The sequence below is a fragment of the Mesorhizobium sp. M1A.F.Ca.IN.022.06.1.1 genome, from assembly GCF_003952605.1.
Classification (GTDB): domain Bacteria; phylum Pseudomonadota; class Alphaproteobacteria; order Rhizobiales; family Rhizobiaceae; genus Mesorhizobium.
The window spans coordinates 3,230,266-3,285,223 of record NZ_CP034455.1; the positions used below are offsets into that span (position 1 = coordinate 3,230,266).

The following is a 54,958-nucleotide window of genomic DNA, read 5'->3' on the forward strand; positions in this document are numbered from 1 at the left end:
GGAATTGTTCCAGCAAAGGCGCCAAACCGTCAGGAGTGGGCGGCAGGGCGCTTCCTTTCCGTCGCGACGTTCCTCTATTTTGCCCGGCCAGCATGGGCCGAGCCACAGATCGCGGAGAGCAGCGTCATGCTGAAGACAATCGCGGCCGGCCTCGGCCTGGGCCTTGTCGGGTTCCTCATCGCGCTTTTCACGATGGGCGCAGGGCACGGAACGAACGTTCCCGGTTTCGTCGTGGTCCCCTGGATGATGCTGCTGATGATGGCGGGCGCTGGCGCTTTGCCTGGGCTGCTCGCGGCATGCGCCGAATTCACGATCTATATCCTTCTGATCCGCTGCAAGCCGTTGCTGGCGCTGCCGATCGGGATCGTTCACTGCGCCGCCGCGGTATGGGGAATGGCGGGGAACGGAATCTTGTTCTGAAGGCTACAAACGCGAAAAAGCCGCGGAAAACCGCGGCTTTTCGTTTGCTTGATCCCCTGAAGGAAACTGGAGCGGGTGAGGCGATTCGAACGCCCGACCCCAACCTTGGCAAGGTTGTGCTCTACCCCTGAGCTACACCCGCTCGCGCGGCCTTGGGCCGCAAGCCGCGCCTATATGGCCGAAGAGCGCGGCGATTGCAACAGGGAAATGACGGTCTTTTGGAGCTAGCTCTTCATAAAGCGAGGGGTGCGTTTCGACCAGGCGAATTCGGTTGGCTCAACCGGGCGATCTTGCCCCAAGGGCATCGTTCGCCGTAAACGGCACAAGCTTCCCAGATGATGCGAGGACCGATGCCGAAGACCGAAGCCGAGCTTAACGCCTTTCTTGCCGATCTCGGCATTTCCGTCTCGACGGTGCGCCACCCGCCCTTGTTCACGGTCGCCGATTCGCAGGCGCTGCGCGGAGAGATCCCGGGCGGCCACACCAAGAACCTCTTCCTCAAGGACAAGAAGGACAATTACTTTCTCGTCACCGTCGGCGAGGAGGCCGTGGTGGACCTCAAGCAGATCCACCATCTGATCGGCGCCGCCAGCCGCGTCTCCTTCGGCAAGCCGGAAATGCTGATGGAGCTGCTCGGCGTCATTCCCGGCGCGGTTACCATCTTCGGCCTGATCAACGACACGGCCGGGCGGATCAAGGTGGTTCTGGACCAGGAATTGATGAGCCACGACGTCATCAACGGCCATCCGCTGACCAATGAGGCGACGACGGCCATCGCCGCTGCCGATCTCGTCAAATTCGTCGAGGCAACGGGCCACGATCCTGTTATCTTGAAAGTCTCGGGCTGATCGCCACATGGATGGCGAAACCGAAATCCGATAATAACGCGCCGCACCCCGAAGCCGGCGACGACGCGACCGAAAGGGCGACGACATGAGTGACAACAATCCGTTCAGCGGCTCATTTGGCGGCAATGCCGGCCAGTACGCCCAATCCTTGCAATATGGCGGGGCGGACCGCGGCAAGGTCTCGCTCGGCGAGGCGCCTGCGGCCGCGGATCTCGTCAAGGACACGACGACCGCGACGTTCGCGGCCGACGTCATCCAGGAATCGCGCCGCCAGCCGGTGCTGGTCGACTTCTGGGCGCCCTGGTGCGGCCCGTGCAAGCAGCTGACGCCGCAGCTCGAAAAGGCGGTCAAGGCTGCCGGCGGCAAGGTCAAGCTGGTCAAGATGAACATCGACGACCATCCCTCGGTCGCCGGCCAGCTCGGCATCCAGTCGATTCCCGCGGTCATCGCCTTCAAGGACGGCCAGCCGGTCGACGGCTTCATGGGCGCCATTCCGGAAAGCCAGATCACGCAGTTCATCCAGAAGGTCGGCGGCAAGGGCGGCGGCGCGCCGCAGATCACCGAAGCGCTGGCCGCGGCCGCCGAGGCGCGCGAGGCAGGCGACACCCAGACCGCGGCCGACATCTATGATGCGATCCTCGAGCAGTCGCCCGAAACCATCGAGGCCATCGCCGGGCTCGGCGAGATCCTGTTCGAGGCCGGCGACAGCCAAGGCGCCGAGGCGGTGCTTGCCAGGGCGCCGGAGGACAAGAAGGACGCGCCGGCGTTTGCCGCGCTGCGCGCCAAGATGACGCTCGCGGCGGAAGCCGCCGCGCTCGGCAATCCGGCCGAGTTCGAACGCCGGCTCGCCGCCAATCCGAACGATCACCAGGCGCGGTTCGACCTGGCGATGGTGCAGAATGCGCGCGGCGAGCGGATGCAGGCCGCCGACAACCTGCTGGCGATCGTCAGGGCCGACCGGACGTGGAACGACGATGGCGCGCGTGCGCAGCTCTTGAAGTTCTTCGAGGCATGGGGGATGACCGACGAGGCGACGCTGTCGGCGCGGCGCAAGCTGTCGTCGCTGTTGTTCTCCTGAGCGTTTTGCCGGCTTGGCTGCCGGCCCCTTTTGCCAGGAGGGTCTTGCGCAAGGCGCCAACTGCGCCAGATAGGCGGCAGCGGCTTGCCCCTGCCGGTTGAGGGTTTAGACAGGCTGGGTTGCGTAAGAGGAGATCGCAGTTGATGCGCTGCCCGGCGACGCTTTCGAGAGTTGAAGTGCAGGCGGAGGGTTGAGGTGCAGGTCGGAAACGCCCGCTACCGGCTCGCCAGGGATCTGCCGTCGAGGATCCCGGTGTTTCCGCTCGCCGGGGCGCTGCTGCTGCCCGGCGGCCGCATGCCGCTCAACATTTTCGAGCCGCGCTACCTGGAGATGATCGATGAGGCGATGGCCGGGCCGCGGTTGATCGGCATGATCCAGCCCAGCCTCGACGGCGCGCTGCGCGACGACGGCGAGCCCGAGCTTTGCAGCGTCGGCTGTGCCGGGCGCATCATCTCGCTTGCCGAGACCGGCGACGGGCGCTACCTGATCTCGCTGCAAGGCGTCTGCCGCTTCCGCGTCACGGATGAGCTGGCGGTCAAGACGCCGTTCCGGCAATGCCGGATGGCCCCTTTCCTCGCCGATCTCGAGGAGGATCCGGCCGGTGCCGAGGTCGACCGCCCTGCCCTGCTCAAGGCGTTCCGCGCCTATCTGCAGGCCAACGACCTCGAGGCCGACTGGGAAAGCGTGAGCCGCGCGGAGAACGCCATGCTGGTCAACGCGCTGTCGATGATGGCGCCCTATGGGCCGGCCGAGAAGCAGGCCCTGCTCGAGGCGGCGGACCTGAAGACGCGCGCCGAGACGCTGATCGCCATCACCGAAATTACGCTGGCGCGCGAGGATGAGGATTTTGGCTCGAGCCTGCAGTAAGCGCAATGATTCAGGTGAAATCGGCCTGACCTGAATCTCAACACTTAGGCCGGCGGCAGTTGGACAATGGAAAAGCGAGATGGCGGACGGACGTGACGGGCGCAAAGCCACGGTCGACCCGAAATTGCTGGAACTGCTCGCCTGCCCGCTGACCAAAGGACCGTTGACCTGGGACGCCGAGCGCAGCGAACTGATCTCGCGCGTGGCGAAGCTTGCCTATCCGGTGCGTGACGGCATCCCGATCATGCTGCCTTCGGAAGCGCGCACGATCTCGGCCGAAGACGCGCTCAAGCCGCCGCCGCGGCTCGGCGGTCCGTCGTGAATCGCGCCGGCGGGCCGGTTGCCGCTACTGGAAATTGCGCCCCTTGGGCATGACCCGTTGCGCCGCGCCCGACAGGGCGTCGACATCCTGCCGCTCCACCGGCAGGCTGCGGTTCGCGGAGCGCTCCGGTCCATTCGATGACCCGGCGGGCTGATGCTCGATGGTGGGCGGCTCCTGCAGGAGGACGCTCAGCCAGGGCGTCAAATCCTCGATCCTGTCGGCGACGATGTGGATGACATCCGATTCCTGCTGCAGCTTGCCGGTGACGCGGATGAAGCGTGCGCCCATCACGATAGCGCGGAAGCGGTCGAAGACGCGCGGCCAGATGATGACATTGGCGATCGCCTTTTCGTCCTCCAGCGTTAGGAAGATCGCATTGCCTTTGCCGGGGCGCTGGCGCACCAGCACCAGCCCGGCGACGTTGACGCGGCGGCCGTCGCGCACCGACGGCAGGCGGGAATTGGGGGTGATGCCGGCGCGGTCAAGCCGCTCGCGCAGGAAGGCGACGGGATGTTCCTTCAGCGACAGGCCGAGCGAGCGATAGTCGTGGACGACATGCTCGCCGAGCGGCATTTTCGGCAGCTTCGTCTCGGGCTCCAGCTCGCGCAGGCGGAGTGTGGGCTGGTCGAACAGCGGCAGTTTCTCGGCAGCGCTCCTGCCGTCCAGCGCGCGCACCTCCCAGAGCGCCGCGCGTCGGTCGAGGCCGAGCGAGCGGAAGGCGTCTGCCTGGGCCAGCCTTTCGATCTCGCCAACATCGAGGCCCGAACGCAGCCAGACATCCCTGACCGATCGATAGCCGTCGCCGCGCCGGGCGACGGCGGCCGCCATCCGTTCCTCCGAAAGCCCCTTGATCTGACGGAAGCCAAGCCGCACCGCATGAGCCGTCTCGATGACGCCGCGCATCGAGGCATGGCGTTCGAGGATGCGCGAAGGATCGAAACGGGCCCCCTCCAGCCTGCAATCCCAGACGGAATGGTTGATATCGACCTCACGCACCTCCACGCCATGGTCGCGCGCGTCGCGAACGAGCTGGGCCGGCTGATAGAACCCCATCGGCTGCGAGTTCAAAATCGCGGCGCAGAACACGTCGGGATAGAAGGTCTTGAACCAGCAGGAGGCATAGACCAGCAGCGCGAAGGAGGCGGCATGGCTTTCCGGAAAGCCATATTCGCCAAAGCCTTCGATCTGCTTGAAGCAACGCTCGGCGAATTCCTTTTGGTAGCCCTTGTCGACCATGCCGTCGATCATGCGCTGGCGGTAGTTGCCGATTGTGCCGGTGCGCTTGAAGGTGGCCATTGCGCGCCGCAGCTCATCGGCCTCGCCCGGCTGGAAGCCGCCGGCAACGATGGCGATCTTCATCGCCTGCTCCTGGAACAGCGGCACGCCCAGCGTCTTGCCGAGAATCTCCTTCAATTCCGGCTTCGGGTATTCGGCTTTCTCCTTGCCCTGCCGTCTACGCAGATAGGGGTGCACCATGTCGCCCTGGATCGGGCCGGGCCGCACGATAGCCACCTCGATGACCAGATCGTAGAATTCACGCGGTTGAAGCCGCGGCAGCATCGACATCTGGGCGCGTGACTCGATCTGGAAGACGCCCAGCGTGTCGGCCCGGCAGATCATGTCGTAGACGCGAGGGTGCTCCGGTGGCAGCGAGCTCAACTGATGCGGCCGGCCGTATTTGTCACGCGCCTTCGGATAATGATGCGTGAGCAAGGTCAGGGCTCGCTTCAGGCAGGTCAGCATGCCGAGCGCCAGCACATCCACCTTGAGGATCTTGACCGCGTCGAGATCGTCCTTGTCCCACTCGACCATCTTGCGCTCTTCCATCGCCGTCTTGACGATGGGCACGACCTCGTCGAGCCGGTCGCGGGTGATGACGAAGCCGCCGACATGCTGGGAGAGATGGCGGGGGAAGCCGATGATCTCGTTGGCGCGTTCCAGCACCTGCCGCGACAGCGGATCGGCGCGGTCGAGGCCGCCGGCATTGGCTTCCCTTTCGCCGAGCTCCGAGGTCGACCAGCCCCAGATGGTGCTCGACAGAGCGCTCCGGACGTCTTCGGACAAGCCCATGGCCTTCGCCACCTCGCGCAGGGCGGAGCGGCCGCGATAGCTGATGACGGCGGCGGCCAGCGCCGTGCGCTTGGCGCTGTATTTCTCGTAAATATAAGCGATGACCTCGTCGCGCCGTTCATGCTCGAAGTCGACGTCGATGTCGGGAGGCTCGTTACGTTTCTCGGAGATGAAGCGCTCGAAGAGGGCATCGATCCGGTCAGGGCCGACCTCGGTGATGCCGATGCAGAAGCAAATGACCGAATTGGCGGCCGAGCCGCGCCCCTGGCATAGGATGCCCTTGCTGCGGGCGAATTTCACGATGTCGTAGACGGTCAGGAAATAGCGCGCATAGTTCAGCCGCTCGATCAAAGCGAGCTCGCTGCCGATGCGCCGCAGCACTTCTTCCGGGACCCCGGCCGGATAGCGCACGGCCGCTCCTTCCCGCGCCAGGCGTTCGAGCTCGGCCTGCGGTCCGAGGCCGGATTCCGTCGGCTCGTCCGGATAATTGTATTCGAGGTCGCTGAGCGAGAAGGTGAGCTCGTCGGCGAAGCGCAGCGTCTCCGCCAGCGCTTCAGGGTGTCGGCGGAAAAGCCGCGCCATCTCCAGCGGCGTCTTCAGATGACGCTCGGCATTTGCCGTCAGCTCCAGCCCGACCTCGGAAACCGGCGTGTTGAGGCGGATCGCGGTCAGCACGTCCTGCAGCGGGCGGCGGTCGGCGGCATGATAGAGCACGTCGTTGGTCGCCATCAGCGGGATGTGCAGATGTTGGGCCATCGCCGCCGCCTGCTCGATACGGAAGTGGTCGTTGCCGCCGTAATCAGGCGCCACGGCAAGCCGAAGCGCGGCGCCGAAACGATCCTTAAGCCGGCTAATGAGCGTCAGATTGTCTTCCGCGCCTCCCGACAGGTTGGGCAGGATCGCCAGCGACATCAGATCGCCCCATTCGAGAAGGTCGTTGAGTTCGAGCAGCGTCGCGCCCTTCTCGTTCTCGTCGCGCAGATTGGCCTGCGTCAGCATGCGGCAGAGATGTCCCCAGCCCTTGCGGTCGCGGGGGTAAGCCAGAATGTCCGGCGTGCCGTCGCAAAAAACCAGGCGGCAACCGGGATGATAGGGCAGCTTCTCGACCCTGGCCTGCTGCCAGGCCCGCACGACGCCGGCGACCGTGTTGCGGTCGGCAAGGCCGATCGAGGAAAAGCCGTGGAATTTCGCCGTGACCACCAGCTCCTCGGGCTTGGAGGCGCCGCGCAGGAAGGAAAAGTTCGACTGGATGCCGAACTCGGCATAGGGGATGGCGGTCAGCGCGTTCATGCGAAGACGCCGTGCATGAACCAGCGCGGCGCGGCCTGCGAGGCGCTGCTGTAGAGGCCCTGGCGGTAGAGCCAGTAGCGGCGCCCCTCGCTGTCCTCGATGCGGTAATAGTCGCGCGTCGGCGCCTCTTCCTCGCCGGGCAGCTGCCGCCACCATTCGGCGGCGATGCGCTCCGGCCCTTCGGCGCGGGCGACGCGATAAAGCGCGCGCCGCCAGCGGAAATTCATCGGCGGGCCCTCGGGGATCTCGGTCGCCGGCACCTCGATCGGCTCGGGCGAGCGGAACAGCCGTACCGGCCGCTCCGGCGGGAAGATGGTCATCGGAGGTGCTGTCCGGTCGGGCTTCGGCGGCATGCGCCTTTGCGGCGCCTCTGCGAAAGGAACCGTGGTAACGGCGCGCTCCGGCAGGTGGCTATCGACGATGACCGGCTTCAGCACGGCGGCTTCGCCGAGACGGGCACGCACGCGGTCGGCGAATAAAGCGATGTCGGCGTCATCGTCGCTTGTCTCGCCGGCAAGGTCGCCCTGGAGCATGTCGAAGGCGGCGACCGAAAGCACCGACAGCCGCACGAGGTCGAAGCCGAAGCCGGCATCGATGGTCTGTTCCAGCGCGGTCAGCCGTTCGTGAAACAGCTTTCGGATCAGCTGCGGCTCGCGCATGGGGCGCGAGGTGCCGACCGCGATGCGGCTGACGAGGCCGTCGACGCGAAAGAGGAGAAGGGCGAGCGCCCGCGCGCCTTCGCCGCGGCGCTCGAGGTCGGCCTTCAAGGCCACGGCAAGCCGGCTCACCAGCCGCTCGATGTCGTCGGTGAGCACGATCGGCTCGGCAAGATGGCGCTCGACCGAGAGCGGCGCCACGGGAAGGCGCGGCGACACCGCCTCGTCGAGCCGGCCGAGCGCCTGGTCGAGGCGCAGAAGCAAGGTGGCGCCGAAGCGGCGGGCGAGCGGCGCGCGGGGTGCGGCCATCACCGCGCCCGCCGTGCGCAGGCCGACGCTTTCCAGGCTGGCGCGGGTTTCGGGCGCGATGCGCAGCGCCGAAAGCGGCAGGGGCGAAAGCAGCGCCGCCTCCTCGCCGCCGGCCACAATGCGGTCGCCGTGGAAGCGCGCCGCCGCCCAGGCAGCGCCCGGCGTCGAGGCGAGGCCGGCGCGAACATCGAAACCCTGCTGGAAGAAACGGGTGAGGATCTCGTCCTGCATGGCCCGCTCGCCACCAAACAGGTGCGTGCAGCCGGTGACGTCGAGAAACAGCCCGTCCTCGCCGTCGATCGCCACCAGCGGCGTGTAGCGGTCGCACCAGTCGGCGAGGCCTTCGAGCAGGCGGCGGTCGGCCTCCGGGTCGGCCTCCACCACATCGATCGACGGATGCATGGCGCGCGCGTCGGCAATGCCCATGCCGCGCTTCAGCTTCAGCGCCTCAGCCCGCTCGTCGAGGGCTGCGATGCGCTGGGCGTTGCTGTCGCGATGGCTGATCACAAGCGGTGGGTAAGATGGGGGCAGGGGATGCGAGGGCCGGGAACGCCAGGACCGCCCCAGACGCTGGCGCAGGATCCGCTCCGCGCAAAGGTAGGGGAACCACAGCGACAGAATTCGTTGCCCGCTCTTCCTCGGGCCTTCTTTCGGCAAAAGCGTGCTCATCGGGGTTCCACTCCAGTGTGAATTGTCCGGGCAGGGCCGTGCGGCTCTTGCCGATATCGACGGTGAAGGCGGGGCGGCCGATCGAGCCGGCCAGCGCGCCGGCGAGCGTTTCGCGGCTCGCCGCGGGCGCTGCCGAAACAATGAGGCGCACGGGCGCCGCGGTGGGCTCGGCCTGGCCGGCCTGACGCAGCAAAAATACTGGCCGGCCGGCGCTCTGGGCGCGGGCGTGCAGCCGCCGCGTCGCGGTAAGGTCGAGAAGCCGGGGGCTGCCGCGGATCTCGAGGATGACGGCGGCGAAGGCCGTCATGCGGGCGGCCTCCTCGGCGATCCACAGCGCGTCGACCAGTTTCGGCGCTTCGGAAAACAGCAATTGTTCGGGCTCGATGCCGAAGAAGGCGTGGAGGCCCCTGGCATAGGGAAAGCCGGCCTCGCGGAAAATCTCCGCCGTTCCGATCCAGAGGACCGGCAGGCCCTGCTTCTGTTTGAGGATCAGGCTGGCGAGCGACAGCGCAAAGCCGGCCACGGCGCCGGCATCGCGGGTCTCCAACCCATGGATTTCACTGAGCGCCGCCTTGGGCACGCCGCCGCCGAGGGCAGTGTCGAGGCGTTCTATGCCGGTATGCAGGAAGGCATCCGGCGAGGCCACAGCGAGGCCGCGCCGGACGATGGTGATTTCGGGGGTGACATCCGATCCCGCGGCATCGCCAGCTATTTGTTTTTTTGCAAGTCCGGACGGAAAACCGCTTCGCACTGTTCCTGGAATCGCTTTTGGCGCGCCGGAAGCCGGCGCTTCCAGGCGCTCGGGCAGCGTTCCCTCGATCTTCGCGATCTGGCGGCGCAGGGCAAAAACAGTTTCCCGCGCCACGACGCTTATCGCCATGACGTTCACTTCCGGCAGTAGTTGTTCCTGTTATGTTCTTATAGATTCCAGAGGGGCCTGGAAGAGTCAAGCGGAGTCGCAAGGAATTTATTCCTTCTGCTTTTCAGCTTCCAAGATCCAGCCAGCCGGCCCATTTGCCTCGACAGGCGCGAAAGCCTATATGCCGAGGTCAAAGGAAACCTCATGGCCCGCATCTACAAGACCCGCATCTGGCATGACCAACTCTCGCCATCGATGGATGAGATGGAACTTCTGGCGCTGGAGGCCTACGCCCATCTGCCGGAGGAGTTCCGCAAGCTCACCGGCGAGATCATCATCCAGATCGCCGATTTTCCGACCGACGAGATCATGGACGACCTGTCGCTGGAGACGCCCTTCGATCTGCTTGGCCTGTTCGAGGGGCGCGGCATCGCCGAGCGCTGGAACCCGCAAACCGGCGAGGGGCCGAACCGCATCACGCTCTACCGCCGCGCCATCCTCGACTATTGGGCCGAGAACGAGGAGACGCTGGGCGACATCGTCACCCACGTGCTGATCCACGAAATCGGCCACCATTTCGGCCTGTCGGACGACGACATGGAGCGGATCGAGGAAGCGGCCGAGCAGGCAGCGGCGGGGTGACGAATGAGAGGGCTGCCGTCCTTTCCTACCAATCGCTGAGCTTGGTGTCCGAGGTGTATTCCTGGCCCTCGATATCCTTCACCACGGCCTGGCCGCAGCGCATCGACTTGGTCGTCTTGTCATAGGCATAGGTCGGCGAGCCGAACAGGTGCCAGCCTTTGTTCAGGGCCGCCGTCACCTTATGGCAGAAAGTGGAATCGTCCGGACCGGACAGAAAGCGGTAGAGTTTCATTTTCGACCCTGTCGTGACCAATGCTTGTCTATCTTTCCTGGAATCGCTCGAGCGCATCATGCGCCGATGATTGCGGCCTTCGCCAGAAGTTTCTCGGCATCCGCCAGATGCAGCCGCTCGACCATGCGGCCGTCCAGCGCAATGACGCTTTTGCCGGCATTTTCGGGCCGTGAGAACGCCTCCCTGATCGCCCGCGCCCTGGCCAGCGCCTCCGGCGCCGGCGCAAAGGCGCGGTTCGCGGGCTCGATCTGGGCGGGGTGGATCAGCGATTTGCCGTCAAAACCCATGGCGGCCGCCTCGGCGCATTCCCGCGCGAGGGCGTCGAGGTCGCGAAAATCGTTGGCGACGCCGTCGATCACGTCGAGGCCGCCGGCGCGGGCGGCGAGCACAAGCTGCAGCAGCCAGGGCGTGAGATAGCGCCGGTCGGGCGTTGCCGAAATGCCAGTTGCCTTCACCAGATCGTTCGTTCCGGCGACGAAACAAGCGAGGCGGGAAGAGGGATCGCGGCCAAGCTCGGCGATGGCGCCGACGTTGAGCAGCGCCTTGGGCGTCTCGATCATCGCCCAGAGTTTCACGGTATCTGGGGCGAAATTGTCGTCGAGCAGGTCGCCGGCCTCGAGGATGTCGCGCGGCGTGCCGATCTTGGGCAAAAGAATGCCGTCGGGCTCTGCCTTGGCGACGGTCAACAGGTCGTCGATGCCCCATTCACTGCCGAGCGGATTGATGCGCACCACCATCTCGCAGCGGCGCGCCGGCCGCGCGGCGAGGATGCCGGTAAGCTTGTCGCGGGCGGAAACCTTGTCGGCCAGCGCCACGCCATCCTCGAGGTCGATGATGACGGTATCGCAGGCGAGCGAGGCGATCTTGGCCAGCGCCTTGTCGTTTGAGGCGGGCACGTAGAGCACGGAGCGGCGCGGGCGGTAGGTGTCAGAGGTCATGGCCGATCTATGCCGGCTTGCAGCGGGCGAGGCAAGGCGCGGCACCATAGAACTCATTTGCGTTCTGGCTAATTGTCGAAGCCGGCGATGGCAGCGCCCCTCTCCCCGTCACTATACGGGGAGAGGATGCCGGCAGGCAGGTGAGAGGCGGCGCCAGCCTGAAACGACTTTGCTCCTGCACGAAATCTGCAAATCCTTGCGGAAAACCTCCTCCAATCCGCCGCGCGCTTTCCGCAGCCGCCGGCGAAACAGGCGGCATGCGAACACATCACAGATCCCGCTGGTCCCTGCCCCGGCGCCTCCGCAACGAAGGCTGGTGGTTGGTCGAGCCGCAGAGGCCGCGCATAACGGCGGTCATGCTTCCTTTCATCCCAAGATCACGGCTGCGACATGCCATGCGAGCGGCGGCGCTCGGGACGGTTCGGTCTTGACGCCAGCTTTCACGACTGGCGGCCTTTGCGCGCTCTCGACAAGCACGGCCCGCTTGCTAATCCTGTCATGACAAACCGTATTCAGCGAGCTGCCGATTCCATGCCGCACAACATCCTCGTCGCCGACGACGATCCGCATATCCGCGAGATCATCTGCTTCGCGCTGGAAAAGGCCGGCATGAAGACGGCCGCCGTCGCCGACGGCGCCGCCGCGCTGCAAGCGGTCGAACGCCGCGCGCCCGACCTCATCGTGCTCGACATCGGCATGCCGGAGATGGACGGGCTGGAGGTCTGCCGCAGGCTGCGGCAGCGCTCCGACGTGCCGGTGCTGTTCCTGTCGGCCCGCGATGAAGAAATCGACCGTATCCTCGGCCTTGAAATGGGCGGCGACGACTATGTGACGAAACCGTTCAGCCCACGCGAGCTGGTTGCCCGCGTCAACGTCATCCTGCGGCGGGCGCGCCCGGCGGTGGTGGAGGAAGACGCCGACGACCGTCAGTTCGCGCATGGCAAGCTCGTGCTGGTTCCGGCAAGTCATGCTGCGAGCTTTGAAGGCAAGCCGCTCACCCTAACAGCGATCGAGTTCGCGATTCTGAAAGGTTTTCTTGGCCGCCCGCAGCATGTGCTTGGCCGCGATGCGGTGATGGCCAATGCCTACCAATCCAACATCCATGTCTCGGAACGCACGGTCGACAGCCATATCCGCAACATCCGCGCCAAGTTGGCGGCGGTCGGCTGTTCGGATGCGATCGCGACCGTGCATGGCGTCGGCTTCCGGCTCGGCCGATGCGGTGGCTGAGCAAGGAGAAATGGCGGCCCAGGCTCGCCACCGTGGTCGTCGCCATCCTGATCGTGGTGATGGCGCTGCCGCTGGTCGGCCTGTTCTTCTTCCGGCTCTATGAAAACCAGCTGATCCGCCAGACCGAGGGCGAGCTCATCGCACAGGGCGCGGTGATTGCCGCCGTCTATGCCGATGCGGTGCGCGCGGCCGGCATTGCACCGGAACGGTTGGGAACGCCGATCTCGGCGGATCCGGCAAGGGACAATAATTACCCCTATCAGCCGATCGAGCCGCAGCTCGACCTTGCCTCCGACAATGTCATGCCGTCGCGACCGGCGGCCGTTCCCGCCACCGCCGATCCGGACTTCGCGGCCATAGGCGCAAAGCTCGACGGCATTCTGGACGAGGCGCAGAAGACAACGCTTGCCGGCTTCCGGCTGCTCGATCCGCATGGCGTGGTGATTGCCGGCGGCGGTGAGGTCGGACAGTCTTTCGTTGCGGTCGAGGAGGTGCGGCAGGCGCTCGCAGGCGCCTATGCAAGCGAGCTTCGCCTGCGGATCCCCGACCAGCCGCCGCCGCCGCTCTATTCGGTGAGTCGCGGCACCAAGGTGCGCGTCTTCGTCGCCTTGCCGGTCGAGCTCGACGGCAGGGTCGCCGGCGTGGTCTATATGTCGCGGACGCCGAACAACATCGTGAAACATCTCTATGGCGAGCGCGGCAAGGTCACGCTCGCGGCGATCGCGATTCTCGGCGGCACGCTGCTGATCGCGCTGGTGTTCATCCGCACCGTCAGCCGGCCGATCTACGCGCTGATCGAGCGCACCAAACGCATCGCCGCCGGCGACCGCGAGGCAATGCGGCCGCTCGCCCATCACGGCACGCGCGAGATGGCGGCGCTGTCGGCCGCCTTCCTCGACATGGCGCAAAAACTCCAGGCGCGCTCCGACAGCATCCAGACCTTCGCCACCCATGTCTCGCATGAGCTGAAATCGCCGCTGACGGCGATCCAGGGCGCGGCCGAGCTGCTCAGGGATTCCGGCGGGACGATGGACGAGGACGAGCGACGGCGTTTTTCCAACAACATCGTCACCGATGCCGGGAGGCTCAATCTCTTGGTGCGCCGGCTGCTCGAACTGGCGCGCGCGGAAAACCTGGCGCCGAGCGGCGAAAGCACGACAATCGGCGCGGCGCTGGCGCTGCTGCCGGTCGACGCCAGGCTGGAGGTACGCGTCGAATCGGGCAGCGATATCGGCCTCGGCATCTCGGGCGAGAATCTCGCGATCGTGCTCGCCAACCTCGTCGACAATTCCGCACGGCACGGCGCGAAGCAGGTGACGGTCGGCGCCGAAAAGGCGGGCGAAAGGGTGGCCCTCCACGTCGACGACGACGGCGGCGGCATTTCGGCGGCCAATCGCGCAAGAATATTCGAGCCGTTCTTCACCACAAGACGCGAGGCCGGCGGCACCGGCATGGGCCTCGGCATCGTGCTGGCCCTCCTGAAAGCGCATGATGGCACGATAACGCTGGTTGACTCCGAACGCGGCGCGCGCTTCGAGATCAATTTGCCGGTCGCGTGAGGACCGGTGAATCGGAGAACAAAGTGCGTTACGACATCGTCATCATCGGCGGCGCCATCGTCGGGTCCTCGGTCGCCTACTATCTGCGCGAAGAAGGTTTTACCCGCTCCATCGCGCTGATCGAGCGCGATCCGCAATTCTCGCAAGCGGCGACGACGCTGTCCCTGGCCTCGATCCGCCAGCAATTTTCCATTCCTGAAAACATCCGCCTGTCGCAATTCACGCTGAAGCTGTTCCGGCGACTGAAAGAGACTTTCGGCGCCGATGCCGATATCGGCTTTCGCGAGGGCGGCTATCTGATCCTCGCCGGCGAGGCGGGGCTGCCGATCCTCAAGGCCAATCACGAGGCGCAGATCGCCGAAGGCGCCGATATCGTGCTGGAGGATGCAGGCCAGCTCGCCCGCCGCTTCTCCTGGCTTTCAACCGAAGGCATTTCCGCGGGCGCCTATGGCCGCGGCGGCGAGGGCTGGTTCGACGCGCATGCGCTGCTGATGCTGTTCCGTAAGGCGCTGCGCGAGAGGAGGATCGACTTTATCACCGCGTCGGTCACCGGTATCGCGCGCGAGGGCAGTCGCGTCACCGGCGTCGCCCTCGACAATGGCGAGACGCTGGAGGCGGGTATCATCGTCAATGCCGCCGGTCCGAACGCCGGCAAGGTGGCCGCCCTTGCGGGGCTCGCGCTGCCGGTCGAGCCGCGCAAGCGCAACGTCTTCGTCTTCGAGGCACGGGAAAAATATGCCGACATGCCGCTGCTGGTCGATCCCTCCGGCATCTATGTGCGGCCGGAAGGCTCGGTCTATCTCACCGGCGGCGCCGAGCCGGAGGAAGGCGACCATGCACCCGATCCAAACGATTTCGAGGTCGAGTGGCCGCTGTTCGAGGACGTGATCTGGCCGACTTTAGCCACCCGCGTCCCAGCCTTCGAGGCGATCAAGCCGACGCGCGCCTGGGTCGGGCATTATGATTACAACACGCTCGACCAGAACGCGGTTATCGGGCCGCATCCGGAGGTGGAAAACTTCCTCTTCGCCAACGGCTTCTCCGGCCATGGCCTGCAGCAGGCGCCGGCGGTGGGCAAGGCGCTCTCGGAACTCATCGTGCATGGCGGCTATCGGACGATCGATTGCACGGCGTTCGGATATGAGCGCGTCGCGGCGGGGCGGGCGTTCAGGGAATTGAACGTCATCTGACGCATAATCGCATCGACCGCCAGCGCGTTGCCGAGCGCATGCCCGCGCGCCGTATTGTCGAAAATGCACCACACCTCGGTGGCTGAGGCGCCCGCGTCGGCGAGCTGGGCGCTGATTTCCAGCAGCCGGCCGGCGTCGTAGTCCGAAAAATAGACATGCGGCGCGCCGTGAAAGCGGAAATAGGCGAGCTCATGCCAGCCGCCGGGCGCGGAAGCGGCGGGAACTGAGGCAGGGTCCGCCGCCACGCGCCCGACGCGGAGGCGGCTCAGCAAAGCGTCTGCTCCCGGCTCGAACCAACTGGCGTGACGCGGTTCGCAGACCAAGCGGCAGTCGGTCTTGTCGTGCAACAAAGCGAAGAACTTTTTGGCTATCTGCCTGTCGAATTGCAGACTGGGCGGCAGCTGGACCAAGAGGGCGGACAGCTTCTCACCGAGACCTCCGACCTCGCCCATGAAAGCATCCAGAAGATCATGGCAATCTATCGAGGCGGCGCTCATGAGTCGCGGCTTTGGGCACTTTAACGGAGAACCGAAAATGATCCGGGACCGAGCACGCCCAGCGCTCATAGGTTTCGCGCTGATGCGGTTTGTAGAAGGAGGAGTTGATCTCCACGACAGGAAGACGCGAAGCGTAACGCTCCAATTGCGAGCCCGTCGCCGGAACAGAGGACCTGTGCGCTGCCGGTATGGTCCATCCGGCTGTTCCGACAAAAGGTTTGTTTTCGGCCATGTCGACAATCTGGACAGGCGCGCCTGCAGGTCAAGGTGGGGCTCAGGCGGCGAGGCGGCAGCCCAGATGTGCCTGTAGCCAGCCGAGCACGCGCGCCCAGCCTTCGGCGTGCTCCGCCGCGGCGTCCGGGAAGCCGGCGAAGCCGCCATGGCAGACGGTGAGCCGCGTGCCGGCAGAGGTCGGTTCCAGCAGATAGGCAACCGTCGTTTCGTGACAGCCGAGCGTCGGGTGATCCCAATCGTAGCGCCTCGTCTGCACGACCCTGCGCCCCGTCTCGATCTCGAGGAAGCTGCCGCTGGCGGGCAGGGTCCTGCCGTCGGCCGTCCTCACGATCACGCGCCACGATCCGCCGACGCGCAGATCGGCGGCCCAGCCGATCATCCGGTAGGTCTCGGCCGACCCCCCACCAGCGCTCGACGTCGCTGGTGAGAAGCGCGGTGACGACTTGTTGCGGCGAAGCGGGAAGTTCCGCCGAAGCCATGACCGTCTCGGTGTTCGCCATGGCGCGCGGCCAGCCATGCGGCAGTATCATTGCCAACCTCCTCCGCGGCCGTTCAATACCTGGTTCAGACCTTCGATGGCGGGCGCTCGAAACCCTTGCCGGTCTCCAGCAGGCTCTTGAGGCTCGCCAGCACCAGCGGCCAGCCCTTGGACACGTTCGGAATCAGCCGGTGCGGGCCGTCGGCCTCGTGGGTGACGGCAAGCTTCATCAGCTCGCCGTCCTTTTCGATGGTGAAGGTACAGCGCGTGTAGCCGTCTTCCTTCACCTCGGGCAGCCATTCGTTGCGCCATTTGATGACCAGACGCCGGGGCGGATCGATCTCGAGGATCTCGCCCGAGTCGGCCACGCGGCCGTCCGGGAAGATCAGCTTCCAGCTCGAACCCACCTTCCAGTCGCTCTCCTGGTAGGAGCAGAGGAAGAACTGCCGGTTGAACTCCGGATCGGTCAGCGCCGTCCAAAGCTTTTCGGGCGTGGTGCGGATGTAGGTGACGTAGACGAAAGTGTTGTCGCTCACGGCTCTTCCCTTTCAAGTCGTTTCTTCAGGTCGCTCAAGGCATCCAGCCGATGGCGCTCGAATTTGCCGATCCAGCGCTCGGCGACCTCGTTGATCGGCACGGGGTTGAGGTAATGCTCCTTCTCGCGGCCGCGGCGAACGGTGGCGACAAGGTTCGCCTCCTCGAGAATTGCCAGGTGTTTGGTCACCGCCTGGCGCGTCATGTCCATCCGTTCGCAGAGCGCGTTCAGCGTCTGTCCGTTCCTGGCATAGAGGCTGTCCAGCAATTGCCGGCGGGTCGGGTCGGCCAAGGCGCGAAAGACGGCATCCATGCTCATGGCTTTAATATGCAACCAATTGGTTGCATGTCAAGCGTTGCGACAGGTCGAGCGATCACTTGCCGGTGAATGGCGTCAGCGCTTGCGGGAGAACCAGAAGGCGTCGGGCATGCGTGTCATGCCGATGCGCTCGTAGAAGCCGACGGCGTCGGGCATCGAGATCAGGCTGATGGCGACGGACGTGCCGAGCTGGCGGCGTGCCTCGTCCATCAGGCCTTTGCCGATGCCGAGCCCCTGCGCCGAAGCCGATACGGCGAGCTCGGAGATGTAGCACACCCAGGAGAAGTCCGTGACGCCGCGCGCGACGCCGAGAAGCGGCCTGCCGTCGATATCGAGCCGTGCCGTCAGCACCAGATTGGCATTGCCGAGCATCGCCTTCAGCCGCGTTTCGTCGTCGACCGGCCGTGTTTCGCCGAGGCCGGATTCCACCAGCACACGGCGGAATTCGCCGACATCGAGCGTGGGTTCGCTTGCGTAAAGGACCTTCGAAGTCGGCGCCATGCGGCCAAGGTGCCCGATCGGCCGGGATTTTGAAAGCAGCCGATCCCGATCTTGTGTTCGATCGCCCAAGCCACACGACAACAGTTGCCTTTCATTTGCCGCCGGCTTTGTGTAAAGCGTGCGCAAAATTCCCCGCAGAGAGAAGACGGGTAAGGACCATGGACAAATTCACCAAGCTCACCGGCGTCGCGGCGCCCATGCCGATCGTCAACGTCGATACCGACATGATCATCCCGAAGGATTATCTGAAGACGATCAAGCGCACCGGGCTTGGCACCGGCCTGTTCGCCGAGATGCGCTACAAGGACGACGGCTCGGAGAACCCGGATTTCGTGCTCAACAAGCCGGCCTATCGCAAGGCGCAGATCCTGGTCGCCGGCGACAATTTCGGCTGCGGCTCGAGCCGCGAGCACGCGCCCTGGGCGCTGCTCGATTTCGGCATTCGCTGCGTCATCTCGACGTCGTTCGCCGATATTTTCTACAACAACTGCTTCAAGAACGGCATCCTGCCGATCACGGTCAGCCCGGAAGATCTGGACAAGCTGATGGACGACGCCTCGCGCGGTTCCAACGCCACGCTGTCGATCGACCTCGAAGCCAAGGAGATCCGCGGCCCGGATGGCGGCGTGGTCAAGTTCGATCTCGACGACTTCAAGCGCCATTGCCTTTTGAACGGCCTCGACGATATCGGGCTGACCATGGAGAAGGCCGGCGCCATCGCGTCCTTCGAGAAGAAGAACGCCGAGCTGCGCCCCTGGGCCTGAACGGCTGAGGCACGGTGATAGATAGCCCGGCCGCAAGCGGCCGGGTTCGTGTGGCTGAACGGAGGGACAGTCATGACACGCTCGCTTCTGGCCGGCGCCTGCGCCTTGGCGGCGATCCTTCTGGCGGTGTCCGGGGCGACCGCGCAGAGCCAGACGGCGCCGCAGGCGCCCGCGCCTTCCGACCAGCCCGCCGCCGATCAAGGGGCGGCCGATCAAGGCGCATCGAGCACTTCCGACGCCGCTCCCGCCGACGAGGACAAACAGGCGCCGATCCCGTTCGAGGGCGGCCAGCTCACCATCACGCAGCCGGAGCAGGACGGCGAGAAGATGCTCGCCTATGACGGCAAGCAGTTGGCCAGCAATTACGACGTCTCCTTCGACAGGATCGTCAAGATCGGCGACGTCAACGTGGCGCTGGTCGATGTCGGCGACGGCGGCAACCAGTGCGGCCCGGCCAAGGTCATCGTCTGGAAACCGAAGGACGGCGAGATCCGGACCACGACGGTCGAGCAGGACGAATGCGGCGCGCCGCCGGCCGCGGTTTCCGACGACGCCATCTATTTTGTGCCTTTCCTGCTGCCCGGAGCAACCAAGCCGGCCTTGCAATGGTCGCCGACCGAAGGGCTGACGACCTCCGGAAACCTGACCTACACGCCGGAACCCGGCACCGACTGGAAGGACGTCGATTCGTCGAAATACGACAACATCATCGACGCGTTCCATAACGAAGCGGTTTACAAGGCGGCGCAGGCGCTGCTGGGCGACAATATGCCCGACATGGCGACCAGCCTGCTGGTCGGCGGCGGCACCGAAAAGACCGCTTCCGGCGCCTTCTATGCCACCGGCTGCGTGCCGCATGACTGCGGCGGCAATGACGGCTTCATGGCGGTCGACCCGGTAAAGCACAAGGTCTATTTCGCCCGCCGCGGCCAAAATGGCGAGCCGGATGCCTGGCCGCCGGTAAAGGACTGGCCGGTGGATATCAAGAAGGCCTATGACGACGCGAAGGGGAATTAGCCCGAGCGTCAATTGCCAGGTTGCGTCCTTCGCGCCTCCCCTCTGTCCCGCCAGCATCCCGTTGTCTGGCTCACGACTGGGCTGTGGATGCGTTTCAGAATGACCGGACAAATCCTGCGAGGCCCCCATGCGCAAGCTGATCTCCACCGGTTCCCCCTTCGAGAAAACCGCCGGCTATTCGCGCGCGGTGGTGCAGGGCGACTGGTGTTTCGTCTCCGGAACGACCGGCTACGACTATGCCACGATGACGATGCCCGACACGGTCGAGGCGCAGACGCGCAATTGTCTTGCCACCATCGCCAAGGCCCTTGCCGACGGCGGCTTCGACATGGCCGATGTGGTGCGGGCGCATTACTATATTACCGACCAGGCCTATGTTGACGTGGTCTTCCCGATCCTCGGCGAGGCGTTCGGGGACATCCGCCCGGCGGCGACGATGATCGTCTGCCAGCTCAACAAGCCGGAGATGAAGATCGAGATCGAGGTGACGGCGCTCAGGCGCACTGTCTGATGCCTGTCGCCCAGGCTGCGAAGCGGCTGGGCACAACGACGGCGTGGAGCGAGGAGCGGCCCATGGTCAAGGTCAGACGCATCGTCGCCAATATCGAAACGCCCGACATTGCGGCGGCAAAGCGCTTCTATCAGGGCGTGCTTGGCCTCGATCAGCTCATGGATATGGGCTGGATCGCCACGTACGGCTCCCAGCAGACCATGGCCGTCCAGATCAGCTTCATGTCGCAAGGCGGGTCGGGCACGCCGGTGCCGGACCTCTCGATCGAGGTCGACGATGTCGATGATGCGCTGGACCGCATGCGCAAGGCTGGCTTTGCCGTCGAATACGGCCCGGCCGACGAGCCTTGGGGCGTGCGGCGCTTCTATGTGCGCGATCCGTTCGGGCGGCTGGTGAATATCCTGTCGCATCGGTGATGGCGCGCCTACCGGCCTCTTGCGAGATGCTGGCAGGGCAGAGGGGGTGTGAAGGATCTCGAGGCTCGTCCCCTTGCGCACAGCCCGCCCGGCGTTTAGCAAGGCCGCGGTTCAATTCTCTCCCCAGGACGGTTCTCCATGGCTTCGAAAAATCTCTTCCTGCTCGCCGGCGACGGCATCGGCCCCGAGGCCATGGCCGAAGTGAAGAAGTTGATCGCGGCCATGAACGCGAAGCTCGGCAGCGGATTTGCCACCGACGAGGGGCTGGTCGGCGGATGCGCTTACGACGCGCATGGCGCGGCGATCTCCGATGCCGACATGGAAAAGGCTGTTGCTGCGGATGCCGTGCTGTTCGGCGCCGTCGGCGGGCCGAAATGGGACAAGGTGCCCTACGAGGTGCGCCCCGAGGCCGGCCTGCTGCGCCTGCGCAAGGACATGGAGCTGTTCGCCAACCTGCGTCCGGCGATCTGCTATCCGGCTTTGGCCGCCTCCTCCTCGCTCAAGCAGGAGGTGGTCGAGGGCCTCGACATCTTGATCGTGCGCGAGCTCACCGGCGGCGTCTATTTCGGCGAGCCGAAGCAGATCATCGACCTCGGCAACGGCCAGAAGCGCGGCATCGACACCCAGGTCTACGACACGTTCGAGATCGAGCGTATCTCCGGCGTCGCTTTCGAGCTGGCACGCACGCGCAAGAACCATGTCACCTCGATGGAAAAGCGCAACGTCATGAAGTCGGGCGTGCTGTGGAACGAGGTGGTCACCCAGACGCATCAGGCGAAATATGCCGACGTCAAGCTCGACCACATGCTGGCCGATGCCGGCGGCATGCAGCTGGTGCGCTGGCCAAAACAGTTCGACGTCATCGTCACCGACAATCTGTTCGGCGACATGCTCTCGGACATCGCCGCCATGCTCACCGGCTCGATCGGCATGCTGCCGTCGGCCTCGCTCGGCGCGCCGGACGTCAAGACCAAGAAGCGCAAGGCGCTCTACGAGCCGGTGCACGGCTCGGCGCCCGACATCGCCGGCAACGGCGTCGCCAATCCGATCGCCATGATCGCCTCCTTCGCCATGTGCCTGCGCTATTCCTTCGGCATGACGGTGGAAGCCGACAAGCTCGAAGCGGCGATCGCCGCCGTGCTCGACGACGGCCTGCGCACCAAGGACATCATGTCCGAGGGCATGACCGAGGTCGGCACCACCGAAATGGGCGATGCCATCATCGCCAAGTTCCTGGGCTGATCCCCATGGCAGAGGCGGCGGTCGACGTCCGCTGGGCGACGACCGAGGACGCCGAGGCGCTCGCCACCGTGCTTTGCGCAATGGCGGCGCACTATCGGCAGTCGCCGCTCGACCACGCCCGGGCGACGGCCACGGCAAGGCGGTGGCTCGGCGAGGAAAGCCCGGGCTATCCGCATTTCGCGCTGGCCTTCGCGGGTGGCGAGGTGGCCGGCCTGGCTTCGGTCGCGATCGTGCATCCCGGCATCGATCTCGAGCGGCTGATGTTCTTGAAAGACTTGTTCGTGCGTCAAGAGGCTCGAAACGCGGGAGTGGGTGAGGCACTGATCGGCTTTCTCGCCGGCTATTGCCTCGACAAGCGCATTGGCCGCATCGACCTCACCGCCGAGGACTGGAACGAGGGTGCGCTGCGCTTCTACGAGCGGCTCGGCGCCGAACGCCACGGCCAGAAGATCTTCCTCAGGCTGTCGGGCGAGGCACTAAGGACGGCGGCCGCTAGAATCTGACTCCGCTCGGCACCGGCCCCCACTTGTTGTCGCCGGCCTGGGTCGGGATCAGGCCGAACACCAGGGTGGCGAGCCAGCCGACATAAGGCACGAAGCAGAGGATGGCGAGCCAGCCGGTCAGGCCGAGATCATGCAAGCGGCGCACGACGAGCGCGACCCACGGCAGGAACGTGAGCAGGACGTAAAGACCGAGCAGGCCGAACATGACGACCGGCTCATCGCCGCCGCCCTCGACGTTGCCGCGCGACAGGTCTGCGGAGAAGCCGACGCCGATGGCGACGACAAGACCGATCGTCCAGAACAGGCAAAAGCCCCAGAGCTCCTTGCGCCGGGCCCGGCCGGAGAAGTTGACGTAGTTCGTCGTCACGCCACGCCAGAAATAGCTCCAGAGGCCGGTCGATTCCACCGTTTCGGCCTCGGCGTTGCGGCCGAAATGCGGCTGCCCCGCAGGCGAGCTGCCCGGCAGCGGACGGGCAGGAACTGGAACGGCGTTGTCAACCGGATCGATCATCCGGCCGCGGACCGAGAAGACATTGCCGGCACGTTCGCCGTTCGGCTGGAACTCGACCTGGGCTCCCCTGGCAAGCGTTGTCTCGCGACGCAGGTCCTCGCGCGCGAAACTGTAGCGCCTGCCGTCGGCGCCGCTGATGAAGCCGAAGCCCTGGTGCTCGTCATAGTGAAGAACTTCGCCACGCATCAGATCCCCCGAGTGTCGAATTCTTTCCCTTTGCTCGATTTGACATGAGCGCCGGCCGGCGGGCAAGAGCGATGGCGTTCAGCCGGCTATCGCAGAGGCGGCAAATCGGGATAGAAGCCGCAAGTCGCCTAATAGACCGCGAAGCAATGGCCCGGAAGGACTCGACACTGCTGCCAGAAGCGGCCGACGCTCCCCGCGGCCAAAGACGGAAAATCTGCATCGACGCCACCGGCCTGCTCGCCTGGCGCGGCGCGCTGGCCGGCATCCAGCGGCTGGAAGACTTCATGGTCAGGGCAGCGCTCGCCGATCCCGACCCGGATGTCGAGGTGGTGACGCTCGATCTCTCCAGCCATCGTTTCCGGGCGCTCGAAAAATTCGAGATGGAGCAGTTGGGTGTCAGCGAGATCGCGCCGTTCCGGCAGCGGCCGCGACCGCAAGCCGCTGCTGCGTTGCGGCAGGGGTTCCAATCGGTGCGGCGCCATCCAATGGCCAAGAGTGAAGCCGATCGCCAGCTTGCGGGAATGGTGACGAACGGCCGTCCCGGCTTCACCTTCACGGTGTCGAAGCTGTTGCTGCGGGCCTATCGCTTCTCTAGGCGAGCCGGTCTCCGGGCGGGTTTGCTTCGGGGCGATGCGGCGCAGCCGACGAAGAATGTCGATCGTCGAACGGTGCTGATCAGCAATCAGCTGCTGGTCGGCGAAAAGTTAGCGGCGGTTTGCGCCGGCCCCGACAACATAGCCTTTCTTTGCCACGACATGATCCCGACCATGCGGCCCGACCTTGTCGCAAAGAACAGATGGCAGGCCGCCTTCGGGCCCAATCTCGAACGGCTGGTGCGGTCCGGCGCGGCGGCCTTCTGCACCTCCGAGACCGCGGCGACGATGCTAGGCGATCACATGCGCAAGGCCGGAATAGATCTGCCGGTCGTCCATCGCTTCCCAATGCCGTCGCTGCTGCATGAGAGGGCCGCGCGGCTGAGGATGACGTCGCGGCTCGAGGCTGGCGAGCCCTACATCCTTTATTGCTCGACCATAGAGATCCGGAAGAACCACATCATGCTCGCCCGCATCTGGCAGCAGGCGCTCGACGAAGGCGTTCGGCTGCCGAAGCTCGTCTGCGTCGGCCGCTGGGGCTGGATGGTCGAGGAGCTCAGCGCCTATCTCAAGGCTCATCCGGGGCTGAAAGAAAAGATCATCTTCGCGGGTCCGGTCAGCGACGAGGAGCTTATCGGCTATTATCGAAGTGCCACCTTCGGCGTTTTCCCCTCGCATATCGAGGGCTGGGGCTATGCAGCTTCGGAGTGTCTGGATTTCGGAGTCCCGGTCATCGTCTCGACCACGCCGTCGCTGATCGAAGCGACCGGCGGCCTGATGCCCGCGGTCGGTTCGACCGATCAGATCGGCTGGTATGGCGCAATCCGACGGATGACAGACGACGCTGCCTGGCGCGATTTGGTGGCCGGCCGTATCGCCGAAGAGCACAGGCCGACATCGCCTGCCGAAAGCTGGGCGGCGATAAAGGCCGGGCTCAAGGCGGCAGCAGCCTGCGCCAATTGACTCTTTACGCAAAGCGCGTAAAAGCCGGCAGCGAACGGGATCGTCTTCAATGCGCGGCCATTTGGCTCTTCTGGCATTCGATGCCCCCAGCCACGATGCACAGCATTGGGCCGGGCGTTTCGACGCGTCCGTCCGTTCTCGCAAAACTACGGCCAAAACCACCACCAAAACGGTGTGATTCCCTTGGCCTAACCACCCTCTCCCGGGTTCGGCCCGGGGGACAGAACCCGCATGAGGCCGGCGGGTTTTCTCCAACAACCAAGCGGAGAGGGACAGGAGATTTCGATGAGTTTCAAGGTTGCGGTAGTCGGCGCCACGGGCAATGTGGGCCGCGAAATGCTCAACATTCTGGACGAGCGCGGCTTCCCGGCGAGCGAAGTGGTGGCATTGGCCTCGCGCCGCAGCCAGGGCACCGAAGTGTCCTTCGGCGACCGCACGCTGAAGGTCAAGGCGCTCGACACCTACGATTTTTCCGACACCGACATCTGCGTCATGTCGGCCGGCGGCAATGTCTCCAAGGAGTGGTCGCCCAAGATCGGCAAGCAGGGCTGCGTCGTCATCGATAATTCCTCGGCCTTCCGTTACGACCCTGACGTGCCGCTGATCGTGCCGGAAGTGAATCCGGACGCGGTCGAACTCTTCTCGCGCAAGAACATCATCGCCAATCCGAACTGCTCGACGGCGCAGCTCGTCGTGGCGCTGAAGCCGCTGCACGATGTCGCCACCATCAAGCGCGTCGTCGTCGCCACCTACCAGTCGGTCTCCGGCGCCGGCAAGGAAGGCATGGACGAGCTGTTCACGCAGACCCGCGCGGTCTTCGTCGCCGACCAGGTCGACGTCAAGAAGTTCACCAAGCGCATCGCCTTCAACGTCATCCCGCATATCGACGTCTTCCTCGACGACGGCTTCACCAAAGAAGAGTGGAAGATGGTCGCCGAGACCAAGAAGATGCTCGATCCTAAGATCAAGCTGACGGCGACCTGCGTGCGCGTGCCGGTGTTCATCGGCCACTCGGAAGCCGTCAACATCGAGTTCGAGAAGCCGATCACCGCCGACGAGGCGCGCGAGATCCTGCGCGAGGCTCCCGGCTGCCAGGTCTTGGACAAACGGGAGAACGGCGGCTACATCACGCCGCTCGAGTCGGCCGGCGAGGACGCCACCTTCATCTCGCGCATCCGCGAGGATTCGACCGTCGATAACGGCCTGTCGATGTGGGTCGTCTCCGACAATCTGCGCAAGGGCGCGGCGCTCAACGCCGTCCAGATCGCCGAGCTGTTGGTCGAGCGGGGCCTGATCCAGCCGAAGAAGAAGGCGGCTTAGTTCCGCTCACGGGCCGCACCGCCGCTTCGCGGCTGGCCCTCCGCGAGGGCGCCGGACGACCGGCGGCCCGCGGTCGCGGGCTCGGCCTTCGGCCGTTTTGTTTTCGCTCACGGGCCGCGCGTCGCGGGCGGCCTTCCGCCGATAGCTCTCTTTCCCGTTCACGGGAAAAGTCGCGGCAGGAGGATGAGGGTGGCGCCGGTATTTCCAGGTGTGACGAGCGATGCGCGCTGCTTGCCTGATATTCTCCATGTGCTGAGGCGCTAACCACTGCTCTCCGCAGCCAGTTGCCGCAGGAGGCCGAGCGCCTCTTCCGCCCGCTCCGCCGGGACGAACAGATGGTCGTGATAAAAGGCCGAGACTGGATTGACGCCCATGCCGGCAGCGGCGAGCCGCGTCGTGATTGCGGCCAGAAAGCCGACGGCGTCGAGCGACGAATGGATGTCGAGCGTGATCATCCGGCAGCGGAACGTGCCGGCGAGGCCGGCTACCTTCGCTTGGTCCTCCGACACGATCAACGTCAGACCTTCCCGCTCGCGAAACTGCATGACCGGATCAAGACCGTCCGGTACGGCTGTACCGGGCGCCAGCGTCGCGAAAACATGGACATCGGGGAGCAGTTGCGGCGTCATCGACGCCAGTAGTCTTTGGAGATCGGTCTCGCCGGTCATTCTCTCTCCTTCGGTCATGCATTCTCACTCAATCATGCGTTCGAAAAAAGCGCACCGGCCCTTGTCGGATCGCCGCCCTGCCCGCCGTCCTTGGCTCGAAGCTGGCAAAACAGCCAGGCTCCAACCAAGGAGGGAACACCAATGAGCATTTCAGAAACCGCTCCCGTCTCGAACGGCGCCTTGTGGACCGGGCGCGCGCTTAGCGCCATTGTCATCCTTTTCATGATCTTCGACGGCGTCATCAAGCTGCCGCCGTTGCAGATCGTCACCGAGACGATGGCGCAGCTCGGCTGGCCGGAGGACCCAAACACCGCGCGGCTGCTCGGCATCGTCGGCCTGATCTCGACTGTGCTTTATGCGCTGCCGCGCACGTCCGTGCTCGGCGCCATCCTGCTCACCGCCTATATGGGCGGCGCCATTTCCACGCATGTGCGCATCGGCAACCCGCTGCTCTCGCACACGCTGTTCGGCGTCTATCTCGCTGTTGTCCTGTGGGGCGGGCTCTATCTGCGCGACCCCAGAGTGCGCGCGCTGATCCCGTTCAGCCGCTGAGCCGGTTCGTTCTGGTGATTCCACCGGCTGCGGCGACCGCAAGGCTTCGAAGCCGGGTTGCCAAGCTGCGTTACCGAACGCTAATTCGTGAGCACTCTCAATGCTGTCGAGGCCGGTTGGCGCAACCCGCGCCTGCCTTCGAAACAGCAATATTCGTTCCCTTCGGGATCAAATTAGCCGTTTGCGAGTTAAAGCTTGGCGGCGAGGACGGCGATCCCGTGAGAGAGGAACTGAAATGAAGAAAGCGATTACCATTCTGGTGCTGACGGTGGCGCTGGGCGCCTGTTCGCAGACGGAAAAAGGAGCGGCGATCGGCGGCTTGGGCGGTGCTGCGGTCGGAGCGGCCGTCGCCAATGACCCGGTCGAGGGCGCAGTGGTCGGTGGTGCTGTCGGCGCCGTGGCAGGCGCGTTGATCGGCCGTGCCAGCGAAAGCGGCAAGTGCCGTTATCGGGACCGCTACGGGCGCGTTTATATTGCTCGTTGCCCGTCGGGATATTGAGGTATCAACAGGCCTGACCAAAAGAACGGCGGGGTTGGCCCGCCGTTCTTTTGACCTGTTTTGACCGGGGGCCGAGACTACTCGGCGGTCGCGGCTTCCGCCTCGGCGGGTGCTGCGGACGCGGCCGCAACGGCAGCGGCGGCGTCTTCCTGGGCCTTCTTCAGCAGGGCTGCGCGCTCCTGCGCCTTCTTGCCCGGCAGGGCCTTGTTCGGGTTCGAGCGGGCCGGACGCTTGGCGATGCCGGCCTCGTCGAGGAAGCGCAGCACGCGGTCGGTCGGCTGGGCGCCGTGCGAGAGCCAGTGCTTGACGCGGTCGGCATCGACCTTCACGCGTTCGCCGTCCTTCGGCAGCAGCGGGTTCCACGAGCCGAGCGCCTCGATGAAACGGCCGTCGCGCGGCGAACGGGCGTCGGCGACGACGACGTGGTAATAGGGACGCTTCTTCGAGCCCGCACGGGCCAGTCTGATCTTCAGTGCCATTCTTTATCTCCTAACAAGCTCTGAGTTCGTTGATTGGGTTGCGGCTTTGGCGTTGTGCAAGTCGTAATCCCAAGACCGCTGCGCAGTTGGGCCACATGCACCAGCTTCAGCCGGTTTTCGTCACGCCGTTGTTAGCGGCGATCTGTTCGTGATGCCGGATAACTTCGCGGATGACGAAGTTCAGAAATTTCTCCGCGAAATCCGGATCGAGATGCGCATCCTTCGCCAGTTGGCGCAGGCGGGCGATCTGCTGCTGCTCGCGCGCCGGGTCGGCCGGCGGCAGGCCATGCTCGGCCTTCAGCACGCCGACCGCCTTGGTGCAGCGGAAGCGCTCAGCCAGCATATGAATGAGGGCGGCGTCGATGTTGTCGATCGAAGCGCGGTAGCCCGCCAGAACGGCGCGTGCCTCGGCCATGTCCTTCTCCTCGTTCATCGCCCCTCACTTCTTCTTGCCAAGGCCAGGCAGCCCGCCGCCGCCGAGACCGGGAAGGCCCGGCAGTTTCATGCCGCCGGGCAGGCCCGGCAACCCGCCGCCGGGAAGTCCGCCGGGCAGTCCACCCGGCAGGCCTTTGCCGAGACCGGCAGCCTGGGCCTGCTTCTGCAAGGCCTCCAGCTGCTTCGGGTCCATCTTGGAAAGGTCGGGCATGCCGCCGCCGGGCATCATGCCGCCAAGGCCCATCTTCGAAGCCAGGCCTCCCATCATGCCGCGCATCATGCCGCCGCCTTTGCCCTTGCCGCCCATCGCCTTCATCATGTCGGCCATGCCGCGATGCATCTTCAAGAGCTTGTTGATCTCGGCCGCGTCGGTGCCGGAGCCGGCGGCGATGCGCTTCTTGCGCGAGTGCTTCAAGATATCGGGGTTGGCGCGCTCGGCCTTGGTCATCGAGGAGATGATGGCGAGCTGCCGGCGGAACATCTTGTCGTCGAAGCCGGCCGCGGCGAGCTGGTCCTTCATCTTGCCCATGCCGGGCATCATGCCCATGATGCCGCCCATGCCGCCCATTTTCGACATCTGCTGAAGCTGCGCGGCAAGGTCGTTCAGGTCGAACTTGCCTGACTGCATCTTCTTGGCCATCGCCGCCGCCTGCTCGGCGTCGATGGTCTCGGCGGCCTTCTCGACTAGGCTGACGATGTCGCCCATGCCGAGGATGCGGTCGGCGATGCGCTTGGGGTGGAATTCCTCCAGCCCGTCCATCTTTTCGCCGGTGCCGATCAGCTTGATCGGCTTGCCGGTGACGGCGCGCATCGAAAGCGCGGCGCCGCCGCGGCCGTCGCCGTCCATGCGGGTCAGCACCAGGCCGGTGATGCCGACGCGCTCGTCGAAGCTTTTCGCCAGGTTGACCGCGTCCTGGCCGGTCAGTGAGTCGGCGACCAGCAGGATTTCGTGCGGCGACGACACCTTCTTGATGTCGGCCATCTCGACCATCAGCGGCTCGTCGATATGCGTGCGGCCGGCCGTGTCGAGGATGACGACGTCGTGGCCGCCGAGCTTTGCCGCCTGCACGGCGCGCTTGGCGATATCGACCGGGCTTTGGCCGGCGATGATCGGCAGCGTGGCGACCTTGGTCTGCTCGCCGAGCTGGCGCAGCTGCTCCTGCGCGGCCGGACGCCGCGTGTCGAGCGAGGCCATCAGGATTTTCTTGTTCTGACGCTCGGTCAGCCGCTTGGCAATTTTGGCCGAGGTCGTCGTCTTGCCGGAACCCTGCAGGCCGACCATCATGACGACGACGGGCGCGGGCGCGTTGAGGTCGATAGCGACGCCCTCGGCACCGAGCATATCGACCAGCTCGTCATGGACGATCTTGACGACCATCTGTCCGGGCTTGATCGACTTCAGCACCGCGGCGCCGACCGCCTTCTCGCGCACCTTGTCGGTGAAGGAGCGAACCACCTCGAGCGCCACATCGGCCTCAAGCAGTGCCCGGCGCACCTCGCGCAGCGCCGCAGAGACGTCCGCCTCCGACAGCGCACCGCGGCCGGTCAGGCCGTTCAGGATGGAGCCAAGGCGCTCTTGCAGGGACTCAAACATTGATCAGACCGCCGTGCGAGAGCGCCTTGGATTCATGCCGATCCCTGTCGGGCCTGCGGCCTTCCACGCCCCTTGTGCGCTCCTGCAGTGATTCAAACATCTTGCTTCCTTCGATCTCGGTTCATTCGACCCGAGAGGTAGTGCGTTCGCGCCTGGTCGCCAAGCCAAAGCGCAAAGCCAAAAAGCACCCGGGGGCGCATCGCGCTGCCGGGTGTTGGCCTCCAGGATCGGTTTACAGCTCTCGCCTCAAAGAGGCTTCGGCGTCCTGGTCGGCTTTCGCGGAGAGGGTCTCGTCGCGGAATTCGTGCGCGTCTAGACAGGAAATCGGCGGCGGAGTCAAGGCTGGGGTCGTTTTGAAGAGCAAGACACCGCGCCCAAAGGGGGTTCAGGGCAGCTTTTCGCCGTCCAGGATGCGCGTATAGAGATCGAGATAGCCGTTTGCCGTCTTGGCGATGGGAAATCGCGCGGCGGCGGATGCACGGCACTGCTCAGGGGACAAGCCGGCGATGTCGGCCAAGGCCGGCGCGAACTCGGCATCGGTGTCGAAGAGGCGACCGGTGGCGCCGTCGACGATTTCGGGCAGCGCGCCACGCCGTGTCGTCAACACCGGCGTGCCGCAGAGCATCGCTTCGACCGGCGCCATGCCGAACGGCTCTTCCCAGGCGATCGGGTTGAGAAAAGCTCTGGCTTCTCCCAGCAGGCGCAGCTTCTCGTCGCCGTCGACGACGCCGTGGTAGCGGAAGCGGCGGCCGAGGCTCTTGAAGAAGACACCCTGGCGTCGAACCTTGGTGCGCTGCAGGAGCTGCCAGCGCGAGCCGCCGGCGATATCGAGCTGGAAATCGAAGGCACGGGCGAGATCGACAGCCCGGTTGAGGTTCTTGCCGGCGCGGGCGATGCCGGCCAGAAACAGGAGCCTGCCCGTCTTGCGGGCGGACAGCCGATAGGCGTCGACCGGAAAGCCGTTGTGGACGAAGGTTTCCCGCCCATGGTTGCGCGCATGGCTGGCGCTGACGAAGTTCCAGTTTGGCCTGTTTTGCGTGAATTCCGGGTCGAAGCCGTGCATCGTATAGAGCGCCGGTCGCGAAATCTCGATGTACCAGCCATTGAAATGCACGATGTCGGTGTCGGCCGGGATCGCAGCGCGGCATTCAGCGGCCGAAGAGGCCTGCCGCACTTCGCACAGCGGATGGCTCGAGCCGCGAGCGGCGATCAGGACCACCTTGTGGCCGAGACGCGAAAGCTCTGTTGCCAGCCAGTCGACCTGCCGCTCAGTGCCGCCATAGCCTTTGCAGGGAATGGTGCGTTCCGCCACCAGCGTGATGCGCATCAGGCGAGCCCATCGGTTTTCTGGTTGACCACGGTTTGATCAAGAAACCGGTTTCCGCTTTTTTGGATCATGGCTCGTCCGGCCCGACCTTCAGGGGGGAGCGGCGATGCAGAAGCAGGAGCATCGTCAGCAGCGTGCTTACGATGCCGATCGCGGCGATGAGAACGGCGTCCCAATTGGTCCAGCCGGGGCCTTCCAGCGGCTTGGCGTTGAACAGGGCGAAGGAATTGTAGCTCTGCTGGTGCGAGATCAGCAGGAAGCCGATCAGATTGTTGCCGAGATGGGCGCCGAATGCAGCGCCGAGATTGCCGGTCACATAGACCAGCAGCGTCAGCAGCAGCGCGAAGGCGGCGATCGAGACCAGCACGCTGGCATTGATGGCAAGCGTCGAGGCCGGGCTCCAATGCAACGCGGTGAACAGAAGCCCCGGCAGCGCGGCCCAGATCAGCGGGCTGCCAAAGCGGCTGGCGAGGCCACGCAGCAGATAGCCACGGAACAGAGCCTCCTCCGATGAGGTCTGCAGAAAGGCGAGCGGCACGATCGCGAGAAGCAAGAGCAGCCAGGACGAGAACGCGATCGATCCGCGGACGATCTCCGGCTGCAGCCAATAAAGCAGCACCTCGGAGAACAAGGAGGTTGTCAGAACCGCGACCAGGCCTTTGAGAAACCCGCCGCGCGAGATGCGGCGGTCTGGGCCGATCAGCGCCGAGAGCGGCTCGCCATGAACGAAACGCATCGCGGCCCAAAGACCGATCCAGATGCCGGCAAAGGACGCCAGCGCGGTGAGGATGCCGGCGGGAGAGGCAAGGAAATCCTGGATCGGCTGTCCGGTCGCCGGGCCCGGGAGGCGCAAGACGATGAAGGCGGCGGTGCCGGCGACGAGCACGACCAGCGTCACGGCGAGCCAGAAGAGAACGACGATCGCCGTTCCGAGCAGGAGCCGGAGCAGGGTGGTTTTCTCGTTCGGCGAGCGCCGGTAGCGCTCGAAGGCGGCGTTGTCGATGATCACACGGGGTCCCCTGCCGGGCGCTTTACGGTCGCATGATCTAGGGGATCGGCGTTTTCGGCGCAATCTCTCCCGTCAGATCCAGCAACCAGTTGGGCCGCTCGACCGCGGGGATCATCGAAACTGGCGGCAGATCAGCCACGGCCTTCCATCGGCGCCGGGCCACCCGTCTAACGCTGCCGCCGGGAATCCGAGCCGGTCGACAACAATTTCGGCTCTCGATTAACCGTTTTGCCGCTTTTTGCCCTTAAGAAGCTTGCCATGAAACGCGTTATCGCCATCGCCGACCGCGCGGCCCTCGTCTCGTTGAAGCTGCTCGCAGCGCTCAACCTGCTGTTTTTCCTTTCGTTCCTGCTCGTGCTGCTGCTGGCCGGCCGCGCGCATGCCGAAGCGCCCGCCTGCGGCGGCAGCGACCTGCTGGCGGGTCTTGCAAAGAGCGATCCCGCCGCCTTCAAGAAGGTCGAGACCGAAGCCGCCGCCGTTCCAAACGGCCGGGGGCTGTTGTGGAAGCTCGAGAAACCAGGCGAGGAGCCGTCCTATCTCTTCGGCACCATGCACATGACGGACGCGCGCGTCACCACGCTGCCTGCCGCGGCCCAAAAAGCCTATGAAGGCGCCGACACCATCATCATCGAAACCACCGACGCCCTCGACAAGGCCAAGATGATGGCCGCCATGGCCGCCGAGCCTGGCCTGATGATGTTCACGGACAACACGACGCTATCCTCGCTGCTGTCGCCCGAGGATGCGGCAGTACTGAACAAGGGGCTCGATGCACGCGGCATTCCGCCTCTGACGGTGGCCAAGATGAAGCCGTGGATCCTGTCGGCCATGGTGGCGCTGCCGGCCTGCGAGGTGGCGCGCCAGAGCGCCGGCGCGCCGGTGCTGGACGTCAAGCTGGCCGCCGACGCCAAAGCGTCCGGCAAGGACGTCGAGGGGTTGGAAACCGCCGTCGACCAACTGCGCGCCATGGCTTCGCTGCCGCTCGCCTACCACATGAAGGGGTTGGTCGAGACGCTGAAGCTCGGCGACAAGGTGAACGACGTCAACGAAACCATGATCGTGCTCTACCAACGCGGCGAGGTCGGCATGTTCTGGCCGCTGTTTCGCACCGTGCTGCCCGACACGGCGGACGACCAGGCCGGCTATGCCGCCTTCGAGCAGACCATGATCACCAGCCGCAACAAGGTCATGGTCGCGCATGCCATGCCGATTCTGGCCAGGGGCAATGCCTTCATGGCGGTCGGCGCGCTGCATCTGCCCGGCCCTGACGGACTGGTCGAAGATTTCCGCAAAGCGGGGTATATTGTTACCGCCGTCAACTGAGTCGTCTGGCGGCTGGGGAGCGGAAAATGCCGGTTTTTCAGCGCTTTCCGTCCGCCTGCGTGAAACCCATTAGGGGATCCGCGCGTTGATGGCTGCTATTTGATGCCTTTCATTCCAAGGAGGACACGTTTCATGGCGAACCCTAACGACCCCTACACCCCGTCGAGCACGCCGCCCTCGAGGGGCGGTGGTGGCGGCAGCGGGTGGCTGATCGCCCTAGTTGTCATTATCCTGGCCATTGTTGCGTATTATGTTTTTGGCAGAACCGGTGGCGAGCACGCCCCCGCGACTTCCGAGCCGCCGGCCGCGACGACGCCGGCCCCGGCGCCTGCAACGCCTGAACCTGCGCCCGCAACGCCTGCTCCAGCTCCGACGCCAGCCCCGGCACCCGCGCCCACTCCGACGCCTGCCCCGGCTCCGGCACCTGCGCCGTCTCCGTGATCAGGCTATAGCTCCACGACGAACGGCCCGCCGAAAGGCGGGCCGTTTTTGTTTAACTACACCTTTGCCATCCTCGGGCGTTCGGCGCCGGCCGTGACGAGCACCTAAATATGGATCGGCTTGAAGAACGTGGCCAGCGCCGCTTCCTTGACCGCCTCCGACATGGTCGGGTGGGCATGGCAGGTGCGGGCGAGGTCTTCCGAGGAGCCGCCGAACTCCATCAGCACCGCCGCCTCGTGGATCATCTCGCCGGCGCCGAAGCCGACGATATGAACGCCGAGCACGCGGTCGCTCGCCTTGTCGGCGAGGATCTTCACGAAGCCGTCGGTGTGCAGCATGGCCCGCGCGCGGCCATTGGCGCTGAAAGGGAACTTGCCGACCTTGTAGTCGATGCCGGCCTTTTTCAGCTCCTCTTCGGTCTTGCCGACCGAGGCGATTTCGGGACTGGTGTAGACGACGCTCGGGATAACGTCGTAGTTCACATGACCGGCCTGGCCGGCGATCGTCTCGGCTACCGCCACGCCCTCGTCCTCGGCCTTGTGCGCCAGCATCGGCCCGGCAATGACGTCGCCGATGGCATAGATGCCGGGCACGTTGGTCCTCAGATGCCCGTCGGACTTGACCCGGCCGCGCTCGTCCATCTCGACGCCGGCTTCTTTCAATCCAAGGCTGTCGGCATAGGGGCGGCGTCCGGTCGCGACCAGCACGACATCGGCCTCGATCGTTTCCGCCGCGCCGCCCTTGACCGGCTCGAACGTCACGCTGGCGCCCTTCTTGGATTTGGCGACGCCGGTGACCTTGGCGCCGAGCTTGAACTCGAAGCCCTGCTTGGACAGCAGCCGCTGGAATTGCTTCGAGACCTCGCCATCCATGCCGCCGAGGATGGTGTCGAGGAACTCGACAACCGTGACCTTGGCGCCGAGCCTGGCCCAGACCGAGCCGAGCTCGAGCCCGATGACGCCGCCGCCGACCACCACAAGACTGCCCGGCACCTTGGCCAGCGACAGCGCGCCGGTCGAGGACACGATCACCTTCTCGTCGAAGTCGACCTTGACACCCGGAATGCCGGCGACGTCGGAACCGGTGGCGATGACGATGTTCTTGGTCTCGATCTCCTCGACCTTGCCGCCCTCGCCGGTGACCGACACCTTGCCGGCGCCGATCACCTTGCCGGTGCCGCGGAACGAGTCGATCTTGTTCTTCTTGAAGAGAAAAGCGACGCCGTTGACGTTGGAGGCCACGGTCGCATCCTTGTGCGCCAGCATCTTCTTCAGATTGAGTTTTGGCGCGCCGACCTCGATGCCGAGCATATCGAAGGCATGACCGGCTTCGGCGAACATCTCGGAGGCGTGGAGCAGGGCTTTCGACGGGATGCAGCCGATATTGAGGCAGGTGCCGCCGAAGGTGGCGTTCTTCTCGACCACCGCTGTCTTCAGGCCGAGCTGTGCCGCCCTGATGGCGCAGACATAGCCGCCCGGTCCCGATCCGATGATTACGACGTCATAAGCCATGATGGTGTCCTTCTGGTCTGGCCTTCAGCGGCCGCCGCTCACATTCAGGATCGCGCCCGTTATATAGGAGGCCGCGTCCGACAAAAGGTAGAGAACCGCGCTCGCGACCTCGTCGGCCGTGCCCGCGCGCTTCAGCGGCAGCAGATCCTGCATCCGCGCCACGCGCTCGGGCTGGCCGCCGGAGGCATGGATGTCGGTTTCGGTGATGCCTGGACTGACGGCATTGACGCGGATGCCTTCCAGCGCCACCTCGCGCGCCAGACCAACGGTCAGCGTGTCGATCGCGCCCTTGGAAGCGGCGTAGTCGACATATTCGCCGGGCGAGCCCAGTCGTGCCGCCGCCGAGGACAGATTGACGATGGCGCCGCCCTTGCCGCAGTGACGGGTCGACATGCGCTTGACGGCCTCGCGGGCGCAGAGGAAGGAGCCGACGACGTTGATGCGCATCATGCGCTCGATCCGCTCGGCGCTCATCTCATCGACACGCGCCTTGACGTCGACGATGCCGGCATTGTTGACGAAGGCGTCGAGCCGGCCGAAGGCCCGGTCCACCGCCTCGAACATCGCCACCACATCGGCCTCGTTGCCGACATCGCCCCTGACCGCGAAGGCCTCGCCGCCCGCGGCTTCGAGCTCGGCGACGAGCGCCTCGGCGGCGGCCCGGTTGGAGACATAGTTGATCGCCACCCCATAGCCTGCCCGACTGGCCTGCCGGCATATGGCAGCGCCGATGCCGCGGCTGCCGCCGGTGACCAGCAGCGTCTTCTTGTCGGCATTCATTCCTGGCAGCCTTTCAGGGCAAAGACGTCCCACGGTACTTTTGAGAAGCCCGCCGGACCATAAGCGGCTGACATTTCGAGCGACGGTCCGAGATCGGGAAAGATCAGGCTCTTCGGCGCATCCGCGCCCTCGGCCGGCAGCAGACCCACGACGCCCTTCTCATCGGCGCTATAGATCACGCCTTCCCAGACCGTGCAGGCGGCGAGCTCCTCGCCGGTGACGTCGCCGGTCGGGCATTTGTACATCAGCGAGCCGTGCGGCCGCCCGGCGGAGCCCTCGGTCCACATGGCGATGCCATCGAGCACGGTATTGTTGTCGAGTATCATGCGGAATGTGTTGGCGATCGTCGCCGAGGTACCCGTCGGGCTGAAATCGATCTCGGCGCCGCTTTTCGCCTCGCCATAGGCGGCAAGCTGGATCGGGCAAGCGGCCTGGGCATCGGCTGCTACGAGAGCCGCACCGGCGGCAAGCGCGACCGGCCTCGCGGTGCTGAGCCAACGGGCCTTCACTCGCCGCCCCGCCCGCGAGCCTTCATGCTCCACCTCAGAGATCGAGCACCAGCCGCTCGGGATCCTCCAGGCTTTCCTTGACGCGGACGAGGAAGGTCACCGCTTCCTTGCCGTCGACGATGCGGTGGTCGTAGCTGAGCGCCAGATACATCATCGGGCGGATGACGATCTGGCCGCCGACCACCACCGGCCGCTCCTGGATCTTGTGCATGCCGAGGATACCGGACTGCGGCGCATTGAGGATCGGCGTCGACATCAGCGATCCGTAGACGCCGCCGTTGGAGATCGTAAAGGTGCCGCCCTGCATGTCGGCAACCGAAAGCTTGCCGTCGCGCGCGGCGAGGCCCAGCCGGCCGATCTCCTTCTCGATCTCGGCGATGGACATCTGGTCGGCATCGCGCACGACCGGGACCACCAGGCCCTTGTCGGTGCCGACGGCGACGCCGACATGCGCAAAGTTCTTGTAGATGATGTCGGCGCCGTCGATCTCGGCATTGACCGCCGGGATCTCCTTCAGCGCATGGGTGACGGCCTTGGTGAAGAAGCCCATGAAGCCGAGCTTCACGCCATGCTTCTTCTCGAACACGTCCTTATACTTGGCCCTCAGCGCCATCACCGCGCTCATATCCACCTCGTTGAAGGTGGTGAGCATGGCGGCGGTCGACTGCGCCTCCTTGAGCCGGCGCGCGATGGTCTGGCGCAGCTTGGTCATGCGCACGCGCTCCTCGCGCGAAGCATCGTCGGCCGTCGACGGCGCGCGGGCCGCGACCGGTGCGGGAGCAGGAGCAGGAGCCGCTTTCGGCGTCTCGGCCGGCTGCGATGGCGCGCCCTTGGCGATGGCATCGAGGACGTCGCCCTTCAGCACCTGGCCGCGCTTGCCGGAGCCCGTCAGTTGCTCGACCGAGAGATTGTGCTCGGCGATCAGTTTGGCCGCGGCCGGCGCCGGCGGCATGGTGCGCGGCTCGACCGGCCCGGCGTCGCCGGCCATCTTGGCGGTTTCGGCGGCGGCCTGCTTGGTCGTGGATGCGGCGTCCGGACTGGAGGCCTGCGCCACCGCCTGCGGCTTGGTGGCGGGAGCGGCGGCTGCGCCGCCGGCCGAAATCGAGCCGAGCAGCGCCCCGACATTGACCGTCTCGCCTTCCTTGACGGTGATCTCGGAGAGCGTCCCGGCGCCCGCGGCGGGCACCTCCACCGTCACCTTGTCGGTTTCGAGCTCGACCAGCGGCTCGTCGGCGGCGATCGCGTCGCCGACCTTCTTGAACCACTTGCCGACGGTCGCCTCGGTGACGGATTCGCCGAGAGTGGGGACGCGGATTTCGGTAGCCATTGTGCCTGTCCGTTCTCTTGTCTTCTTGAGGTCTGTTTCGTCCGGGTCTGCTTACTCGCCCAGCGCGTCGTCGAGCAGGGCGGAAAGCTGGCTGAGATGCTTCGACATCAGTCCGGTGGCCGGCGAGGCCGAGGCCGGCCGGCCGGTATAGCGCACCCGCTGATGCTTGGCGTCGATATGCGCCAGCACCCATTCGAGATAAGGATCGATGAACGACCAGGCGCCCATATTCTTGGGCTCCTCCTGGCACCACACCATCTCGGCGTTGCGGAAACGCGACAGCTCGGTGATCAGCGCCTTGGCCGGGAACGGGTAGAGCTGCTCGACGCGCAGCAGGTAGATGTCGGTGATGCCGCGCTTCTCGCGCTCCTCATAGAGGTCGTAATAGACCTTGCCGGAGCAGAGCACGACGCGGCGGATCTTGGAATCCTTCACTAGCTTGATCGGCTGGTCGGCCAACAGCTGCGCATCGTCCCACAACAGGCGGTGGAACGAGCTTTCGCCCGCCATCTCCGACAGCGTCGACACCGCCCGCTTGTGGCGCAGCAGCGACTTCGGCGTCATCAGGATCAGCGGCTTGCGGAAGTCGCGCTTCAGTTGCCGGCGCAAGATGTGGAAATAGTTAGCCGGCGTCGTGACGTTCGCCACCTGCATGTTGTCCTCGGCGCAGAGCTGCAGGAAGCGTTCGAGGCGGGCCGAGGAATGCTCCGGCCCCTGGCCTTCATAGCCGTGCGGCAGGAGGCAGACGAGGCCCGACATTCTCAGCCACTTGCGCTCGCCGGACGAGATGAACTGGTCGAACACCACCTGGGCGCCGTTGGCGAAATCGCCGAACTGCGCTTCCCAAAGCGTCAGCGCCTTGGGCTCGGCAAGGCTGTAGCCATATTCGAAGCCGAGCACCGCCTCTTCCGAGAGCATCGAGTTGATGACTTCGTAGCCGGCCTGGGCCGCAGATAGATTGTTGAGTGGAATGTAGCGCGTCTCGTCACGCTGGTCGTAGAGCACGGAATGGCGCTGCGAGAAGGTGCCGCGCTCCGAATCCTGGCCGGAGAGCCGGATCGGATTGCCGTCGAGCAGGATGGCGCCGAAGGCCAGCGCCTCGGCGGTCGACCAGTCGATGCCGTCGCCGGACTCGATCGCCTGGCGGCGGTTCTCGAGGAAGCGCAGGATCGTCTTGTGCGCCTCGAAATCCTTCGGCACCTCGGTCAGCTTCTTGCCGATTTCCTTCAGCGTGCGGACCGGCACCGCGGTCTTGCCGCGCCGCTGTTCGTCCTGGTTGTCGGCCGTGCGCAGGCCGGACCAGGCGCCGTCAAGCCAGTCGGCCTTGTTCGGCTTGTAGGACTGGCCGACTTCCCACTCCTGTTCCAGATGCGCGCGCCAGTCGGCCCGCATCTTGTCGACCTCGGCCTGGGTGATGTGACCCTCGGCGATCAGCCGGTCGGCATAGACCTGCACAACCGTCTTATGGCTGCGGATGTTGCGGTACATGATCGGCTGCGTGAAGGACGGCTCGTCGCCTTCATTATGGCCGAAGCGGCGGTAGCAGAACATGTCCACCACCACCGGCTTGTGGAACTTCATGCGGAATTCCGTCGCCACCTTCGCGGCATGCACCACCGCTTCCGGATCGTCGCCGTTGACGTGGAAGATCGGCGCCTCAATCATCTTCGCCACATCCGACGGATAGGGCGACGAACGCGAGAAGCGCGGATTGGTGGTGAAGCCGATCTGGTTGTTGATGATGAAATGCAGCGTGCCGGCGACGCGGTGGCCGCGCAGGCCGGAGAGCCCGAACATCTCCGCGATCACGCCCTGGCCGGCGAACGCCGCGTCGCCATGCAGCAGCAGCGGCATCACCTTGGCTCGCTCGGACAGCGGCACGATCTCGCCGCGCTCGCGGCCGGCGAGCTGGTCCTGCTTGGCGCGCGCCTTGCCCATCACGACCGGGTCGACGATTTCCAGATGCGAGGGGTTGGCGGTCAGCGACAGGTGCACCTTGTTGCCGTCGAACTCGCGGTCCGAGGAGGCGCCGAGATGGTACTTCACGTCGCCCGAGCCCTCGACATCGTCGGGAGCGGCCGAGCCGCCCTTGAACTCATGGAAGATGGCGCGGTGCGGCTTGGCCATGACCTGCGAAAGCACGTTGAGGCGGCCGCGATGGGCCATGCCGAGCACGGCCTCCTTCAGGCCGAGCTGGCCGCCGCGCTTGATGATCTGCTCCAGCGCCGGGATCAGCGACTCGCCGCCGTCGAGGCCGAAGCGCTTGGTGCCCTTGTACTTGACGTCGATAAATTGCTCGAAGCCTTCGGCCTCGACCAGCTTCGACAGGATCGCCTTCTTGCCGGTGGCGGTGAAGGTGATCTCCTTGTCGGCGCCCTCGATGCGCGCCTGGATCCAGGCCTTCTCCTCGGGGTCGGAGATGTGCATGAACTCGACGCCAAGCGTCGAGCAATAGGTGCGGGTGAGGATATCCAGCATCTGCCGGATGGTGCCGAACTCGAGCCCCAGCACATTGTCGAGGAAGATCGGCCGGTCGTAGTCGGCTTCGGTGAAGCCGTAATTCTCCGGCGACAGCTCGTTATAGTCCTCAAGCGGCTTGGCGATGCCCAGCGGGTCGAGATTGGCGTGCAGGTGGCCGCGCATGCGAAAGGCGCGGATCATCATGATGGCACGCACGGAATCGCGCGTCGCCTGGTGAACGTCCGCATCGGAAAGGGCCGCGCCGTTGACGACCGCCTTTTCCTTCACCTTCTTTTCGATGTGCTTTTCGACCAGGCCCCAATTGCCGTCGAGCGCCGAAACCAGCTCACCATTGGCCTGCATCGGCCAGGACGGCTTCGCCCAGGAAGCGCTCTTGGCGTTCTTGCGCACGTCGCCCGCGTCGTCCTTCAGCGCGGCGAAGAAGTCCTGCCATTCCGGATCGACGGAGCCGGGGTTGTCCTCATAGGCGGCATAGAGCGCGTCGATATAGTCGGCATTGCCGCCATAAAGGAACGAGGTGAGCGAGAATTGGTCGTTGGCCTGATCTTGTCTTGCCATTTTCGTCTGCGGAGCCTGGCTCCGTCTCCTTTTGTGGAAGGGAGTAGGGGAGTAAGGCAGTAGGGGAGTAGGGCATTTTTGCCGCTGATCTTTCCCTGCTGCCCTATTCGCTTACTCCCTACGCCCTTAACCTTTGATCGCCTCGACCAGCGTCGTGCCGAGCCGCGCCGGTGACGGCGAAACCTTGATGCCGGCCGATTCCATCGCCGCGATCTTGTCTTCCGCGCCGCCCTTGCCGCCGGAGATCACCGCGCCCGCATGGCCCATGGTGCGGCCGGCGGGCGCCGTGCGCCCGGCAATGAAGCCCGCCATCGGTTTCTTGCGGCCGCGCTTTGCCTCGTCCTTCAAGAACTGCGCGGCGTCTTCCTCGGCCGAGCCGCCGATCTCGCCGATCATGATGATCGACTTGGTCTCGTCGTCGGCGAGGAACATCTCGAGCACGTCGATGAACTCGGTGCCCTTGACCGGGTCGCCGCCGATGCCGACAGCAGTGGTCTGGCCGAGGCCGACATTGCTGGTCTGGAAGACCGCTTCATAGGTAAGCGTTCCCGAGCGGGAAACAACGCCGACCGAGCCCTTGCGGAAGATGTTGCCGGGCATGATGCCGATCTTGCATTCGTCGGGGGTCAAAACTCCCGGGCAGTTCGGGCCGATCAGCCGCGAGGAGGAGCGGTCGAGCCGCGCCTTGACCTTGACCATGTCCATAACCGGGATGCCCTCGGTGATGCAGACGATCAGCGGGATCTCGGCCTCGATCGCCTCGATGATCGCTTCGCCCGCGCCCGCCGGCGGCACATAGATGACGGAGGCGGTGGCGCCGGTCTTCTCCTTGCCCTCGGCGACGGTGGCGAAGATCGGCAGGGTCTCTCCCTTCGCGCCGGTCCAGGTCTCGCCGCCCTTCTTCGGATGGACGCCGCCAACCATCTTGGTGGCGTGATAGGCCAGCGCCTGCTCGGTATGGAAGGTGCCGGTCTTGCCGGTCAGGCCCTGCACCAGCACCTTGGTATTCTTGTCGACGAGAATGGACATCGCGCCCCTTTTCTAAAAACCGTTGATCGAGGAAGGCGAAACGCGCCGGTAGAGGCCGCTCACCATGTCTTGCCAGGCGTCGCTGCCGGCGGGCTTGAAGTGCAATCGCATGCGGTAAGTATCAGTGCCGTCAAAGCTGTAAGTCACGCGAGCCGAGCCGCGCGGCGACGACCGTTCCAGCACAAGCTCGTTGCCGTTCCATGTGCCCGTAGCCGGTGAGACCGGCACGAAACCCATCGAGTCGAACTGATGCATGGTGACGACGTCGTTCGGCTGATCGAAGCCGAACACATTATGCGCGCCGAACGAGATCGTGCCGTCGCGGCGCTGGCGGTAGCGCTGGACCACGAACTGGCCGCCGAACTGCGCGTCCGCAAGCACTTCCGAAGTCGCGGCGCCGGCATCGGTCCATTGCGTCGCCGCGACATCTTCCTCGCCACGCCACGCGCCGACCAGCGCCTGCAGGCGCTGGTGATCGGCCGAGAGGGATGAGAAAGGCGTCGCGTTCATGGCTCAGAGCCGCTTCAGATCGGTGACGGTGAGGTCGCTTCGGGCATTGCCGGTGTTGAGGGTGGTCGCCGGCTCGAACATAAGCACCACGGGCTCGACAGTCAGCGACCGCGGCCGATGCTCGACGCCGCGCGGCACGACAATGAAATCGCCCTCGCCGAGTTCGACCGGCCCGTCGCGGAAATCGATGGCGATCTTGCCGCGCAGCACGAGGAAGGCCTCGTCCTCGTCATCATGCGCGTGCCAGTCGAAAACCTCGCCGAACTTGGCGACCTTGGCTTGGCTGTCGTTGACGTCGCCGGCGATGTGCGGATCGAAGACCTTGGCGATCTTCGCATCCGCCGCCTCGACCAGATTTATCTTGCGCGGAGGCATCCGCTTTAGCCCTTCACCGCCTTGACGATCTTCTTGGCCGCGTCGTCGAGGTCGTCTGCCGAGACGACGTTCAAGCCGCTGTCATTGATGATCTTCTTGCCGAGCTCGGCATTGGTGCCTTCCAGCCGCACGACCAGCGGCACCTTCAGCCCGACTTCCTTGACCGCGGCGATCACGCCCTCGGCGATGACATCGCACTTCATGATGCCGCCGAAGATGTTGATCAGGATGCCTTCGACCGCCGGATCCTTGGTGATGATCTTGAAGGCCGCCGTCACTTTCTCCTTCGAGGCTCCGCCGCCGACATCGAGGAAGTTGGCCGGCTCGGCGCCGTAGAGCTTGATGATGTCCATCGTCGCCATCGCGAGGCCGGCGCCGTTGACCATGCAGCCGATATTGCCCTCGAGCGCGACATAGGCGAGGTCGTATTTCGACGCCTCGATCTCCTTCTCATCCTCTTCGGTGGTGTCGCGCAGCTCCATCACGTCGGGATGGCGGAAGAGAGCGTTGTTGTCGAACGACACCTTGGCGTCCAGCACGCGCAGCCGGCCGTTCTTCATGACGATCAGCGGATTGACCTCGAGCAGGCTCATGTCCTTCTCGACGAAGGCCCTGTAGAGCAGCGGGAACAGCGTGCCGCCGTCTTGCGCCGCATCGCCGTCGAGCTGCAGCGCGGCGTTGAGCTTCTTCACATCATCGGCCGTCACGCCCTTTTCCGGATCGATGGCGACGGTGAGGATCTTTTCCGGCGTGTCATGCGCGACCGCCTCGATATCCATGCCGCCCTCGGTCGAGACGACGAAGGCGATGCGCCCGACGGAACGGTCGACCAGGATCGACAGATAGAGCTCGCGGTCGATATCGGCGCCGTCCTCGATATAGAGGCGATTGACCTGCTTGCCGGCCGGTCCGGTCTGCTTGGTGACCAGCGTTTGGCCGAGCATCTCGTTGGCGTTGGCGACCACTTCGGCCGCCGACTTCGCCAGCCGCACGCCGCCCTTGGCGTCGGGGCCGAGTTCCTTGAACTTGCCCTTGCCGCGGCCGCCGGCATGGATCTGGCTCTTCACCACATAGAGCGGGCCGGGCAGCGTCTTGGCGGCGGCTTCCGCCTCGCTCGCCTTGAACACCGGAACGCCGCTTGCGACGGGCGCGCCGAACGACTTCAGCAGCGCCTTGGCCTGATATTCATGGATGTTCATGCGCTTGGTCTCCAGAGAGGGACGATTACTTGCCGGCGAGATGCGGGGCGATCTTGGTGCAGGCCTCGGTGAGGCCCTGCACGGCCGCCACCGAATTGTCGAACATCTTCTGCTCGGCCTTGGAGAGGTCGATCTCGATGACGCGCTCGACACCGCCGGCGCCGATCACCACGGGGACGCCGACATAGGTCCCCTTGACGCCGTACTGGCCGGACAGGTGCGCCGCGCAGGGCAGCACGCGCTTCTTGTCTTTCAGGTACGATTCGGCCATGGCGATGGCCGAGGCCGCCGGCGCGTAATAGGCTGAGCCGGTCTTCAAGAGGCCGACGATCTCGGCGCCGCCGTCGCGAGTGCGCTGCACGATCTGGTCGAGCTTCTCCTTGGAGGTCCAGCCCATCTTGACGAGGTCGGGCAGCGGGATGCCCGACACGGTCGAATAGCGGATCATTGGTACCATCGAATCGCCATGGCCGCCGAGCACGAAGGCGGTGACGTCCTCGACCGAGACCTTGAACTCTTCCGCCAGGAAGTAGCGGAAGCGGGCGCTGTCCAGCACGCCGGCCATGCCGATGACATGGCTGGTCGGCAGGCCGGAAAACTTCTGCAGCGCCCAGACCATGGCATCGAGCGGGTTGGTGATGCAGATGACGAACGCCTTCGGCGCGTATTTCTTGAGACCCGCGCCGACCTGTTCCATGACCTTGAGATTGATGCCGAGAAGATCGTCGCGGCTCATGCCGGGCTTGCGCGGCACGCCGGCGGTGACGATGCAGACATCCGCGCCCTCGATGCCGGCATAGTCGTTGACGCCTGTCAGTCTGGAGTCAAATCCGTCGACCGGCGAGGACTGGGCGATGTCGAGACCCTTGCCCTGCGGAATGCCCTCGGCGATGTCGAACAGCACCACGTCGCCGAGATCCTTCAGGCCGATCATATGGGCGAGCGTGCCGCCGATCATGCCCGAGCCGATGAGCGCTATCTTGTTGCGTGCCATGTCAGGATGTTTTCCCTTTGTCTGTGACGGTGCCGTGACGGGGGCCGGGGGCCGGAAGAAATGCGGGAAACCGCGGGATTTCGCCGAACCCAATAGCTCCGGCATGGAGAAAATTCAAACGGTTATTTTGCACCTAGTGTTTTCAATCGGTTAGATGCATTGGGAATTACGTAAACGTCAAGATTTTCGAAGGTAACTGAACAGAATTTATACAATAAACGATGAAATCAGAAGGCCTTCATCCCGGCGATGACGCCGTTGTGATTTGAGGACGGGCGGACAGAGGCAAGTGGGGCGGCCGAGCGGTTTGGGAGGTGCGCATTCAAGCGACGAAGCGCTTATCGCTTCGCGTCGCTCTGTCTAAGGATGACGACTCCAGGCGGCTACGTTCACGCCTGCCGAGCCTCCGCGGGCTCCGACCCGACTTGCCGCCTCTCCGCCCAGCCTTCCAGCCAGTCGCGGCTCTGCATTTCGATCAGCCGCGAGACGGTGCGCTCGAATTCGAAGACTTCCGTGCCGCGCCTGGCGGTGTAGAGCCCTTCGGGGGGCGCCGCGGCGCTCATCACCAGCCGCATGTGGTGGTCGTAAAGCGTGTCGATGAGCAGAATAAAACGCTTGGCTTCGTTGCGCTTGCCTTCGCCGAGCACCGGCACATGGTCGATGAAGACGGTCGAGAAGCGGTCGGCGATCGCCAGATAGTCGCGCGCGCCGAGCGGCTTTTCGCAGAGATCGGCGAAGGAGAAACGGGCGGCATCGCCGGCGGCGCGCGGGACCACGAGCTGACGCCCTTTCAGCGTCAGCGTCATCGCCTCGGTCGGCCTGCCATGTGTCATCGTCTTCCAAGCGTCGTCGAGCGCGCGGTCGGCCGCGGCGTCGGCCGGCGTGACATAGATCGGCAAGCGGTTGAGCTTTTCCTGCCGGTAGTCCTTTTCGGCATCCAGCGTCAGCACATGCGCATGACGTTCGAGCAGGCCGATGAACGGCAGGAAAAGCTGCCGGTTGAGGCCGTCTCGATAAAGGTCATGAGGCGCGACGTTGGAGGTGGCGACCAGCACGACGCCTTTGGAAAACAGCGCCGAGAACAGGCGCGACAGGATCATGGCATCGGCAATGTCGGTGACCGAAAACTCGTCGAAGCACAGCACCCAGGCCTCCTCGGCCAGCGCCCGCGCCACCGGCGGGATCGGATCGTCTTCCTTGACATCGCCGTTCTTGCGCGCCGCCCGGTGTTTTTGGATGCGGTCCTGCACGTCGGCCATGAAATCGTTGAAATGGACGCGGCGCTTTCGCCTGACCGGCAGGAGATCGAAGAACATGTCCATCAGCATCGTCTTGCCGCGCCCGACGCCGCCATGGATGTAAAGGCCCTTGACAGCCTCGCGCGGCTTGTTGCTGCGCGCAAACAGCCAGCCCAGCGCGCTCGATTTCTGCGCCAGCCTTTTTGCGGAGATCTCGTCGGTCAGCCGGTCGAGCGCAGCGACGACGCGCTCCTGCGCAGGATCGCGTTCGACCACGCCGGTTTCCACCAGATGGTCGTAGCGCTGCCTGACGGTCGCATGCGTCTGAAGGCCGTCACGCAGGTGCATAGGTCACGTCGTTCTCGGGCAATTCGGAAAGCGGCTTGCCGTCCGAAACTGCGTGAAACAATAGGGGAGGGTCTGCCCTACCTTGTAAGCGAGATCGGCTGGCCGTTGGAAGTCTGGCCGTCGAACTTTTCGCCGCCGGAGGAATAGAGCCTGGCCAGCGTGCCGCCGTTTTCGTCGTAGAGCGTCAGCTGCTTGCCGGCGACATTCCACGACTTGATGCCGTCGATCGGAGCCGGGCAATGCAGCGGACCGGCGCGGTAGCCGGCGCCGAACTTGGTCTGCGGCGTCGCCACTTTGCAGCTCTGGCCGGAGACACTGACATTCCAGACGCCGGCGACGCTGGCCGCGGTCAGGTCCGCGGCGCCCGTGGGCGCCGAACCGTCCGGCGGCAGCGAAGCCATCTGACTGTTCTTCGGCGCGGTGGGGAATTGCGACGGGTCGGTGGTGCCCGGAGCAGCCGGCGGCGGCAGCTGGTTCTGCGTCACCGTGCCGGAGGGCGCCGGCGTGAGCGGCGCCGGCTGCTGATCGTCCATCGATGAGAAGCGCGAGGTCGAGCAGCCGCTCGCAACGAGCGCGGCCAGCGATACGGCCAAAAGGCCAGTCTTCGAAAAAATCATTCCAACCTCCGTCGGATCCGGTGGGGGGCGCCGTCCGCGTAAACACTCGCTTCACCAAGATGGCGAAGGTGGCAGAATTTCAACCCGATATGGTTAAAATAGGGTTTTCGGAGCTGGTGTTGCAAATTTGTCGCGACGGCCTTCCTCACCGCGGCCCCAATCGAGAAGTCGGACCCTAACGTATTGAAGTTTCAGGCTTGCAGCCGCGCGCTGGGCACGAAGATATACCCGTCCGGACCAACGATATAGCATTCGCGCAAGCCATGCGGCTTGTCGATCGAGCCGGCCAGCACGATGTGGCCGAGTGCTGCCGCCTTTTTTCGACCGCATCCGGATCGGCGCCATAGAGGCGCAGCTCGATGCCGGCGCCACGCGTTTCGGCTCCGGCGAAGACGCCGGTCATCGGATTGTCGAGATAGGAATGGTCGGCATGCAGCATGAAGATCGAGCCGAGCAGCTCGATGGCCGCGAAATCCTCGTCGGCATAGATGATGCGCGCGCCTAGCACATCGCGGCAGAAAGCCTCCATCGCCGCCATGTCGGTGACAAGCAAGTTGACGCCCAGCCCATGCGACAGCGAGCGGCCGAAATCCTCGGCCTTCATCCACGGTGTCCCGGTCCGCTTCTTCGCCACGGTGCTGTCCCTCCACACATCGTCGATCCTAGTCGAAGCCGACCGTTGGCCCTTGGCATTCCCCAGCAAAATGCTTGCGCCAGGCGGCGGCGTCCTTATTTCAGGACAAGCGACAGGGAGTGGGCGGAGAAACGATGGCCGCAAGAACAAGAGCAGCCAACCGCTACTATAGCGGCCCACTCAGCGATCATTTCGACGGTAGCCTCTTTTTCAATCCCGAGGGCAGGCCGCCGGCGCGCTTCACCGATTTGCTGAAATGGCAATTGAGCGGTGGGCGCTCGAAATGGCCGGCGGCCTGGCCGAGCCCATATCCCCAGGCGAAGCCCGAACAACGGATCGAAGGCGCCGCGCTTCGGCTCACCATGGTGGGTCACGCCTCGCTGCTCATCCAGACAGCCGGCCTGAATATCCTGACCGACCCGGTTTGGTCCGAGCGTGCCTCGCCTTTCGGCTTCGCCGGACCGAAGCGGGTCAACGCGCCGGGCATCGCCTTTTGCGACTTGCCGCCGATCGACCTGGTGCTGCTCAGTCACAACCACTACGACCATCTCGACCTCGCGACCCTCAAGCGGCTAAAGCAAAACCACGACCCGATGGTGATCACGCCGCTCGGCAACGATGCGATCATCGGCACTGCCGTGCCCGGCATGCGAGTGTCGGTACATGATTGGGGCGACAGCGTCGAAGTCGCCAGCGGCGGCATCATCCACATCGAGCCGGTGCATCACTGGTCGGCGCGTGGCGGGCGCGACCGCCGCATGGCGCTGTGGGCGGGCTTCGTCATCGATACGGCGGGCGGCAAGGTCTATTTCGCCGGCGACACGGGCTTCCACGGCGGCACCAACTACCGCCGAATGGCGGAAAAGCATGGCGGGTTTCGGCTGGCCATCCTGCCGATCGGCGCCTATGAGCCGCGCTGGTTCATGGCCCCGCAGCACCAGAATCCGGCGGAAGCCGTCCAGGGCATGAGGCTGTGCGGCGCCGTCCATGCCGCCGGCTGCCACTGGGGCACCTTTCAGCTCACCGACGAACCGATCGAGGAACCGGCGCAAAAGCTCGCCGAGGCATTGGTGGCCGAAGGCATTTCGCCGAAGCGTTTTCGCGCCATGCGCCCGGGCGAAGCATGGGATGTGCCGCCGCCTGGCTAAGGAACCCAGCCCGGGCAAACGCGTTGGTTGCACAGCGCAAATCCGCCTCGGAGCCTTCCATGATCAAGTGGATCATCATCCTTCTTATCGTTGCCGCTGCGGCAAGCCTGCTTGGCATGCCCGCGCTCGCCGGCGCCGCCGCCACAGGTGCCCGCATCCTGATCGGTATTGTGCTGATCATCTTCCTGCTGATCGTGCTCGGCGTCTTCGCCGTGACTTAGCTCGCATATTCGCCGCGGCAGGCCAGAGCCGCGTCCTGGCCGGGAGTCGCGTTGCACTGGTAATTCCCGCCCGTTTCCGCCATATAGCGCCAAACGGAATTGGAACGACCGGTTAGATGGCAGGCACTGCCCCATTCGCCAAGATGAACGGCATCGGCAACGAGATCATCGTCGCCGATATGCGCGGCCGTGGCGACAAGGTGACCGCAGCCGCGGCGATTGCCCTCAATGCCGACGCGGCGACCAAGTTCGATCAGATCATGGCGATCCATGATCCGCGCACGACCGGCACTGCTTATTACGTCGACATCTTGAATTCGGACGGCACCGGTGCACAGGCCTGCGGCAATGGCATGCGCTGCGTCGTGCAGGCGCTTGCGGCCGAGACCGGCCAAAAGACCTTCACCTTCGAAACCCGCGCCGGCATTCTCAATGCTCAGGAACATGCCGACGGCTCGATCTCGGTCGACATGGGCAAGCCGCGTTTCGGCTGGCAGGAGATCCCGCTTGCCGAGGAGTTCCGCGACACCCGCATGATCGAACTGCAGATCGGCCCCATCGATGCGCCGGTGCTGCATTCGCCTTCGGTCGTCTCGATGGGCAATCCGCACGCGATCTTCTGGGTCGATCGCGACGTCTGGTCCTACGAGCTCGACCGATTCGGTCCGCTGCTCGAAAACCATCCGATCTTTCCCGAGCGCGCCAACATCACCATCGCCCAGGTCACCTCGCCCGAGACGATGATCATCCGCACCTGGGAGCGCGGCGCGGGTCTCACCAAGGCCTGCGGCTCCGCGGCCTGCGCCGCCGTGGTGGCTGCCGCCCGCACCAAGCGCACCGGCCGCAGCGTGTCGCTGATCACGCCCGGCGGCGGCGAGCTCAATGTCGAGTGGCGCGACGACGATCACGTCATTTTGACCGGCGCCGCCGAATGGGAGTTTTCCGGCAGCTTCGACCCTTCGACCGGCGCCTGGGCCCGCGACACCGAAAGCGCCGCCTGATGTCCGCTCTTCAAAAGGGCCCGGCGCCCGAAGGGCCTATCGGCAACGGTATCGACGTGGTCACGTTCGGCTGCCGCCTCAACACCTATGAATCGGAGGTGATGCGCCGCGAGGCCGAAAGCGCCGGCCTCGGCGCGCTGGAAGGCGGCGCCGTCATCTTCAACACCTGCGCCGTCACCGCCGAAGCCGTGCGCCAGGCCAAGCAGGCGATCCGCAAGGCCCGTCGCGAGAACCCTGAAGCGCGCATCATCGTCACCGGCTGCGCCGCGCAGACCGAGCCGCAGAATTTCGTCGCCATGGACGAGGTAGACCTGGTGCTCGGCAATGAGGAGAAGCTCAAGGCGAACTCCTACCGCGCGCTGCCGGACTTCGGCGTCAACGATACCGAGAAGGCGCGCGTCAACGATATCTTCTCGGTGCGCGAGACGGCGAGCCACATGGTCGACGCCATCGAGGGCCGGGCGCGCGCTTTCGTGCAGGTGCAGAATGGCTGCGACCATCGCTGCACCTTCTGCATCATTCCTTACGGCCGCGGCAATTCGCGCTCGGTGCCGATGGGCGCCGTGGTCGAGCAGGTCAAGCGTCTCGCAGCCAATGGCTATGCCGAGATCGTGCTCACCGGAGTCGACATGACCAGCTTCGGCGCCGACTTGCCGGGCAGCCCGAAGCTTGGGAAGCTGGTGAAGACGATCCTGCGCCAGGTGCCCGAGGTGAAGCGCCTGAGGCTGTCGTCGATCGATTCGATAGAAGCCGACGACGAGCTGCTCGACGCGATTGCCACCGAGCCGCGGCTGATGCCGCATTTGCATCTGTCGCTGCAATCGGGCGACGACATGATCCTGAAGCGCATGAAGCGGCGGCATTTGCGCGATCAGTCGATCCGCTTCTGCGAGGACGTGCGGAAGCTCCGTCCCGGCATCGTCTTCGGAGCCGACATCATCGCCGGCTTCCCGACCGAGACCGAGGCTATGTTCAAAAACTCGGAGAAAATCGTCGAGGAATGCGGCCTGACGCATCTTCACGTCTTCCCGTTCAGCCCGCGCGAGGGCACGCCCGCCGCGCGCATGCCGCAGCTGCGCCGCGAGGTGGTGAAAGAGCGCGCCGCACGGCTGCGCGCCGCCGGCGAGGCCGCCTATCGCCGCCATCTGGCCGCCCTTGCCGGCACGCGGCAGTCGATCCTGATCGAGCGCGACGGGCTCGGCCGCACCGAAGGTTTCACGCTTGCCGCGATTGGCGTTGGACAGCCGGGCGAGATCGTCGAGGCGGTTGTCACCGGCCATGACGGCGCCCGGCTGATCGCGGCGCCGCTCGCCGCGCAAGCCGCCTGAGACTGCAAGACGTATGGCTGGTTTCTTCAAGAAGATATTTTCGTTCGGCAAGAAGGAAGTCGTCGAGGAGCGCGTCGACGAGACCGCGCCCCTGCCGCCGATCAAATGGGACGCGCTCGAGGCGCTGAAACCGGAAACCGAGCAGGAGCCTGCGTCCCGCAGCGCCGACGCCGGCGCCAATCACCCTCGAGCTGCGCTCGGGACCTCCCCCATCGAGGGGGAGGCAGGACCTGCGCCACAACCGGTTCCCGAGGAGCCGAAGCCCGAACCCGCACCGGACATTCCGCCGGCACCGGAACCCGTCATCCCGCCGGCACCGGAGCCGGTCGTTCCATCCGAGCCGGAGCCGCTGCCACAGCCCCAGCCGGAAGAAGAGCCGCGGCCCGCCCCGGAGCAGCCGCAGCCGCCTGCACCCGAGGAAGTGCCCGCTCCGCCCGGACCTGCACCTGAGCTGGTGCCCGCGCCGGCACCGCAGGAGGTGCCTGCACCCGCGCCGGCCGAGCCGGAGATCGAGCCTTCGCGTCCGGAGCCGCAGCCGGTGCCGGGGCCCGTCGAAGTGCCGACGACGCCCAGCGAAGTCCCGGCCGAGGCGCCAGCGCCGATCGAAGTTCCACCGGGCGAGGCACCTTCTATCGAGCCATCTTTAGAGGTCGGCGCCGCGCCCCATCCGCCTGCCCCGTATAGTGACGGGGAGAAGGAGGAAGCGCCAACGCCGACGCCCCCTTCTCCCCGTTCTTCACGGGGAGAGGATGAGGGTGAGGCGCAGCGTCAGCCTGCGGAGGATTTGTCGCCACCGGAGCCGGCTCCGCCGGCGGAAGCCCTGCCTCCCATTCGCCAGGCTGCGCCGGTCGAGCCGGGGCGGATCCTTGCCGAGATCGCGCCCGAGCCGGAGGCCGTCCCCGCGCCGCCGCCGACCCCCGCTGCCGGCAAGGTGACGGTCGCCAAAAAGGTCGAGCAGAAGGCCGAGCCGCAGAAGGCACCGGAGCCGGCCCCGCGACGCTCCTGGTTCCAGCGCATGCGCGACGGGCTTGCCCGTTCCTCGCGCGAGCTCACCGGCAACATCGCCGGCGTCTTCACCAAGCGCAAGCTGGACGGAGACACGCTGCAGGATCTGGAGGACGTGCTGATCCGCGCCGATCTTGGCGTCGAGACGGCGCTGCGCGTCACCGATTCTCTCGCCTCAAGCCGATACGGCAAGGACGTTTCCGACTCGGAGGTCCGCGCCGTGATGGCGGCGGAAGTCGAAAAAGTCCTGACCCCGGTCGCCAAGCCGCTCGAGCTCGATCTCAGCCACAAGCCGCATGTCATCCTGGTCGTCGGCGTCAACGGCACCGGCAAGACCACGACAATCGGCAAGCTGGCGGCCAAGCTGACCGAAGGCGGACTTTCGGTCATGCTGGCGGCCGGCGACACGTTCCGCGCGGCCGCCATCGAGCAGCTGAAGATCTGGGGCGAACGCACGAAGTCGCCGGTCATCGCCACCAAGCTTGGCGCCGACGCCGCCGGCCTCGCCTACGATGCCTTCGAGAAGGCGAAGGAGGCAGGCTCCGACGTGCTGATCATCGACACGGCCGGCCGCCTGCAGAACAAGAGCGAGCTGATGGCGGAGCTGGAAAAGATCGTGCGCGTGCTGGGCAAGCTCGATCCGGAGGCGCCGCACACCGTGCTGCAGACCGTCGACGCCACCACCGGTCAGAATGCGCTCAGCCAGGTCGAAATCTTCCGCAACGTCGCCGGCGTCAACGGCCTGGTGATGACCAAGCTGGACGGCACGGCGCGCGGCGGTATTCTGGTGGCGATCGCCGCCACGCATAGATTGCCGGTCTATTTCATCGGCGTCGGCGAGCAGGTCGACGACCTCGAACCCTTCTCGGCCAGCGAATTCGCCAGGGCGATCGCCGGCGTTGCTTGAACGATCCCAAAAGCGCCGACTTTCGGGACAACAAGGACTTTCATGAACATCCTCGAACGCGACCCGTCCGACCCGCAGAAACAGAAGAAGGAGGGCATCAACCCGCCGCTCAAGCTGGTGCTGGAGCTCGGGCCGCTGCTGGTCTTCTTCTTCGCCAATGCGCGCGGCGAATGGCTGGCGCAGAAATTTCCGGCCTTGGCCGAGCTCGGCGGCCCGATCTTCGTCGCCACCGGCCTGTTCATGGCCGCCACCGCGTTGGCGCTGATCGCCTCGTGGCTGCTCACCCGCACCTTGCCGATCATGCCGCTGGTGTCGGGCGTCGTCGTCCTTATCTTCGGCGCGCTGACGCTCTATTTGCAGGACGACGTCTTCATCAAGATGAAGCCGACCATCGTCAACACGCTGTTCGGCGGCGTGCTGCTCGGCGGCCTTTTCTTCGGCAAGTCGCTGCTTGGCTATGTCTTCGACTCGGCTTTCAGCCTCGATGCCGAAGGCTGGCGCAAGCTCACCTTCCGCTGGGGCCTGTTCTTCCTCTTCCTGGCCCTCGTCAATGAAGTCGTGTGGCGGAATTTTTCAACCGATGCCTGGGTTACCTTCAAGGTCTGGGGCATCATGCCGATCACGCTTCTCTTCACCTTCAGCCAGATGCCGCTGATCATGCGCCATTCGCTGGAGGAAAAAGCCAAGGAAGAGCAGGCGAGTAAATAGAGCAGGTTCCGGGGAGGGGGCGGCATGGAATTCCTCACCACGCGCGATGAGCTGAGGACGATCTACAAGACGCCGCGGCCGACCGACGGGTCGATCCGCAAGGAACTCAAGGCGCTCGATGGCCACTGCCGTTCCTTCATCGGCAAGAGCCCATTCGTGCTGATCGGCTCCTCCGACGGCGCCGGCAATGCCGACGTGACCCCGAAGGGCGACAAGCCCGGCTTCACCGCCATCCTCGACAGTTCCACCATCGCCATCCCTGACCGTCCAGGCAACAACCGGCTGGACACGCTGGAAAACATCGTTCGTTACCCGTCGGTAGGGCTGCTCTTCCTCATTCCCGGCATGAACGAGACGCTGCGCGTCAACGGCGAAGCCCACATAACCATCGACGCCGGACTGCGCGCCCGCCTGGCCGTCGACGGCAAGGAGCCG

Annotated in this window: 57 protein-coding genes and 1 tRNA gene (1 of these 58 cut by a window edge); 27 read left to right on the forward strand and 31 right to left on the reverse strand. The window is 65.0% G+C overall.

Annotated elements, in window-relative coordinates; all coding sequences use genetic code 11:
- Window positions 1–126: 126 nt before the first annotated feature.
- The gene (locus EJ078_RS15340; RefSeq protein WP_127403875.1) at window positions 127–420 is read left to right on the forward strand and encodes a hypothetical protein; all 294 of its coding nucleotides are present in this window, start codon (window positions 127–129) and stop codon (window positions 418–420) included.
- A gap of 67 nt (window positions 421–487) precedes the next feature.
- On the opposite strand, the gene EJ078_RS15345 is transcribed toward EJ078_RS15340, so the two are convergent.
- Window positions 488–562, reverse strand: a tRNA-Gly gene (locus tag EJ078_RS15345).
- A 208-nt stretch (window positions 563–770) separates the two neighbouring features.
- Here EJ078_RS15345 and EJ078_RS15350 point away from each other — a divergent pair.
- The 4 genes from EJ078_RS15350 to EJ078_RS15365 all read left to right on the forward strand — a co-directional run bounded on the left by EJ078_RS15350 (window position 771) and on the right by EJ078_RS15365 (window position 3,535).
- Window positions 771–1,268 carry a prolyl-tRNA synthetase associated domain-containing protein gene (locus EJ078_RS15350; RefSeq protein ID WP_095799582.1) on the forward strand — a complete coding sequence of 166 codons (498 nt, stop codon included), beginning with the start codon at window positions 771–773 and terminating at the stop codon, window positions 1,266–1,268.
- Window positions 1,269–1,353: 85 nt separating this feature from the next.
- Window positions 1,354–2,346: a thioredoxin gene (trxA, locus tag EJ078_RS15355; protein WP_127403877.1), complete on the forward strand. Its 993-nt coding sequence runs from the start codon at window positions 1,354–1,356 to the stop codon at window positions 2,344–2,346.
- A gap of 195 nt (window positions 2,347–2,541) precedes the next feature.
- Window positions 2,542–3,213 (forward strand): LON peptidase substrate-binding domain-containing protein, encoded by a 672-nt coding sequence (locus EJ078_RS15360; protein ID WP_095777066.1) that lies wholly within the window; start codon window positions 2,542–2,544, stop codon window positions 3,211–3,213.
- Window positions 3,214–3,292: 79 nt separating this feature from the next.
- On the forward strand, window positions 3,293–3,535 hold the full coding sequence (locus EJ078_RS15365) for a Trm112 family protein (RefSeq protein WP_067323589.1): 243 nt from the start codon (window positions 3,293–3,295) through the stop codon (window positions 3,533–3,535).
- Window positions 3,536–3,559: 24 nt separating this feature from the next.
- Here EJ078_RS15365 and EJ078_RS15370 read toward each other — a convergent pair whose 3' ends face one another.
- Genes EJ078_RS15370 through EJ078_RS30455 form a run of 3 tightly spaced genes read right to left on the reverse strand, consistent with a single transcriptional unit; the run spans window position 3,560 to window position 9,409 of the window.
- Entirely contained in the window at window positions 3,560–6,895 is a 3,336-nt protein-coding gene (locus EJ078_RS15370) for an error-prone DNA polymerase (RefSeq protein WP_127403878.1), read from the reverse strand.
- A complete protein-coding gene (locus EJ078_RS15375; protein ID WP_095799585.1) occupies window positions 6,892–8,367 on the reverse strand; it encodes a DUF6504 family protein in 1,476 nt (491 codons plus the stop codon). The genes EJ078_RS15370 and EJ078_RS15375 overlap by 4 nt, the downstream gene beginning before the upstream one ends.
- Window positions 8,309–9,409 carry a hypothetical protein gene (locus EJ078_RS30455; RefSeq protein WP_127215295.1) on the reverse strand — a complete coding sequence of 367 codons (1,101 nt, stop codon included), beginning with the start codon at window positions 9,407–9,409 and terminating at the stop codon, window positions 8,309–8,311. The genes EJ078_RS15375 and EJ078_RS30455 overlap by 59 nt, the downstream gene beginning before the upstream one ends.
- A 183-nt stretch (window positions 9,410–9,592) precedes the next feature.
- Between EJ078_RS30455 and EJ078_RS15385 the strand changes: the two genes are divergently transcribed.
- Window positions 9,593–10,030 (forward strand): metallopeptidase family protein, encoded by a 438-nt coding sequence (locus EJ078_RS15385; protein ID WP_066991616.1) that lies wholly within the window; start codon window positions 9,593–9,595, stop codon window positions 10,028–10,030.
- A gap of 25 nt (window positions 10,031–10,055) precedes the next feature.
- Here the strand turns inward: EJ078_RS15385 and EJ078_RS15390 are convergent, their stop codons facing one another.
- The gene (locus EJ078_RS15390; RefSeq protein ID WP_095776719.1) at window positions 10,056–10,262 is read right to left on the reverse strand and encodes a DUF1737 domain-containing protein; all 207 of its coding nucleotides are present in this window, start codon (window positions 10,260–10,262) and stop codon (window positions 10,056–10,058) included.
- A 56-nt stretch (window positions 10,263–10,318) separates the two neighbouring features.
- Complete coding sequence (locus tag EJ078_RS15395) at window positions 10,319–11,200, reverse strand: CoA ester lyase (protein ID WP_164749198.1); 882 nt, start codon at window positions 11,198–11,200, stop codon at window positions 10,319–10,321.
- A 531-nt stretch (window positions 11,201–11,731) separates the two neighbouring features.
- Between EJ078_RS15395 and EJ078_RS15400 the strand changes: the two genes are divergently transcribed.
- From EJ078_RS15400 to EJ078_RS15410, 3 genes are read left to right on the forward strand one after another with little or no spacing between them, the layout of a single operon-like run.
- Complete coding sequence (locus EJ078_RS15400; protein WP_067323595.1) at window positions 11,732–12,430, forward strand: response regulator transcription factor; 699 nt, start codon at window positions 11,732–11,734, stop codon at window positions 12,428–12,430.
- A complete protein-coding gene (locus EJ078_RS15405; RefSeq protein ID WP_127215298.1) occupies window positions 12,418–13,989 on the forward strand; it encodes a HAMP domain-containing sensor histidine kinase in 1,572 nt (523 codons plus the stop codon). The genes EJ078_RS15400 and EJ078_RS15405 overlap by 13 nt, the downstream gene beginning before the upstream one ends.
- Before the next feature lie 23 nt (window positions 13,990–14,012).
- Window positions 14,013–15,179 (forward strand): FAD-binding oxidoreductase, encoded by a 1,167-nt coding sequence (locus EJ078_RS15410; RefSeq protein WP_208720732.1) that lies wholly within the window; start codon window positions 14,013–14,015, stop codon window positions 15,177–15,179.
- Here EJ078_RS15410 and EJ078_RS15415 read toward each other — a convergent pair.
- The 5 genes from EJ078_RS15415 to EJ078_RS15435 form a co-directional block, all read right to left on the reverse strand.
- Window positions 15,098–15,631 (reverse strand): DUF72 domain-containing protein, encoded by a 534-nt coding sequence (locus EJ078_RS15415; RefSeq protein WP_348627281.1) that lies wholly within the window; start codon window positions 15,629–15,631, stop codon window positions 15,098–15,100. The two genes, EJ078_RS15410 and EJ078_RS15415, sit on opposite strands and share 82 nt — an antisense overlap.
- Before the next feature lie 319 nt (window positions 15,632–15,950).
- Window positions 15,951–16,289, reverse strand: a complete 339-nt coding sequence (locus tag EJ078_RS15420) for an SRPBCC family protein (protein WP_245457036.1) — start codon at window positions 16,287–16,289, stop codon at window positions 15,951–15,953.
- A 185-nt stretch (window positions 16,290–16,474) separates the two neighbouring features.
- Window positions 16,475–16,924 (reverse strand): SRPBCC family protein, encoded by a 450-nt coding sequence (locus tag EJ078_RS15425; RefSeq protein WP_066991633.1) that lies wholly within the window; start codon window positions 16,922–16,924, stop codon window positions 16,475–16,477.
- Window positions 16,921–17,241 carry a metalloregulator ArsR/SmtB family transcription factor gene (locus tag EJ078_RS15430; protein WP_127215300.1) on the reverse strand — a complete coding sequence of 107 codons (321 nt, stop codon included), beginning with the start codon at window positions 17,239–17,241 and terminating at the stop codon, window positions 16,921–16,923. Before EJ078_RS15430 ends, EJ078_RS15425 begins: the two co-directional genes overlap by 4 nt.
- Before the next feature lie 75 nt (window positions 17,242–17,316).
- Complete coding sequence (locus tag EJ078_RS15435) at window positions 17,317–17,742, reverse strand: GNAT family N-acetyltransferase (protein WP_127215301.1); 426 nt, start codon at window positions 17,740–17,742, stop codon at window positions 17,317–17,319.
- Window positions 17,743–17,900: 158 nt separating this feature from the next.
- Between EJ078_RS15435 and leuD the strand changes: the two genes are divergently transcribed.
- The 6 genes from leuD to EJ078_RS15465 all read left to right on the forward strand — a co-directional run bounded on the left by leuD (window position 17,901) and on the right by EJ078_RS15465 (window position 22,195).
- Window positions 17,901–18,506, forward strand: coding sequence for a 3-isopropylmalate dehydratase small subunit (leuD, locus tag EJ078_RS15440; RefSeq protein WP_066991643.1), 606 nt, complete (start codon window positions 17,901–17,903; stop codon window positions 18,504–18,506).
- 72 nt (window positions 18,507–18,578) lie between these two features.
- A complete protein-coding gene (locus EJ078_RS15445) occupies window positions 18,579–19,523 on the forward strand; it encodes a hypothetical protein (RefSeq protein WP_127215302.1) in 945 nt (314 codons plus the stop codon).
- A 127-nt stretch (window positions 19,524–19,650) separates the two neighbouring features.
- Window positions 19,651–20,034, forward strand: coding sequence for a RidA family protein (locus tag EJ078_RS15450; RefSeq protein ID WP_067323608.1), 384 nt, complete (start codon window positions 19,651–19,653; stop codon window positions 20,032–20,034).
- A 62-nt stretch (window positions 20,035–20,096) separates the two neighbouring features.
- Window positions 20,097–20,450 (forward strand): VOC family protein, encoded by a 354-nt coding sequence (locus EJ078_RS15455; RefSeq protein WP_066991913.1) that lies wholly within the window; start codon window positions 20,097–20,099, stop codon window positions 20,448–20,450.
- A gap of 138 nt (window positions 20,451–20,588) precedes the next feature.
- Window positions 20,589–21,692 carry a 3-isopropylmalate dehydrogenase gene (gene leuB / locus EJ078_RS15460; protein ID WP_127215303.1) on the forward strand — a complete coding sequence of 368 codons (1,104 nt, stop codon included), beginning with the start codon at window positions 20,589–20,591 and terminating at the stop codon, window positions 21,690–21,692.
- 5 nt (window positions 21,693–21,697) lie between these two features.
- The gene (locus EJ078_RS15465) at window positions 21,698–22,195 is read left to right on the forward strand and encodes a GNAT family N-acetyltransferase (protein ID WP_127240947.1); all 498 of its coding nucleotides are present in this window, start codon (window positions 21,698–21,700) and stop codon (window positions 22,193–22,195) included.
- Here the strand turns inward: EJ078_RS15465 and EJ078_RS15470 are convergent.
- Window positions 22,185–22,892: a DUF805 domain-containing protein gene (locus EJ078_RS15470; protein ID WP_127215305.1), complete on the reverse strand. Its 708-nt coding sequence runs from the start codon at window positions 22,890–22,892 to the stop codon at window positions 22,185–22,187. The two genes, EJ078_RS15465 and EJ078_RS15470, sit on opposite strands and share 11 nt — an antisense overlap.
- 146 nt (window positions 22,893–23,038) lie before the next feature.
- Between EJ078_RS15470 and EJ078_RS15475 the strand changes: the two genes are divergently transcribed.
- Entirely contained in the window at window positions 23,039–24,448 is a 1,410-nt protein-coding gene (locus EJ078_RS15475; protein ID WP_127404005.1) for a glycosyltransferase, read from the forward strand.
- 285 nt (window positions 24,449–24,733) lie between these two features.
- Window positions 24,734–25,768 (forward strand): aspartate-semialdehyde dehydrogenase, encoded by a 1,035-nt coding sequence (locus EJ078_RS15480; protein WP_067323616.1) that lies wholly within the window; start codon window positions 24,734–24,736, stop codon window positions 25,766–25,768.
- Window positions 25,769–26,028: 260 nt separating this feature from the next.
- Here the strand turns inward: EJ078_RS15480 and EJ078_RS15485 are convergent, their stop codons facing one another.
- Window positions 26,029–26,436 (reverse strand): ACT domain-containing protein, encoded by a 408-nt coding sequence (locus EJ078_RS15485; RefSeq protein ID WP_127217343.1) that lies wholly within the window; start codon window positions 26,434–26,436, stop codon window positions 26,029–26,031.
- A gap of 141 nt (window positions 26,437–26,577) precedes the next feature.
- Between EJ078_RS15485 and EJ078_RS15490 the strand changes: the two genes are divergently transcribed.
- Both EJ078_RS15490 and EJ078_RS15495 read left to right on the forward strand, forming a co-directional pair.
- Window positions 26,578–26,988, forward strand: coding sequence for a DoxX family protein (locus tag EJ078_RS15490; RefSeq protein ID WP_067323620.1), 411 nt, complete (start codon window positions 26,578–26,580; stop codon window positions 26,986–26,988).
- Between the two features lie 235 nt (window positions 26,989–27,223).
- A complete protein-coding gene (locus EJ078_RS15495) occupies window positions 27,224–27,487 on the forward strand; it encodes a YMGG-like glycine zipper-containing protein (protein ID WP_066991674.1) in 264 nt (87 codons plus the stop codon).
- A 77-nt stretch (window positions 27,488–27,564) separates the two neighbouring features.
- Here EJ078_RS15495 and rpsP read toward each other — a convergent pair whose 3' ends face one another.
- From rpsP to EJ078_RS15520, 5 genes are all read right to left on the reverse strand, one after another.
- A complete protein-coding gene (gene rpsP, locus EJ078_RS15500) occupies window positions 27,565–27,966 on the reverse strand; it encodes a 30S ribosomal protein S16 (protein WP_066991677.1) in 402 nt (133 codons plus the stop codon).
- A 106-nt stretch (window positions 27,967–28,072) separates the two neighbouring features.
- Window positions 28,073–28,399, reverse strand: a complete 327-nt coding sequence (locus EJ078_RS15505; protein WP_066991680.1) for a chorismate mutase — start codon at window positions 28,397–28,399, stop codon at window positions 28,073–28,075.
- A 6-nt stretch (window positions 28,400–28,405) separates the two neighbouring features.
- Window positions 28,406–29,995, reverse strand: a complete 1,590-nt coding sequence (gene ffh, locus EJ078_RS15510; RefSeq protein ID WP_127216091.1) for a signal recognition particle protein — start codon at window positions 29,993–29,995, stop codon at window positions 28,406–28,408.
- Between the two features lie 385 nt (window positions 29,996–30,380).
- The gene (locus tag EJ078_RS15515) at window positions 30,381–31,322 is read right to left on the reverse strand and encodes a glycosyltransferase (protein WP_127216092.1); all 942 of its coding nucleotides are present in this window, start codon (window positions 31,320–31,322) and stop codon (window positions 30,381–30,383) included.
- A 67-nt stretch (window positions 31,323–31,389) separates the two neighbouring features.
- Window positions 31,390–32,331: a CPBP family intramembrane glutamic endopeptidase gene (locus tag EJ078_RS15520; protein ID WP_095799601.1), complete on the reverse strand. Its 942-nt coding sequence runs from the start codon at window positions 32,329–32,331 to the stop codon at window positions 31,390–31,392.
- 258 nt (window positions 32,332–32,589) lie between these two features.
- Between EJ078_RS15520 and EJ078_RS15525 the strand changes: the two genes are divergently transcribed.
- Complete coding sequence (locus tag EJ078_RS15525; protein ID WP_127404022.1) at window positions 32,590–33,654, forward strand: TraB/GumN family protein; 1,065 nt, start codon at window positions 32,590–32,592, stop codon at window positions 33,652–33,654.
- 545 nt (window positions 33,655–34,199) lie between these two features.
- Here the strand turns inward: EJ078_RS15525 and lpdA are convergent.
- The 13 genes from lpdA to EJ078_RS15590 form a co-directional block, all read right to left on the reverse strand.
- A complete protein-coding gene (gene lpdA, locus EJ078_RS15530; RefSeq protein WP_127404021.1) occupies window positions 34,200–35,606 on the reverse strand; it encodes a dihydrolipoyl dehydrogenase in 1,407 nt (468 codons plus the stop codon).
- 24 nt (window positions 35,607–35,630) lie between these two features.
- The gene (locus EJ078_RS15535; RefSeq protein ID WP_067323632.1) at window positions 35,631–36,386 is read right to left on the reverse strand and encodes an SDR family oxidoreductase; all 756 of its coding nucleotides are present in this window, start codon (window positions 36,384–36,386) and stop codon (window positions 35,631–35,633) included.
- Window positions 36,383–36,805 (reverse strand): hypothetical protein, encoded by a 423-nt coding sequence (locus EJ078_RS15540; RefSeq protein ID WP_245307513.1) that lies wholly within the window; start codon window positions 36,803–36,805, stop codon window positions 36,383–36,385. The genes EJ078_RS15535 and EJ078_RS15540 overlap by 4 nt, the downstream gene beginning before the upstream one ends.
- 124 nt (window positions 36,806–36,929) lie before the next feature.
- Window positions 36,930–38,222 carry a 2-oxoglutarate dehydrogenase complex dihydrolipoyllysine-residue succinyltransferase gene (gene odhB, locus EJ078_RS15545; protein ID WP_067323636.1) on the reverse strand — a complete coding sequence of 431 codons (1,293 nt, stop codon included), beginning with the start codon at window positions 38,220–38,222 and terminating at the stop codon, window positions 36,930–36,932.
- A 51-nt stretch (window positions 38,223–38,273) separates the two neighbouring features.
- Entirely contained in the window at window positions 38,274–41,261 is a 2,988-nt protein-coding gene (locus EJ078_RS15550) for a 2-oxoglutarate dehydrogenase E1 component (RefSeq protein ID WP_127404020.1), read from the reverse strand.
- Window positions 41,262–41,387: 126 nt separating this feature from the next.
- Window positions 41,388–42,290: a succinate--CoA ligase subunit alpha gene (gene sucD / locus EJ078_RS15555; protein WP_067323640.1), complete on the reverse strand. Its 903-nt coding sequence runs from the start codon at window positions 42,288–42,290 to the stop codon at window positions 41,388–41,390.
- Window positions 42,291–42,302: 12 nt separating this feature from the next.
- A complete protein-coding gene (locus EJ078_RS15560) occupies window positions 42,303–42,800 on the reverse strand; it encodes a DUF1579 family protein (protein WP_127217126.1) in 498 nt (165 codons plus the stop codon).
- Between the two features lie 3 nt (window positions 42,801–42,803).
- Window positions 42,804–43,175, reverse strand: a complete 372-nt coding sequence (locus tag EJ078_RS15565; RefSeq protein ID WP_127217125.1) for a cupin domain-containing protein — start codon at window positions 43,173–43,175, stop codon at window positions 42,804–42,806.
- Window positions 43,176–43,180: 5 nt separating this feature from the next.
- A complete protein-coding gene (gene sucC / locus EJ078_RS15570; RefSeq protein ID WP_127217124.1) occupies window positions 43,181–44,374 on the reverse strand; it encodes an ADP-forming succinate--CoA ligase subunit beta in 1,194 nt (397 codons plus the stop codon).
- Between the two features lie 25 nt (window positions 44,375–44,399).
- Window positions 44,400–45,368 (reverse strand): malate dehydrogenase, encoded by a 969-nt coding sequence (mdh, locus tag EJ078_RS15575; protein ID WP_067323649.1) that lies wholly within the window; start codon window positions 45,366–45,368, stop codon window positions 44,400–44,402.
- A gap of 389 nt (window positions 45,369–45,757) precedes the next feature.
- Complete coding sequence (zapE, locus tag EJ078_RS15580; protein ID WP_127404019.1) at window positions 45,758–46,954, reverse strand: cell division protein ZapE; 1,197 nt, start codon at window positions 46,952–46,954, stop codon at window positions 45,758–45,760.
- 77 nt (window positions 46,955–47,031) lie between these two features.
- The gene (locus EJ078_RS15585) at window positions 47,032–47,571 is read right to left on the reverse strand and encodes a protease inhibitor Inh/omp19 family protein (RefSeq protein ID WP_067323653.1); all 540 of its coding nucleotides are present in this window, start codon (window positions 47,569–47,571) and stop codon (window positions 47,032–47,034) included.
- Window positions 47,572–47,746: 175 nt separating this feature from the next.
- Complete coding sequence (locus EJ078_RS15590; protein ID WP_245457211.1) at window positions 47,747–48,205, reverse strand: hypothetical protein; 459 nt, start codon at window positions 48,203–48,205, stop codon at window positions 47,747–47,749.
- 134 nt (window positions 48,206–48,339) lie between these two features.
- Here EJ078_RS15590 and EJ078_RS15595 point away from each other — a divergent pair, with 134 nt between their 5' ends.
- The 7 genes from EJ078_RS15595 to EJ078_RS15625 all read left to right on the forward strand — a co-directional run.
- The gene (locus EJ078_RS15595) at window positions 48,340–49,353 is read left to right on the forward strand and encodes an MBL fold metallo-hydrolase (protein WP_127216951.1); all 1,014 of its coding nucleotides are present in this window, start codon (window positions 48,340–48,342) and stop codon (window positions 49,351–49,353) included.
- A gap of 59 nt (window positions 49,354–49,412) precedes the next feature.
- On the forward strand, window positions 49,413–49,574 hold the full coding sequence (locus EJ078_RS15600; protein WP_066991727.1) for a DUF1328 family protein: 162 nt from the start codon (window positions 49,413–49,415) through the stop codon (window positions 49,572–49,574).
- A gap of 116 nt (window positions 49,575–49,690) precedes the next feature.
- A complete protein-coding gene (dapF, locus tag EJ078_RS15605; RefSeq protein ID WP_127216952.1) occupies window positions 49,691–50,575 on the forward strand; it encodes a diaminopimelate epimerase in 885 nt (294 codons plus the stop codon).
- Complete coding sequence (mtaB, locus tag EJ078_RS15610; RefSeq protein WP_127216953.1) at window positions 50,575–51,903, forward strand: tRNA (N(6)-L-threonylcarbamoyladenosine(37)-C(2))-methylthiotransferase MtaB; 1,329 nt, start codon at window positions 50,575–50,577, stop codon at window positions 51,901–51,903. The genes dapF and mtaB overlap by 1 nt, the downstream gene beginning before the upstream one ends.
- Before the next feature lie 13 nt (window positions 51,904–51,916).
- Complete coding sequence (gene ftsY, locus EJ078_RS15615) at window positions 51,917–53,815, forward strand: signal recognition particle-docking protein FtsY (protein ID WP_127403556.1); 1,899 nt, start codon at window positions 51,917–51,919, stop codon at window positions 53,813–53,815.
- Between the two features lie 42 nt (window positions 53,816–53,857).
- Complete coding sequence (locus tag EJ078_RS15620; protein WP_095779961.1) at window positions 53,858–54,523, forward strand: septation protein A; 666 nt, start codon at window positions 53,858–53,860, stop codon at window positions 54,521–54,523.
- A 24-nt stretch (window positions 54,524–54,547) separates the two neighbouring features.
- Window positions 54,548–54,958, forward strand: partial view of a pyridoxamine 5'-phosphate oxidase family protein gene (locus EJ078_RS15625; RefSeq protein WP_066991742.1) — the 5' portion only. Its footprint extends 210 nt past the window's final position; 411 of the gene's 621 nt are visible here — the first part of the coding sequence; the start codon lies at window positions 54,548–54,550; its stop codon lies beyond the right edge, outside the window.

Bases quoted from the DNA above. Each gene is read 5' to 3' on its own strand.
- EJ078_RS15340 (WP_127403875.1), top strand. From the start codon at position 127: ATGCTGAAGACAATCGCGGCCGGCCTCGGCCTGGGCCTTGTCGGGTTC.
- EJ078_RS15435 (WP_127215301.1), bottom strand. From the start codon at position 17,742: ATGGCGCCGACTTCGAAGGTCCTTTACGCAAGCGAACCCACGCTCGAT.
- EJ078_RS15450 (WP_067323608.1), top strand. From the start codon at position 19,651: ATGCGCAAGCTGATCTCCACCGGTTCCCCCTTCGAGAAAACCGCCGGC.
- lpdA (WP_127404021.1), bottom strand. From the start codon at position 35,606: ATGGCTTATGACGTCGTAATCATCGGATCGGGACCGGGCGGCTATGTC.
- EJ078_RS15550 (WP_127404020.1), bottom strand. From the start codon at position 41,261: ATGGCAAGACAAGATCAGGCCAACGACCAATTCTCGCTCACCTCGTTC.
- EJ078_RS15535 (WP_067323632.1), bottom strand. From the start codon at position 36,386: ATGAATGCCGACAAGAAGACGCTGCTGGTCACCGGCGGCAGCCGCGGC.
- ffh (WP_127216091.1), bottom strand. From the start codon at position 29,995: ATGTTTGAGTCCCTGCAAGAGCGCCTTGGCTCCATCCTGAACGGCCTG.
- EJ078_RS15405 (WP_127215298.1), top strand. From the start codon at position 12,418: ATGCGGTGGCTGAGCAAGGAGAAATGGCGGCCCAGGCTCGCCACCGTG.
- EJ078_RS15480 (WP_067323616.1), top strand. From the start codon at position 24,734: ATGAGTTTCAAGGTTGCGGTAGTCGGCGCCACGGGCAATGTGGGCCGC.
- ftsY (WP_127403556.1), top strand. From the start codon at position 51,917: ATGGCTGGTTTCTTCAAGAAGATATTTTCGTTCGGCAAGAAGGAAGTC.
- EJ078_RS15365 (WP_067323589.1), top strand. From the start codon at position 3,293: ATGGCGGACGGACGTGACGGGCGCAAAGCCACGGTCGACCCGAAATTG.
- EJ078_RS15595 (WP_127216951.1), top strand. From the start codon at position 48,340: ATGGCCGCAAGAACAAGAGCAGCCAACCGCTACTATAGCGGCCCACTC.
- EJ078_RS15370 (WP_127403878.1), bottom strand. From the start codon at position 6,895: ATGAACGCGCTGACCGCCATCCCCTATGCCGAGTTCGGCATCCAGTCG.
- EJ078_RS15485 (WP_127217343.1), bottom strand. From the start codon at position 26,436: ATGACCGGCGAGACCGATCTCCAAAGACTACTGGCGTCGATGACGCCG.
- dapF (WP_127216952.1), top strand. From the start codon at position 49,691: ATGGCAGGCACTGCCCCATTCGCCAAGATGAACGGCATCGGCAACGAG.
- EJ078_RS15560 (WP_127217126.1), bottom strand. From the start codon at position 42,800: ATGAACGCGACGCCTTTCTCATCCCTCTCGGCCGATCACCAGCGCCTG.
- EJ078_RS15415 (WP_348627281.1), bottom strand. From the start codon at position 15,631: ATGGGCGAGGTCGGAGGTCTCGGTGAGAAGCTGTCCGCCCTCTTGGTC.
- EJ078_RS15470 (WP_127215305.1), bottom strand. From the start codon at position 22,892: ATGCGTGGCGAAGTTCTTCACTATGACGAGCACCAGGGCTTCGGCTTC.
- EJ078_RS15525 (WP_127404022.1), top strand. From the start codon at position 32,590: ATGAAACGCGTTATCGCCATCGCCGACCGCGCGGCCCTCGTCTCGTTG.
- EJ078_RS15395 (WP_164749198.1), bottom strand. From the start codon at position 11,200: ATGACCTCTGACACCTACCGCCCGCGCCGCTCCGTGCTCTACGTGCCC.
- odhB (WP_067323636.1), bottom strand. From the start codon at position 38,222: ATGGCTACCGAAATCCGCGTCCCCACTCTCGGCGAATCCGTCACCGAG.
- EJ078_RS15585 (WP_067323653.1), bottom strand. From the start codon at position 47,571: ATGATTTTTTCGAAGACTGGCCTTTTGGCCGTATCGCTGGCCGCGCTC.
- EJ078_RS15515 (WP_127216092.1), bottom strand. From the start codon at position 31,322: ATGCGCATCACGCTGGTGGCGGAACGCACCATTCCCTGCAAAGGCTAT.
- trxA (WP_127403877.1), top strand. From the start codon at position 1,354: ATGAGTGACAACAATCCGTTCAGCGGCTCATTTGGCGGCAATGCCGGC.
- EJ078_RS15430 (WP_127215300.1), bottom strand. From the start codon at position 17,241: ATGAGCATGGATGCCGTCTTTCGCGCCTTGGCCGACCCGACCCGCCGG.
- EJ078_RS15400 (WP_067323595.1), top strand. From the start codon at position 11,732: ATGCCGCACAACATCCTCGTCGCCGACGACGATCCGCATATCCGCGAG.
- EJ078_RS15565 (WP_127217125.1), bottom strand. From the start codon at position 43,175: ATGCCTCCGCGCAAGATAAATCTGGTCGAGGCGGCGGATGCGAAGATC.
- EJ078_RS15505 (WP_066991680.1), bottom strand. From the start codon at position 28,399: ATGAACGAGGAGAAGGACATGGCCGAGGCACGCGCCGTTCTGGCGGGC.
- EJ078_RS30455 (WP_127215295.1), bottom strand. From the start codon at position 9,409: ATGGCGATAAGCGTCGTGGCGCGGGAAACTGTTTTTGCCCTGCGCCGC.
- EJ078_RS15475 (WP_127404005.1), top strand. From the start codon at position 23,039: ATGGCCCGGAAGGACTCGACACTGCTGCCAGAAGCGGCCGACGCTCCC.
- zapE (WP_127404019.1), bottom strand. From the start codon at position 46,954: ATGCACCTGCGTGACGGCCTTCAGACGCATGCGACCGTCAGGCAGCGC.
- EJ078_RS15600 (WP_066991727.1), top strand. From the start codon at position 49,413: ATGATCAAGTGGATCATCATCCTTCTTATCGTTGCCGCTGCGGCAAGC.
- EJ078_RS15495 (WP_066991674.1), top strand. From the start codon at position 27,224: ATGAAGAAAGCGATTACCATTCTGGTGCTGACGGTGGCGCTGGGCGCC.
- leuB (WP_127215303.1), top strand. From the start codon at position 20,589: ATGGCTTCGAAAAATCTCTTCCTGCTCGCCGGCGACGGCATCGGCCCC.
- EJ078_RS15350 (WP_095799582.1), top strand. From the start codon at position 771: ATGCCGAAGACCGAAGCCGAGCTTAACGCCTTTCTTGCCGATCTCGGC.
- EJ078_RS15465 (WP_127240947.1), top strand. From the start codon at position 21,698: ATGGCAGAGGCGGCGGTCGACGTCCGCTGGGCGACGACCGAGGACGCC.
- sucC (WP_127217124.1), bottom strand. From the start codon at position 44,374: ATGAACATCCATGAATATCAGGCCAAGGCGCTGCTGAAGTCGTTCGGC.
- sucD (WP_067323640.1), bottom strand. From the start codon at position 42,290: ATGTCCATTCTCGTCGACAAGAATACCAAGGTGCTGGTGCAGGGCCTG.
- rpsP (WP_066991677.1), bottom strand. From the start codon at position 27,966: ATGGCACTGAAGATCAGACTGGCCCGTGCGGGCTCGAAGAAGCGTCCC.
- mtaB (WP_127216953.1), top strand. From the start codon at position 50,575: ATGTCCGCTCTTCAAAAGGGCCCGGCGCCCGAAGGGCCTATCGGCAAC.
- leuD (WP_066991643.1), top strand. From the start codon at position 17,901: ATGGACAAATTCACCAAGCTCACCGGCGTCGCGGCGCCCATGCCGATC.
- EJ078_RS15385 (WP_066991616.1), top strand. From the start codon at position 9,593: ATGGCCCGCATCTACAAGACCCGCATCTGGCATGACCAACTCTCGCCA.
- EJ078_RS15445 (WP_127215302.1), top strand. From the start codon at position 18,579: ATGACACGCTCGCTTCTGGCCGGCGCCTGCGCCTTGGCGGCGATCCTT.
- EJ078_RS15490 (WP_067323620.1), top strand. From the start codon at position 26,578: ATGAGCATTTCAGAAACCGCTCCCGTCTCGAACGGCGCCTTGTGGACC.
- EJ078_RS15420 (WP_245457036.1), bottom strand. From the start codon at position 16,289: ATGATCGGCTGGGCCGCCGATCTGCGCGTCGGCGGATCGTGGCGCGTG.
- mdh (WP_067323649.1), bottom strand. From the start codon at position 45,368: ATGGCACGCAACAAGATAGCGCTCATCGGCTCGGGCATGATCGGCGGC.
- EJ078_RS15620 (WP_095779961.1), top strand. From the start codon at position 53,858: ATGAACATCCTCGAACGCGACCCGTCCGACCCGCAGAAACAGAAGAAG.
- EJ078_RS15455 (WP_066991913.1), top strand. From the start codon at position 20,097: ATGGTCAAGGTCAGACGCATCGTCGCCAATATCGAAACGCCCGACATT.
- EJ078_RS15390 (WP_095776719.1), bottom strand. From the start codon at position 10,262: ATGAAACTCTACCGCTTTCTGTCCGGTCCGGACGATTCCACTTTCTGC.